Raw genomic sequence first — 56,514 nt, 5'->3', positions numbered from 1 at the left:
CCACGGCCGGCTGCGCGGTCAGGGAGGCCGGCCGGTAGACGTACATGTTCAACTGCCCCGGGTTGGCCCCGAAGTCGGTGACCTTGGTCAGGGTGACAGCGGCGCGCGCGGCCGGCACCGGGCCGAGCAGCGCTGCCCCGAGGACGAGGGCCACGACGGCCACGAGACGGGACAGGGCCCCGCGCCACGTCGACCGCGGCGGGGCATGGTTCGCCCGCGGTGCGGAAGCGGGGTGGGTGGCGGCCGGCGGGAACGGTGGTGGCTGCATGGCGGCTCCTCGGCGTCTTGGGGGGACACCGGTTCGCTCCCCGGCAAGCGGCGGGAGCGATCCGTGCCGGGCACCGTAGGGGTGGTTCAACAGGCAACGGTATGGCGCGGCGCCCCACACTCCGCGCGCCACGACGTGCCCCCGGACGGGTTGCACCGCCCGAAAGCGTCTGCTAACCGGACTGTTGCCCCCTTGGGACATCCGCCCTTTCTAGAACCCCGGCACCATCGGGTTGTGGTTGACCGGGGGCGGTGGGGGCGGAGTCGGCAGGGGCGGCCAGAACGGATCGTCGAAGTCGGCCGGCCCGTCCGAGCCCTTGCCATCGGGCAGGTCGATGACCTTGGCGGCGCCCAGCGCACCCAGCACGAACAGCGCCCCGATGAGGACAGGAAGCAGGTAACGCCCAACCGCCTTCGCGGCACCGACGAGACGTTTCATTGGTGGACCCCCGTGTCCGCCGTACCCTTCTCCCTCAGTCCTACCCCACGGCGCCGCTCCTCGACCCGCTCGGGCCGGCCGGGTCGGTTCTCACTCCAGGTACTCGAAGACCCCGTCCCAGAACCCGGAATCGTCCACGAACAAGTCGTGCCCGATCAGGCGCTCACGCACCTCGGCGACGGCGGCCGCGCGTACGGCGTCGTCCTCCGCGGCCAGGCCGTCGCTCGACTCGGCGATCAGCGCGAGGAGCACGGCGAGGCTGGGCAGGGAGTCGGCGGCGGGTCCCTGCCATCCGTCCGCGTGGTCCCAGCCGTTGGGGTCGTAGTGGGTGATGCCGCCGTCCGCCGCCTCCAGCATCAGGTGCTGGTCGCCCCACAGGGCCACGGTGAAGCAGAAGTTCTCGGGCGGCGAGTGGTCGTCGGGGTAGCGGCGTCCGTAGATCTCGTCGGCGTCGAACGGATCCAGCGCGTCCTCGCCCCTCAGATGCCTGGTGTCGATTCCCACCGCGTCGAGGTCGACGGCGGGAAAGCCGACGTTGAGCAGGAACTCCCTCGATCGCTCGTCGGTCAACTCGGGCGGCAGGTCCGCCCCGTTCGGCCGCCAGAGCGAGCCCGCGCCCAGCCGTTCCTCCAGCCACTCCGCGGTCGGTATCAGCGGAGTGTCGTTCTGCTTCACTGCCTGGCCTCCATGGTTCATGTCACTCGGTGAGGTGCCGGCCCCAGTCAATCGCATGATCACCCGGGACGTGGCGCGGTACCGAGAGACGATCGGCGTACCCTTGGCCGATCGAGGGTCAACTGGCCTGCGGACAGCAGGGATTGGCGAAGTGTCGATGACAGATCAGGAGCACATCTCCTACGACGCGTTCGTCCGCCTCGCCGCGGCCGACCCGGCTGTCGTCGGACTGGTCCTCAAGGGATCCCGGGCCCACGAAGGGATGACCACCGCCTACTCCGACCACGATCTGTACGTCGTTCTCGCCGACGGGGCGGCCACGGCCCTCACCCGGTTCAGGGGGCACCGCACCCCGGAACTCGACCTGGTCTTCCTCTCTCTCGACGAGTTCCGCGCCGCCGGCATGCCCGGCTTCGAGCGGTACGCCCTCGCACGGGCCCGGGTCGTACTCGACCGGCTCGACGGGACCATCACCCGGATCCTGGCCGACAAGCTCCGCCTGGACGCCGACGAGGCGTTCCGGGATGCGGGCGAGTGGCTCGACGCCTACGCCAACTCCCTCTACCGCTCGGTCAAGAACGACCGCGACGGACATCCGCTCGCGGCCCGGCTCGACGCCGCCGACAGCATCCGGTTCCTGCTGGAGCTGCTCTTCGCCCTGGACCGTCGTCCCCGCCCCTACAACAAGTACCTGGAGTGGGAGCTGGCCCGCTTCCCCCTGCCCGGCTGGGACAGCGAGGCGCTGCTGGACGCCCTGAGCCATATCTCGGCCACGGGCGACGTGCCCACGCAGCGCCGTCTCTTCGCCCAGGTCGAGGAGGTGGCCCGGCGGGCCGGGCACGGCGCGGTACTGGACGCGTGGGGCGAGGACTTGGAGCTCATGCGGCCGGGACCGGGTTCTCCTCGGCCGCTGGACGTCGCACCCTCGCGGGAGAGCGCAGCAGGGTGGCGGCGAGGAGCAGAGCGGCGGTGACGAGGCCCGAGCCGACGCGGAAGGCGAGTTGATAGCCGCTCGTGAGTGCCGAGGCGGTGCCCGCGCCGCCGCCCAGCAGCGCGTTGGTGTGCGAGGTGGCGAGCGTGGTGAGGACCGCGAGGCCGAAGGCGCTGCCGATCTGCTGCATGGTGTTGAACATGCCGGAGGCGATCCCCGAGTCCCTGGGTGTGGCCGCTGACATCGCGAGCGTGGCCAGCGAAGGCATCGCGAGGCCGAAGCCGATGCCGAGTGGCAGCAACGCGGGCAGAACGTCCACGGCGTAGCGTCCGCCTGCCGGTACGCGGCCGAGGGCGGCGAGACCCGCAGCGATGAGCGCGAGCCCGGGAAGGAGCACGGCACGGGGGCCGAAGCGTGCGATCAGCCTGGGTGAGAGACCGAGGGACAGTGCGCCGATCGCGACCGAGACGGGGAAGATGCCGAGGCCGGTGTGTATCTCGTCGAAGCCGAGCACCTTCTGCAGGTAGAGCACGCACAGGAACTGAAAGCTGAACATTCCGGCCACCATGAGGGCCTGTATGCCCATGGCTCCCGAGACGTTGCGTGAGCGGAACACGCGCAGCGGCAGCAGCGGGTGGGGCGTCTTGGCCTGGCGGGCGACGAATGCCAGGAGCAGTACGAGTGCCGTGGCGCCGAGGCTCAGTGTGTGCGCGGAGGTCCAGCCGTGGTCGGTGGTCCCGACGATCGTGTAGACCCCGAGCATCAGTGCGGAGGTGACCAGGAGCGCGCCCAGGACGTCGGTCCCCTTGTCGAGGCCGGCACCGGGCTCGGGGGCGAGCACGCGTCCGGCCGACAGCGCGGCCGCGATGCCGATCGGCATGTTGACGATGAAGATCCAGTGCCAGCTGATGGTCTGGGTCAGGGCGCCGCCGGCGAGGAGGCCCATCGACCCACCGGCGGACTGGACGAAACTGTAGACGCCGATGGCCCTCGCCCGTTCCTTCGGCTCCGGGAACAGAGTCACGACCATGCCGAGAGTCACGGCAGAGGTCACCGCGCCGCCGATGCCCTGGACGAACCGGGAGGCGAGCAGCACCGCCGGGTCCTGCGCGACGCCGCACAGCAGCGAGGCAGTCGTGAAGATGCCCAGGCCGGCGACGAAGACGCGCTTGCGGCCGACGAGGTCGCCGAGCCGTCCGGAGAGCAGCAGCAGGCCGCCGAAGGGGACCAGATAGGCGTTGACCACCCAGGCCAGGCTCGATGCGGAGAAGCCGAGGTCCCGCTGGATGGACGGCAGCGCCACGTTCACGATGGTCCCGTCGAGGATGACCATCAACTGCCCGGCACAGAGCACGGCCAGTGCCGGCCAACGCGATGTCCGGGCTGGTGATTCGGTTCTCCGCATGGCGGTCCCTCCCCATGGTGCACGACTTGTTACAGCGGTCATCCTCTGTAACCATGCCGTGCGGCGGAAGGAGGCACTTTCATGTCACGCAGTCACACCGATGTGTCCGACCAGGTCAGCAACGAGGCGTGCCCGCTCACCGAGGTCCTCGACCACGTCGCGGGCAAATGGAGCATCGGCATCCTGGTCGCCGCGGCCCACGGTCCGGTGCGCTTCACCGAGTTGGAACGCGCCATCACGGGCATCAGCAGGCGCATGCTCACCTTGAACCTGCGCAAGCTGGAACGCGACGGTCTGCTCATCCGCACCGTCCATCCCACCGTGCCGCCCAAGGTGGAGTACAGCCTCACGCCGATGGCCCGCGAACTGCACGCAAGCCTCGCCGGGCTGGTCGGCTGGGCAGAACGCCACCGGGCCGACATCACCGCCGCCCGCGCCAGTTACGACGCCGCCGCAGCCGCTCCCTGACGCCTGTGGCAGCGTCGGGGCAGCGTCAACGGCCCCACGGATGCGCACCGGAACTCCCTCGTCCCTTCGGTCGTTGCCGAGGATGACCTGATCATTGACGTGAGACGCGGCGGCGGTGCCGTCGTCGGGGGAAGTGAGCATCCCATGGCCATGGTGGGCCTGTTCTGGATCGCCGAGGGCAAGGTCGACCTCTCCCGGACCCTCCTGTCCCGCCTCACCGAGGGCGCCGCGACGATGGCCACGACGCTGGCGGCCATGTCGGCCTGGGGCCGCGCATGGGAGGGGGGATCGCCTCGCCGGGCGGAGCGGGAGCGGCTGCTGCGGGAGTGGGTGAGCTAGCCCAGGACGATCGAGCGCAGCCCGGCGACCACCGTCGGCCAGGCGGGCGAGGCGGGGTCGATCACGTCGAAGTGGCTGCCGTCGGGCACCTCGTGGAGGGTCGCGCCGGTCGCGTCCGCGTAGGTGCGGGCCATGGTGATGGGGAGGGCCTCGTCGGCGGTGCCGTGGACGAGGACCGTACGGCCGGCGGGCATGCCCAGGGCGGCGGGATCCGCCGCGGCGTAGCGGTCGGGGACCGCCGTGCGTGCGCCGCCGAGGAACGCGGCCACCGCACCGCGACCGCTGCCGAGCGCGTCCGCGGCCGCGAGGTCGGCCGTGGGGGCCAGGGCCAGGACCCCGCGTGTCGGGGGCGGCGTGTCGATGCGGCCCGGGGCACCGGCCGGCAGCCGGTGGCGGGCGGCCGCCCACAGCGCCAGGTGACCCCCGGCGGAGTGACCGGCGTAGGCGACACGCTCGGGGTCGATCCGGCCGGGCGCCGCCGAGGCGGCCAGCGAGGGCAGCAGGTCGACGGCCCGGGCGGTGTCGGTCAGGGTGGTCGGCCAGCCCCCTCCGGCGCCCACCCGGCGGTACTCCACGCTCGCGACGGCGCAGCCAGCCTCCTGCGCCAGGGCGCGGGCGAACGGCTCGACGTGCCGCCGGTCGTGTTCGGCTCGCCAGAATCCGCCGTGGAAGAGCAGCACGAGCGGCAGTCGTTCCTCGGCCCCGTCCGGGTGAGGCAGGAACAGGTCGGCGACTTGGTCGGGAAGTTCACCGTACGAGAGCGGGACGGAAGACACGCGAACCTCCCTCTGGGGGTATCTCGATTCGAGGTATGCACGCACCCTACCCCACCGGTTCGCCCGGGACGTGGCCGATGCGCGCCGCTCGCCGCCCGTCACTGGCAGCGCGCCGGCGGCAGCCCGCCGTCGTCCCCCCAGATGGTCACCGGCGCGGTGCCGCCGCCCTCCCCGAACGAGGCCGTGCACACGATCTGGCGCACCGCGGCCGGGGTCAGGGTGCGTGCCGCCATGGGCACATGGACCGTCACCCCCTCGTCGCTCACCTGCGCCTGCAGATCTCCGCGGAACCGGGGCAGCTCCGTGTGCAGTCCGGCCGCGATCTCGCTGCCGTGCGGCCCTTCGAACAGGGCGGCGAGGGCCTTCGCGCCGGACACCGGCCGGGTGTCGGGCTCCGTCGGGTCACCAGCGGGCAGGACCCTGGCCACCGGAGTCGGGCGGTCGTCCGCATCCAGGAAGTAGAGCAGCAGCATGCGCTGGCCCGGGCTCGGCGGCACCGCGATCGTGGCAGGGCCGCCGGCTTCGACGACGTCGGTCCCGCGCACACCGCAGCCGGTCAGCACGGCGGCCGCCGCGACGCAGGCCGCCACCGCGCGCCCCGCGGGGCCGGTCGGACGTCTCACGCCGTGGCCTCCGCGCCCGTCAGGGGGATCTCCACGGTGAACACCGCGCCGCCGCGGGGGCCGTTGGCGGCGTGGACCCTTCCTCCGTGCAGGCGCACGTTCTCCAGGGTGATGGCCAGCCCCAGGCCACTGCCCTGGGAGCGGGTGCGGGCCGCGTCCGCCTTGTAGAAGCGCTCGAAGACGTGCGGCAGCACATCGTCGGCGATTCCCGGACCGCGGTCGGCCACCTCGACGACGAGCTGCCGGGAAGGCGCCTGGGCATCGGTGCTCTCCGCGACGCGCAGCCGTACCAGCACGGGCGGGCTGCCGTGCCGCAGCGCGTTGCCGACCAGGTTGGCGACGACGACGTCGAAGCGACGGGGGTCGAGGCGGGCCCGGATGCCGTCGGGCAGGTCGGTCTCCACCTGCGCCGGATCGGTCCAGCGACGGCTCGCGAGCGTCTTGCGGATGGCCTGGGCGACGTCGATCTCGTCGGTGTTGAGTTCCGCCGCGCGCGCGTCGAACCGGGAGATCTCCATCAAGTCCTCCACCAGGACCGCCAGTTTGCCCGTCTCCGCGCTGATCAGCCGGACGGCGGCGGCCGTGTCGGGGGCGAGGCGCTGCGCGTCCTCGTCCAGCACCTCGGTGACGGCGAGCATCCCGGCCAGGGGGGTGCGCAGTTCGTGGGAGACGTCGGAGGCGAAGCGGCGCGCGCGTGCCTCGGCCTCCTGCAGTTCACCGACGGACCGCTCCAGCTGGACCGCCGACTCGTTGAACGTGCGGGCCAGCTCGGCGAGTTCGTCGCTGCCCTTGACCTGGATGCGGGTGTCCAGGTGGCCGCTGCCCATGCTCCGCGCGGCCTTGCGCAGGTCGCGCACCGGGCGCAGCACACTGCGGGCCGCCAGCAGCGCCGGCACAAGGGCCAGCGCGAGCCCCGGCAGGGCGCCGTCGCGGGCCGCGGTGACCATGGCCCGGACGTTGGCCTCCTCACCGGTCAGCGGCATCACGGCGTACAGCACCAGCCCGGTGGGGCGCACCTCCTTCCCGGCCCGGAACACGGTCGGTACGCCGATGGTCAGCCAGGGGCCGCCGCTGCGCTCGACCCGCTGGAAGCTGCCGCGCGGGTGGGCGAGCGCGGCCCGGCGCAGCGCGGGCGTGATGACCGTCGAGACCGGGCTGGTGCCGGAGGACAGGTGCAGGGAGCCGTACTCGGCGAACACCACCCACGGGTGCGGCTTGCCCTGCCGGGCGATGCGCCGCAGGTCCTCCTGCAGGGACCACGGTTCGACGGGCAGCGGTGTGCCCAGCTCCTGCACCTGGTCGCGGAACGAGGACACCGCGGTGTTCTGGGCCTGGTCGAGGATCGCGTTGCGCGCCTCGCGGTAGGTGAGGACCGAGGTGCTCCCGGCGCTCACGGCGGCGACCAGCAGGAACGCCAGGACCAGTCGGGTGCGCAGCCCGATGCGTGCCCGGAGGCGGCTCACAGGGGTCCGAACCGGTAGCCGAAGCCGCGCAGGGTCTGGATGTAGCGGGGCGTGCCGGGCACGTCCTCGATCTTGTGGCGCAGCCGTCGCACACAGGCGTCGACCAGGCGGGCGTCGCCGTGGTAGCTGTGCTCCCAGACCTGTTCGAGCAGTTGCTGACGGCTGAAGACCTGCTCGGGCGCGGCCGTCAGATACAGCAGCAGTTTCAGCTCGGAGGGCGCGAGCGCCAGGCGTCGGCCCGCCTTGGCGACGTTCAGCCCGGTGCGGTCGATGGCGAGGTCGCCGTGGAACTCCACGGCCGCGCGTCCGGGCGGCTCCTCGATACGGCGCAGTACGGCCCTGATGCGGGCCTCGATGACCTCGGTGCGGGCGGGTTTGACGATGTAGTCGTCGGCCCCGGCCTCCAGCCCGACCACCACGTCGAAGTCGTCACCGCGGGCGGTGAGCATGATGATCGGCAGGGCGCCGGCCTCGCGCACCTGCCGGCAGACCTGGACGCCGTTCATCCCGGGCAGCATGAGGTCGAGGAGGAGCAGGTCGGGGTGGAACTCACCGATGGCCGCGAGCCCCGCCTCCCCGCTGGGGGCGCTGCGTATCTCGTGCCCGCGGCGGCGCAGGCCGAGCTCGATCCCCTCCCGTACGGCGGGGTCGTCTTCGATGAGCAGGACACGTGGCATGGGCAGAGTATTCCATTCGGTCACATGAGTTCGATCAAGGAGACCGGTCGAGCGAGATCGGTCAAGCGAGCCGGACACCTGGTCAGTTGGGCGCGGAAGGTGTCAGGTCCGACGGCGGCGCCGTGCACGCAGGACGGCCGTGAACGCGGCCTCCACTTCGGTCAGCCGCAGCGGGCGGGCCAGCAGCGCGAAGACGGCCACGACGGCACCGGTCCCCGCGACCAGCGCCGCCGGCGGGCCGAGGAACGACGTCCGGGCGGCCGCGAGGTGGCCGAGCGATGCGGCGGGAAGCGCGGCCGCCAGCAGGCGGACCAGGGCCCGCAGGCTGGGCGAGCGCCACAACCCGCGCCGCGGTGCCGCCGGGAGTCTGCGCCGCAGGACGCACGCGGTGACCGCCCAGCCCACGAACAGGGCGACGGAGTAGGCCCCGGCCATGCCCGTGACGGCCCAGCGCGCGGGCAGCAGCAGGAAGGCGACGGCGGACAGGCCGGCGTTCAGCGCGGCGATGACCAGGTTCAGCAGGAAGGGTGTCCGTGTGTCGGAGAGGGCGTAGAAGGTGCGGGCGAGGACGTACTGCCCGGAGAAGGCCACCAGTCCCGGCGCGAACGCGGTCAGCGTCCGCGACATCAGCGCGATGTCGTCGGCGCCGGTTCTGCCGTGCTGGAACACGACCGCCATGACCGGCCCCGCGACGGCGCCCAGCACGCACGCGGCGGGTACGACGGCGGCGGCGCTGGTCCGCAGCGCGTGGGAGACGTCCCGCCGCAGCCCGGCCGTGTCGCCGTCGGCGGCCGCGCGGCTCATGCGCGGCATCAGCGCGGTGACCAGGGAGACGGTCACGATGCCGTGCGGGACGGCCCACAGCAGGTAGGCGTTGCCGTAGGCGGTGAAGCCGGCGCCGCCGTCGGCGCCCTCGGCCGCGGCGTTCTGCCCCGCCGTCGTGGCCAGTCTGGTCACCACCCAGTAGGCGAGCTGGTTGGTGAGGACGAGCAGGACCAGCCAGCCGGCCGAGCGCAGCGGCCGGGACAGGCCGCTGCCGCGCCAGTCGAACCGGGGCCGCCAGCGCAGGCGCGCGGCGCGCAGGGAGGGCAGCAGGGCGAGGGTCTGGGCGGCGATGCCCGCCGTGGTGCCCCAGCCGAGCAGCTCCGTCTCGCCGGCGGTGAGCGTTCCGCCGGTCCCCACGGCCGTCAGGTACAGCCCGAAGACGGCGATGACGACCACGTTGTTCAGGACCGGCGCCCACATCATGGCGCCGAACCGGCCCCTGGCGTTGAGCACCTGTCCCAACAGGGTGAACAGGCCGAGGAAGAAGATCTGCGGCAGGCAGTAGCGCGCGAAGGCGATCGTCGTCGCCGCCTGCGCGCCGTGGTAGCCGGTGTACGCGGCGACGATCAGCGGCGCGGCGCACACCGCGCCCGCGGTGATCAGCAGCAGCGCGGCCGTGCAGACGGTGAGCAGACGGTCGGTGTACGCCGCTCCGCCGTCCGGGTGGCGCTGGGCGGCCTTGACCAGCTCCGGGACGAAGACGGCGTTGAGGGCGCCGCCGAGGAGCAGGGTGTAGACGATGGTGGGGACGGTGTTGCCCACCGCGTAGCCGTCGGCGGCCACTCCCGCGCCGAGCGCGGCGGCGACCACGGCGGAGCGCACGAACCCGGTGGCACGGGAGACGAGGGATCCGGCGGCCATGAGGGCGCTGCTGCGCAGCACCGAGTCGGGCCGGTCGGACCGCTCGGTCGCGGCGCCGGGGACGGCCGAGGTGCCGGGTGTCGTGGAGGCGCTCATCGGCGTGCCAGGTACATCTGGAAGGCGCGGTACAGCGCGTGGTTGGCCGCGCCGTCCAACGGCGTCTCCCACTCCCCCAGTGTCTCCACGACCTGTCCTCGCGTGCCGAGTTTCCAGCGCAGCAGCCCGAAGGCGCGGTCGCCGGGGTCGAGGGTGGAGGGCACGCCCCGCATGTCGTACACCTCCGCGCCGAGGGCCCGGGCGTCCCGCATCATCCGCCACTGCAGGGCGTTGGACGGGCGGACCTCGCGCCGGTGGTCGGCGGAGGCGCCGGTCTGGTACCACACCCGCCGGCCCACCGTGATCATGGTGTGGGCGGCCAGGATCTCCCCCTGGTGGCGGGCGAGGTACAGCCGCATCCGGCCCGGCTCCTCGGCGTTGAGGGCGGCGTACTGTCGCTCGTAGTACTCCAGGGACCGGCCGAGACGGAATCCGTCCCGTTCCTCGGTGATCCGCAACAGCCGGTAGAACTCGGGCAGTTCGGCCGCACCGCCCACCTCAACCTCCACTCCGGACTTCTGCGCCCGGCGTATGTTGCGCCGCCACTCCTGGCTGAGTCCGGACCACAGGTCGTCCACGCTGCGCCCGGCGAGCGGAACCCGGAAGACGAACCGTGGCTGTGCGTCCCCGTCACCCTCGTCGCCGCCGCAGCGCCGCCAGCCCCGGGCTCTGAGCCGTTCGGCGACCGCGGCGCCCAGGGGGTCGACCTCGCTGGCCAGTACGTCGGTCAGACGCCGCCCGGCGCCGGCTCCCGCCTTGACGACGGCCGCGTCCCAGCGGCGGTAGTCGGGCGAGGGCCCGATCCGCACGGCGAAGGCGCCCATCGCGCGCAGGTGGCGCAGCAGCGGGGTGAGCCAGCTGTCGAGGTCGGTACCGGCCCAGTCGGCGACGGGGCCCTCGGGCAGGTAGGCGAAGTACTTGCGGGTGCCGGGGAACTGACGCAACAGCACCAGAGCGACGCCGCTCAACTCCCCGGTGCGCGGGCCGTTCTGTGGTCCCCAGCCGAGCAGCTGGGCCTGCCAGCCCTCCTTCACCGCGGCCCACGACGGGCACTGCAGGAAGCCGGGGGCCAGGGCGGAACCTGCGCGCGAGGCGAGAAAGGTTCGGTACGCCTCGGCGGAGACGGGCCCCAGCCAGGTTTCCTGCCGGTCACAGCTTGCCGTCGCGAGCGACGCTGACACCGCGCCTCCTTGGTTGCCGTTGCTGTCGAAGGGGGACCGGGCCCTGCGGCCCGGAACGCGTCGAAGGCTCACAGCCGTGCGTGACCGGGCCGCGCGGCGCATGTGACCGGACCGTGACCGTTGCGGTGCGGCGGCTGTCACGGCGGGCCGCGGCATCGTGCCGCGGGCGACGCCTGACACGCGGGAATCCGCAAGCCCGGCCGCTCCCGTCCTGGATGACCGTCCCGCGCGGTGTCCGTGACGGGACGATGACCATTCCCCCGCAGCTGCCGTCACACGACCGGCGAGCCGTTGTCCTGCGGATTCGGCGACCTACAGTCGGCTCCGTCCCGGCGTCTCGCCGACTTTCCCGGAGGTTTTCGTTGAGCCCGATACGTGTCGGACCCCTGCCCGTCGGCCCTCTGCGCGCGGCCCGCCCGCACGCACGGGCGGCCGGCGCCGCCGCGGCCGCCGTCCTGCTGAGCGCCGCTCTGTCGTCCTGCTCCTCCGGCGATCCGTCCGCCGGGAAGCAGGACGCGAAGAGGGGAGGTGCGGCGGCGGTGACCGTGTCACCGCAAGGGAGTCGGGCGAAGGCCGGCGAGCCGGTCCGGGTCACGGCCCGGGGCGGCACCCTCGCCTCGGTCACCGTCACCGACGCGAAGGGCGGCCGGCTCTCCGGGGCGCTGTCGGGCGATCACCGGGCGTGGACGTCCGACCGCAACGCCGCACCCGGCACCACGTACACGATCGTGACCGTCACCCGCACCGACGACGGCACGCCGGGCCGGTCGCGGACGTCCTTCACCACGGCGGCCGCCGAGCGGGTGAACAAGGTGGACTGGCGGCCGGGTGACGCCACCACGGTCGGCGTGGCCCAGCCGATCTCGCTGGTCTTCGACCGCCCGGTGAGCAACAAGGCGGCGGTGGAACGCCAGTTGAAGGTCACCACCTCCAACGGCACCGTGGGCTCCTGGGGCTGGATGAAGGACTGGTCCGGCAAGGACCGGGTGGACTGGCGCCCGAAGGAGTACTGGCGCCCCGGCACCGAGGTGACCCTGGACGCGCGGCTGAACGGCACCGACTCGGGATCGGACGGCGGCTGGTTCGTACGTGACTACCGGGTCGCCTTCACCGTCGGCGCCCGGCAGGTGGTCAAGGTCGACCTCGACCGCAAGCAGCTCACCGTGGAGCGCGACGGCAAGACCGTGCGGACCTTCCCCGTGTCCGGGGGGACTCCAGGCCCCGAGACGGGCTCCTGGCGCGGCACGGAGGTCGTGATGGCCAAGGAGGGTTCGATCCGCATGAACTCCGAGACCGTGGGCCTCGGCGACGCCTACGACCAGAAGGTGGACTACGCGATGCGGCTGACCTGGTCGGGGACCTACGCGCACGCGGCGCCGTGGAACGCGGCGTACTTCGGCCGGGCCAACCGCAGCCACGGGTGCATCGGCATGAGCGACGCCGACGCTCGCTGGCTCTACGAGCACACCACCGTCGGCGACCCCTTCGAGGTCAAGGGCGCCGAGACCAAGGGCCGGGTGGCCCTGAACAACGGACTGGGCGACTGGAACGCGGGGTGGGACGAGTGGCGTGAGAGGAGTGCGCTGTAGGGCGGGGTGGCGTTCGGGGTCAGAGCGTGGCGGCCGGGTAGCGGACGAAGAGAATGCCGTGCACGGTGCCGTGCGGGGCGCTGTAGAGGTGGGCCGTGTCGGCCGGCCAGGACACCGAGGTGCCGGGGCCGACGCTGGTGGGCGCGTCCAGGACTCCGACGACGGCCGTGCCGCTGAGGATCATCAGCGTCTCCGTCGTGCCCGCCACGTGCGCGGCCGACTCCTGGGTGGCGCCGGCGGCGATGGTGATCCGGAAGATGTCGGTGACCGCGTCGTCGTCCTCGTGCCGCTCGATCAGGACGGCGGTGACGGCACTGCCGGACACCGCGCCTTCGTGCCGCTCGGCGTTCGGCGGCGGGTCGTCGCTGAGTACGGCGCTGAGCGGCCGGTTGAGTGCCGTGGTCAGCGCGTAGAGGGTCTCCAGGGTGGGGTTGCGGGAGCCGCTCTCCAGCTCCGAGAGGGTGCCCTTGCCCACTCCGGAGCGCCGGGACAGCTCCGAGAGGGAAAGGCCCCGGGCCGTGCGCAGTTCGCGGAGCCTGCGCCCCACTTCCTCGTTCAGCCCCATCGCCGCACCGTGCTCCCGTCGCCGCCTGCCGTTGTTGACGCCTGCGGTTGTGGGCGCCCGCCGTGGTTGACGCCTCTCACCGCCCCCGCTTAGTGTTCCACAAACAGAACGTTCTGTTTATGGAACGAGCAAGGTAGCCCTCCATGTCCTTCATCCCCGCCCGGATACGCGCGGCCGCCCCGCCGTCGGCCGTGGCCGCCGGTCTGATCGCCGTCACCGTGGGCGTCACCAGTTCGGCCGCGCTCGTGTTCACCGCGGCGAAGGCCGCGGGCGCCGGCCCGCGCGAGACCGGCTCCTGGATGCTCGCGCTGGGCGTCGGGCTGGCCGTCACCTGCGTGGGCCTCTCCCTGCGCTTCCGTGCCCCGGTCGTCACGGCCTGGTCGACGCCCGGCGCGGCCCTGCTCGCGACCGGCCTCACCGGGGTGCCGATGGGGCAGGCCGTCGGCGCGTTCGTCTTCTCCGGCCTGCTCATCGCCGTCACCGGCGTGACCGGATGGTTCGCCCGCGCCATGGACCGCATCCCGGTCCCGCTGGCCTCGGCCCTGCTCGCCGGGGTCCTGCTGCGGTTCGGGACCGGCCTGTTCAGCACCATGCACGACGGCTTCGCCATCGCGTTCCCGGTGTTCGTGCTCTACCTCCTGGCGAGGCGTTTCCTGCCCCGGTACGCGGTGCTCGCCGCCCTCGCCGGCGGCGTCCTCGCCACCACCCTCACCGGCCAGTGGCACCTGGAGCACCTGCGGATCTCGCTCGCCACTCCGGTCCTCGTCGCCCCGGACTTCGACCCGAAGGTGCTGCTCGGGGTCGGTGTGCCGCTGTTCGTGGTGACGATGGCCTCGCAGAACCTGCCCGGCGTCGCCGTACTGCGCGGCTCCGGATACGACGTGCCGGTCTCCCCGCTGATGACCTGGACGGGCGCGGTGAACGCCCTGCTCGCTCCGTTCGGCGCGTTCGGGATCAACCTCGCCGCCATCACCGCCGCGATCTGCACCGGCAAGGAGGCCCATCCCGACCGCGCCAAACGCTATACGGCGGCCGTGTGGGCCGGGTTCTTCTACCTCTGCGTCGGCCTCTTCGGCGCCACGGTCGCCGCGCTGCTGACCGCCATGCCGCAGGCCCTCGTCCTCTCAACGGCCGGCGTCGGCCTGCTGGCCACCATCGAGAACAGCCTGGCCACGGCCCTGGCCGACAAGGCGTCGCGGGAGGCCGCGGTCGTCACCTTCCTCGCCGCCGCGTCCGGCGTCACGGTTCTCGGCATCGGGTCCGCCTTCTGGGGGCTCCTCGCCGGCGCCCTCACCAGCCTCGTCGCGAACACCGGGCGCCGCGGCAGGCCGGAACCCGCGTCCCGACCAACCGCACCGGCCCCCGGCCGCCCCGTCGACGCCCCGTCGTCCTCCTCCCTCCCGGCCGGCGAACGCCCCTAGCCGCGGACCCGGGCCGCTCGCTAGACGGCTCCCATGCGCAGGTTCCAGCGGCCGTCGCGCCCGGTCAGATGGACGGCGGACAGGGGAGGGACGTCGATGCGCCAGAAGGCGGCGAGTGGGGCGTTCAGGGCGTGGATCAGTGCGGCGCGGGCCACCGACTGCTCCACCACGGCCAGCACCCGGCCGGCATCGGCCGGCATGTCGTCCAGCCAGGAGGCGACCCGGGCGCACACGGCCGCGACGGACTCGCCCCCGTGCGGGGCCGCGTGGGGATCGGACATCCACCGGGCCAGAGCCTCGGCGTCGTCGGCGGCCACCTCGCCGGGCGTGCGGCCCCGCCAGCGGCCCATGTCGGCGTCGCGCAGCGCCGGTTCGGTCCGCGCGTCCGCCACGCCCAGGGCGTGAGCCGTCTGCGCGCACCGCCGCGAGGGCGCCGTGCGGCAGGTGGTGGCCGGGGGAAGGGACGGGGCGATCGACCGGGCCTGGTGCAGCGCCCGTTCGTCCAGGGGCGTGTCCGAGGCGAAGGCCGCCTCGTGCTCCACGGGCGCGGCGCTCCGCAGCAGGGTGAGCCGGATGGTCATGACCGTCCCTTCGCCGGGGTCCGCCGTCAGCGGTTCATCGTAGGTGGCGTACGCCATGTTGGCCGGACTCCGTATTGCCCCTACCATCTGGGGCGACAAGGACGACGGCGCCACGGAAGTCCGGTGCAAGCCCGGCACGGTCGCGCCACTGTGTGCCACCCCTCCACCGGAGGTGGTGGTGAGTCAGACCCAACGCCGTCGTCGCGTGCTCCACACGATGCGGGACGCGATGTTCCCGAGGAGGTCTCGCCATGGCGCAGTCCACTGCCGCCCCCACCCCCACCACCCAGTCCCTCACTCCGCTGCCGCTGCGGACGCTCGCCCCGTGGGCCGTCTTCTTCGGCGTCCTGATGCTGGTCCTGCTGTACTTCGTCGGCGCCGAACAGGGCGCCACCGCACTGGTCTCCGGTGAGGGCGTGCACGAGTGGGTGCACGACGCCCGCCACCTTCTCGGCTTCCCCTGCCACTGACGGAGCACCCCTCATGAACTCCGTCACCGTGCGCACCTTGCTGGTGCGCGGCATGCTCGCCGGTCTCGCGGCCGGCGTGCTCGCCTTCGTCTTCGCCTACCTGGTCGGAGAAGGCCCCGTGGACGCGGCCATCGCGTTCGAGGAGGCCGGCTCCCACGAGCACGGCGGTGAGGAACTCGTCAGCCGTACCGTGCAGTCGACGGCAGGGCTCGCCACGGGCGTGCTCGTCTTCGGTGTCGCCGTCGGCGGCATCGCGGCGCTCGCCTTCTGCTTCGCGCTGGGCCGGATCGGCCGGTTCGGCGCCCGGGCGACGGCGGCGCTGACCGGTCTCGGCGGCTTCCTGCTCGTCTACCTCGTGCCGATCCTGAAGTACCCGGCGAACCCGCCTGCCGTGGGCAACCCGGACACGATCGGCAAACGCACCCTGCTGTTCGTCCTGATGATCGCGCTGAGCCTGCTGCTGGGCCTCGCCGCGATCCTGCTGGGCCGCAGGCTCGCCCCGGCCTGGGGCAACTGGAACGCCTCCATCACCGCCGGTGTCGCATTCGTCGCGGCCGTGGCGGTGGCGATGGTCGTCCTGCCGCACGGGGACAACGCGCCCAAGGGCTTCCCGGCCACCGACCTGTGGGAGTTCCGCCTGGCGTCGATCGGCGTCCAGGCGGTCCTGTGGGCGGCGTTCGGGCTGCTGTTCGGCTTCCTGGCCGAGCGGGTGCTCGAACCGCGGGCGGCGGCGAGCCGGGTCTCCGCACTGACCGCCTGATCGGTCACAGCACACGACGGCGGGGTCTGCCGGGGGCGCGCTCGGCAGACTCCGCCGCAGTGCCGGCACGGCCCGTGCGCCGAGGTGTCAGACCGCGGCACGCCACTCGCTCGGTGAGCAGCCGTAGACGGACCTGAAGGCGCGGCTGAAGTGCGCCGCGTTCCGGAATCCCCAGCCACGGCCAACCGCCGAGATGCTGCGGCTCGCACAAGCGCGGCGCCGCAGTTCGCGTGCGCACTCCTCGATCCGCCGCTGCTGGACCAGCCGGTGCACGGTGGTGTCCTCGCCCTCGAACAGCACATGGAGACGGCGCAGCGAGATGCCGTGCGCCTCGGCGACGCGTGCCGGTGACAGCCGCGGGTCACGCAAGTGCGTGTCGATGTGGGCTCGGATCCGCTCGACCAACTCCTCGCGGGCCGTGACCGGTTCCTTCGCGCCGCGCAGCCGTGCCTGCTCGTCGACGAGCGCGGCCACCAGGTCCACGAGGTTGCCGGCGAGACGTTCCCTGACATGGCCGGCGAGCGTGGCCGCGCCGTACGCCATCTCGGTGGCGAAGGGGCGCAGCAGTGCCCCCACGCCCTCGCTCCCGGGGAACGCGCGGCCCGTGACCCGCGGGACATGGGTCGCGGAAGGGCCCAGCGCGCGCTCGGGCAGCCGCACGGCGTACAGGTGGAACGGCGTGTGCTGTTCCAGCCGGAAGGGCCGGGCCAGATCCAGCAGCACCATGCACCCGGCGGGTACGACGGCCGCGCGACCGTCCTGCCGGACGGTGGCGGTGCCCTGCTCCTGCAGGATCAGCGCCGGCCCGTCGTCCCGCCCGGCCGGCACCGGTCGGGCGGTACAGCTCAGCCCCAGGGGCGTGGCCCGCATGGACAGCAGACGCACACAGCCGGCGTCCCCGCCGCTGATCGTGCCCTCGAAGTCCGTGTTCCCCGCTCGGGGCGTGACCTCCACGGGAGCCAGCCGGCTCCGCACCGCGCGCTCCCAGTGCCGTACGCGGTCCTCCGGTGGCACCCCCGCTGTGCCGACCTCGTCGTACACGGTGGCCCCCTCCTGTCTGTCCGGCAGCGCCGTCCTGCCGGGGTCAGGCGGCACGGGACACGTCCCCGCCGGCTTCGGTGACGGTGACGTCCTGGGGGAGGCCACCGTCGCGGATACGGGTGTTCACAGTGCCGAGCCTGCGCCATTCCCGAGGCGAGTGCCCGTGGACGCGGCGGAACGCCCGGCTGAAGTGGGCGGGGTCGGCGAAGCCCCAGCGGTGCGCGATCGCGGCGACGGTGAGCGCGGCCCGGCCGCCGCGGGCCAGCTCCCGCGCGCATTCCTCCAGGCGGCGGCGCTGGATGAGCCGGGCGACGGTGATGCCCTCGTCCTCGAACAGCCGGTGCAGATAGCGCACGGAGATGTGGTGGGCCGCGGCCACGGACTCCGGTGCCAGAGCGGGGTCCGCCAGATGGCGGTCGATGTGCGCGCGGATGCGCGGCACGAGGTCGCCGCGCCCGTCGTCGGCGCCGTCGGCCGAGGAGCGTTCGGCCACCAGCGTGCCGAAGAGGTCCTCCACACCGGCCGCGAGCCGCGTCGCGACGGCGGGGGCGTAGGAGTCCGCCGAGTTCAGCAGCCGGGTGAGAAAGGGGCTGAGGATCGCCCCGATCCCGCCCGTCCCGCTCACGGCGGTCACGGTGACCCGGCGCAGTTCCCGGTCGGTGACGTCCAGTCCGCGGCGGGGCAGGTGGACGATGTGGCAGGCGAACCGCTCGGGGAAGTCCAGGGTGTACGGCCGTGCCGTGTCGTAGGCGAGCAGGTCACCGGCGCCCGCGACGGCGCTGCGGCCGTCCTGGATCAGGGTCACCGTGCCCGCCGTCAGCACGAGCAGCGCCACGCACGCCTCCCCCGGTCCCCTCCGGCTGACGCGCTGGCCGTCGGCCTCGATGGAGCAGACGGGCAGATGTCCGAGGCGGCGGCCGGTGATCCGGCCGGTGAGAGGTCCGCTGCCGTGGGGTGTCACGGCCATCGGGCCCAGGGCCGTGGCGAGGGCGGCCCGCCAGCGGTCGAGCCTGTCCGCGGCGAGCGCGGCGTCCGTCGACAGCACGAGGTCCACCTGGTTCTCCCCTCTCTCCTCACCGGCAATCAACCAGCCGGGCCGGGGCGCGCACCAGGCACTCTCCAGGCAGAAAGAGGTGGGGCCGGACCGTGCACGCGGGGAACGGCGCTGTGCGCGCAGAGGCAACTCGCAGAGCCGAGCCACGCGTAGGGTGGCGGAGCCGCCTGTGCCGGGCGGTGGACCGGGTCAGTCCGTGTCCAGGCGGGCGAGCCGGGAGTGGGCCTCGGCGACCCGTTGAGGGTCGGAGTCGGGGCCCAGGGCGACGCAGCGCGTGAACGCCTCCCGGGCGTCGGCGTCGCGGCCGGCGTCGAGGAGGACGTCACCGAGCACGAGGAGATAGCGGCTCTCCAGGGCCGTGTTGCCGTCGACCCGGCACAGCGTCACCGAGGTCCGCAGGTGCTCCACCGCTTCGTCCCAGTGGCCGAGGCGGGCGAGGCCCCGGCCCAGTCCCGCGAGGGCGTTGACCCGGGTGACGGCGGCGATGTGCGGCTGTACGGCGTCGCCGGCCTCGTCGAGCAGCGCCAGGCTCTGCCGGTACACCGCGACCGCTTCCTCGTCGCGCCGGGCGCCCGTCAGGTCCAAGGCGCGTCCGAGCAGGGCCTGGAGCATGCCGGGCAGATCCCCCGCCGCCTCGAACAGGGCGACGGCGTGCGCATTGTGGTCGAAGGCCGCTTCCGCCTCGCCGAGCAGGTGGTGCGCCCAGCTCGCGTAGTGGTGCGCCCACGCCTGCTGGATGCGGTCACCGGCCCGCCGGGCGGCGACGAGCGCCCGTCCGGAGTACTCCAGGCTGTCCCCGGGTCTGCCCTCGCACAACAGCAGGGCCCAGGCGTAGTAGTTGAGCTGGGTGGCTTCGAGCAGTGGGTCGCCGAGCGCCTGGGCCGAGCGGACGGCGGTGCGGAAGACCTCCGGCCAGTGCCCCCAGAAGATCCACTGGTCGGAGAACCAGTGCAGGGACTCGGCCACCTCGACGACGGTGGCGTGGGCGCCGTCCGCCGCGGCGGCGTGCAGGGCGGCCAGCCAGTTGGGGGCCTCGGCCTGGAGCCACTCGCGGGCCTTGTCGGCACTGGCGAGGTCCACGGTGCCCTGCCAGGTGGGCGGCGGGGCGCCGTGGTCGGGCTCGTACCACCGGCCGGCCACGACGGCCGTCTCCAGCAGCCAGTGGAACATCGACCGGCGGGCCCGGTCGGCGTCCTCGGCGCTCTCCTCGGCGGCGAGCCGGGCGCGGCCGTACAGGCACAGCAGGTCGTGCAGCCGGTAACGGTCCCCGCTGGTGCCGAGCAGGCCCGCCTCGACCAGTTCCTCCAGGGTGTCCTCGGCGTCGTAGAGGTCCTGGCCGGTGAGCCGGGCGGCGCCGGCGGCGCTCGCCTCGGGGCCGGGGACCAGCGACAGGCGCCGGAACAGGCAGGCTGCGGTGGGGGTGAGCTGACGGTAGGACAGGTCGAAGGCGCCGGCCACCCGGATGTCCCCGGCGGACAGCGTGTCCAGTCGCCGTTCCTCGCGGGCCAGCCGGTCGGCGAGCCGGCGCAGGCTCCAACCGGTGCGGGTCGCCAGCCAGTTGCCCGCGACTCTGAGGGCGAGCGGCAGGTGTCCGCACAACCGGGCGACCTCCTTGAGGGCGTCCGGTTCGGCCGTGGCGCGGTCCTCGCCGACGAGGGAGGTGAGGAAGGCGGCCGATTCGGCGGCATCGAGCCGGCCGAGCGGCAGGCGGTGCACGTCGTCGAGTCCGGTGAGCATGCGGCGGCTGGTCACCAGCACCAGCGTGCGGCCGGAGCCGGGCAGCATCGGCCGTACCTGCGCCTCGTCGCGGGCGTCGTCCAGCACCAGCAGGCAGCGGCGGTCGGCGAGGACCTGCCGGTAGAGGGCGGGGTGGGCCCGGGGCCCGGACTTGGCCAGGTCGCGGTCGGGCACGCCGAAGGCCTTGAGCACCTGGACCATCAGCTCCGAGGGTGCGGGCGGGGTGTCGTCGGTGCCGCGCAGGTCCACGACGAGCTGGCCGTCCGGGAAGCGGTCGGCGAGCCGGCGGGCGGCACGCAGCGCGAGGGTGGTCTTGCCGGTGCCGGGTGGCCCGTGCACGGCGACGACGACGGGCTGGGCGTGCGCGGCCACGGCGCCGGCCTCGGCGTCGTGGTCCGCGGGCGGCTCGGCGAGCTTCTCCAGCTGTGCCAGTTCGTCCGCGCGGCCGACGAAGTCGTCGATGCCACGGGGGAAGGAGCGCACGCCGACGGGGCTGTACGCGGGGGTACGGCCGCTGCGAGCGGCGGCGAGCAGCCGCTCCCGTTCGCCGTCGTCGAGACCGAGCCCGTCGGCGAGCGCGGCGACCGTGCGGCGTTGCGGGGCGGCCCGCCGTCCGCGTTCCAGGTCGCCGATGCCCCGCACGCTGACGCCGGACGCCTCCGCCAGGGCCTCGATCGTCAGCGACTTCGCCAGCCGCAGCTCCCGCAGCAGCGGCCCGAAGGCCGCCTCGCGCGCGGACATACCCGCCCCTTCCACCCACCTCGATACTTGAACATTGTAGGAGACCGTGCGGTGTTCTTGATCAAGCAAGGGGTGAGGCAGGCGTGGTCACCCGGAGAGCGGCAGCCGGCAGGTCCTTCCCGGCTGGACGCCGATGGTCCGGTCCGGCAGCCGTACGTCGATGGGCGGCAGGTCGGACGGCGGGACAGCGATCTCCAGCCGGCCGCTCTCCAGCCGCACCCGCACACCCCAGTGCCCCTGGTAGCGCAGCGAGAATCCGTACGACGACAGCTCCGGCAGCGGGACGGGGTCCAGCCACAGCGCTCCCTCGCGGGTCTCCAGACCGGTGAGCCCCCGCTGGACCAGGTCGAGGGTGCCGGCCATCGCGCCCAGGTGGACGCCCTCGCCCGTGGTGCCTCCCTGCAGGTCGGCCACGTCGCTCCTGAGCGCCTCCAGGCAGAAGGTCCATGCTTCGGCCCGCCTGGCCCGGGCCAGGACCCAGCCGTGGACGAGGCCGCTGAGAGTGGAGCCATGAGTGGTGCGGGCCAGGTAGTGGTCGACGGTCCGCTGCCAGGTGCCCGCGTCCAGCCGGTGGCCCAACCTGCCGAGCAGCCACCCCAGTTCCGCGGGTGAGAAGAGGTAACCCAGCATCAGCACATCGGCCTGCTTGGACGCCCGGTAGCGGTTGACGGTGTCACCCTCGGCCTCAAGGATGCGGTCCAGGCGCCGGATGTCGCCGTACCGCTTGCGGTAGCCGTCCCAGTCGAGTTCGGCGAGGTCGCCGTAGCCGTCGAACTGGCTGATGACACCGTCGTGGAAGGGGACGTGCAGGGTACGGGAGACGTCCTCCCACCGCTCCAGCTCACCGGGGTCCACAGCGGTGCGTTCGAACAGCTCACGCCGGCGCGGCTCCGGCAGATCGCGCAGCACCCGCAGCGTCCGCGCCAGCACCCAGGCCGCGGTGACGTTCGTGTAGGCGTTGTCGTCGAGGCCGGGCGCTGCCGCCCCGGGATACGCGTCGTGGTACTCGTCCGGGCCGACCACGCCACGGATGCGGTGCCGGCCCAGGTGCTCGTCCCAGACGGCGGAGTCCGCCCAGAAGCGCGCGATCTGCAAGAGCATCTCCGCGCCCTTGGTGTGCAGGAACTCCGCGTCGCCACTGGCCTCGCAGTACTGCCACACGTTGTACGCGACGGCCGACCCCACATGGTGCTGAAGATGCGTGTGGTCCGGCAGCCAGCGCCCCGAGCGGGGGTTGAGGTGGAGCCGCTGGGTCTCCTCGCGCCCGTCGCTGCCGCTCTGCCACGGGTACAGGGCGCCCCTGCGGCCGATGGCCCGCGCCGCCGCCCGCGCCCGGTCCAGCCGCCGGTGGCGGTAGAGCAGCAGACCGTGCGAGACCTCGGGGAAGTGCAGATTGAGGTAGGGCAGCACGAACAGCTCGTCCCAGAAGACGTGCCCGCGGTACGCCTCACCGTGCAGACCCCGGGCCGGGACGCCCACGTCCAGGTCGGCGGTGTGCGGCGACAGGGTCTGCAGGACGTGGAACAGGTGCAGCCGCAGGATGGCGCCCTCCTCTCCGGGGACGTCGATCTCGGCTCGGCGCCACAGCTGGGCCCAGGCCGTGCGATGGGACTCCAGCAGTTCCCCGAATCCCGGTGCGGCGGTCACCCGGTCCACGGCGGCCTGCAGCGGATCGCTGATCGCCGGGTCGCGCGAGGTGTGCAGCGCCACCGTCTTGTCCACGGTGCGGGTCCGGCCCGGTTCCAGCCGCAGACGCAGCCGTTGCACGGCACGTGGCCGCTCGTGCGCGTCGGTGACGGGGGCGTCCGCCGTGAGCCGGGCCGCCAGGGCGATCCGGATGTCCGAGGTGCGGGTACGGCAGCGCAGCCACACCGTGTCCGGGCCGGCGGTGCCCGTGTGCACGTGGGTGAGGTGGTGCCCCTCCAGGCCGCGGTAGCGCTGCACTCCGGCGTTGGTGACTCCCCCGTCCAGGGCCGCCTCCACCTCCAGGTCCGTGGCGGCACCGTCCACGGTGAAGGCGGTGCGCAGGGCCGCCAGGTGGGGATCGGCCATGTGCACGAGGCGTTCCTGGCGGACGGTGAGGGTCCGTTCTGCGTCCAGTCCGTATGAGGTGATCCGCTCCAGCAGCCCGGATTCCAGGCGCAGCGTGAGGTGGTGGTCGAGCACCGGCGCGGTGTCCGGGGTGAGCCACTCCCCGCCCGCCGGTCCGAAACGCACGGGCAGCCAGTTGGGCAGGTTGACCATGTCCTCGTTCTCGACCCGGCGGTCCGCCACGACGGAGGTGAGCCGGTCGTAGCAGCCGGCCGCGTATGTGCCCGGGTAGTGGATGTCGTCGGCGTCGCACTCGGGAAGGGCCCCACGGGTGGCGAAGCGGCCGTTGCCGAGCGTGCACAGCGATTCGCGCAGACGTTCGTCCACGGGCGCGTAGCCCTCGTACTCCCAGGTCCAGGCCGCCATGCGGGCGCCCCCTTCGCCGCTCCGGGCCGGATGACCCCGAGGAAGGTCCCTGCCGGACCAGTGTCCCCCAGAAGCGATCACCGCGCCGGACCGATCGACCCCGGCAGGGCACCGGGGACGACAGGCCCCATCACCCGGGGCGAACCGGCCCCCCTTGACCTGCCGCAACGGCCCAAGCCGCGGGGCCGCGCCTGCTGCCACGCTGGATGTACCAGGGCATGCGGACGTTTTTCGGTGTCGATCACCGGGCCCGTTCCGCAGGACCGGAGGGAGAGCGTCATGCGACACCGTACGGTGGGGGATCTGATGACCCACCGCGTCGTCAGGGTGGAGCGGGACACGCCGTTCAAGGCCGTCGTCAGGCTGCTGTCCGACGCCGACGTGACCGCCCTGCCGGTGGTCGACGGCCTCGGGCACCCCGTCGGCGTGGTGTCGGAAGCCGATGTGCTGCGCACGATCGCCGCCCGCCCGGACCCCGCCGGCCTGCCGCTCGGGTCCCACGGCAACGGCGGGCGTCCGGCGGTCGACCGCGTCACGGCGGAGGTCCTGATGACGGCGCCCGCGGTGTGCGCGCGACCGGAGTGGACGGTCGTGGAGGCGGCACGCGTGATGGAGGCGAGCGGCGTCAAACGGCTTCCGGTGGTCGACGAGACGGACGCGCTGGTGGGCATCGTCAGCCGGGGCGACCTGCTGCGGGTGTTCCTGCGCCGGGACGACGCGTTGCGCGACGAGATCGCCGGTGACGTGCTGAGCGGCACGCTGGGCCTCGCCCCCGCCGACGTGGCGGTCGATGTGCGCGAGGGTCGGGTGACGCTCAAGGGTCATGTCGCCGGCGAGGAGTTGATCCCCGTGATCACCCGGCTGTGCCTCGGCGTCGACGGCGTGGTGTCCGTGGCCGCGGACCTGAGCCGCTCCTTCTAGGACCGCCGTCCCCCGGCGTCCTGGAGGGTCGCCCGGCCCGCTTCCAGGCGGGCGATCGGGACGCGGAACGGTGAGCATGACACGTAGTCCAGGCCGGCCCTGTGGAAGAAGTGGATCGAGTCGGGGTCGCCGCCGTGCTCGCCGCACACGCCGGTCTGGAGGTGGGGGTGTGCGGCCCTGCCCTCCGCCACGGCGAGTTCCACCAGGCGGCCCACGCCCTGCTGGTCGAGCGTCTCGAACGGCGACACGGCGAAGACGCCCTTGTCCAGGTACAGCGGGAAGAAGGAGGCTTCCGCGTCGTCCCGGGAAAGGCCCCAGGTGGTCTGGGTGAGGTCGTTGGTGCCGAAGGAGAAGAAGTCGGCGGCCTCGGCGATGTGTCCGGCCGTGAGCGCGGCGCGGGGTAGCTCGATCATCGTGCCGACCGGGCAGTTCAGCGGTGTTCCGGTCTCGGCGGTCACCTCGGCCAGGACGCGCTCGGCCTCGGTGCGGGCCAGGCGCAGTTCCTCGACCGTGCCGACGAGCGGGATCATGATCTCGGCGTGCGGCCGGCCGCCGTCGCGCAGCCGCTGGACGACCGCCTCGGCGATGGCGCGCACCTGCATGGCCATGAGTCCGGGGACGGCGAGGCCGAGGCGGACGCCGCGCAGGCCGAGCATGGGGTTCTGCTCGTGCATGCGCTCGACGGCGGCGAGCAGCTCGCGGTCGTGCGGGTCCGGGTGGTCCGAGCGGGCGATGCGGACGGCGAGGTCGGTGCGGTCGGGCAGGAACTCGTGCAGCGGCGGGTCGATGAGCCGGATGGTGACCGGCAGGCCGTCCATCGCGGTGAGGATGCCGGTGAAGTCGGCGCGCTGGTGCGGCAGCAGAGCGGCGAGGGCCTGCTCCCGGGCGGTGTCGTCGCGGGCCAGGATCATCGCCTCGACCAGCTCCCGGCGCTCGCCGAGGAACATGTGCTCGGTGCGGCACAGTCCGATGCCCTGGGCGCCGAGCGCGCGGGCGCGGGCGGCGTCCTCGGGGGTGTCGGCGTTGGCCCGCACCTGGAGCCGGCGCACCGCGTCGGCGTGCCCGAGGGTGTCCAGGACCGCCTCGGTGAGGGCGTCGGCGGCGGTGCCGGTCTCCAGGGCGCGGCCGACGTCGGAGGCGGTGAGCGGGAGCGCGCCGAGGTGGACGGTTCCGGCGGTGCCGTCGACGGAGAGGGTGTCGCCCTCGTGGACGACGTCTCCGGCCGCGGTCGTGAAGCGGCGTGCGGTGGTGTCCACGGTCAGCTCCTCGGCGCCGCAGACGCACACCTTGCCCATGCCGCGCGCCACGACGGCCGCGTGGCTGGTCTTGCCGCCCCGGCTGGTCAGCACCGCCCGGGCGGCGATCATGCCGGGCAGGTCGTCCGGGGTGGTCTCCCGGCGGACGAGCACCGTGTCCTGGCCCTCGGCCGCCCGGCGGATGGCCTCGGCGGAGTCGAAGACGGCGACGCCGACCGCGGCGCCCGGTGAGGCGGGTACGCCGTGGGCGAGGGGGACGTCGGCCGGGGTGGTGTCGAAGCGCGGGAACATCAGCCGGGTGAGGGCGGTGCCGTCGATCCGGTCCAGTGCCTCGTCGGCGCTGATGGTGCCCTCCTCGCGCAGGTCGTGCGCGATGCGGAAGGCGGCCTCGGCGGTGCGCTTGCCGACCCGCGTCTGCAGGATCCACAGCCTGCCGCGTTCGATGGTGAACTCGACGTCGCACAGGTCCCGGTAGTGGTCCTCCAGGGTGCGCAGGTGACGGCCGAGTTCCGCGTAGGCGCGTGGGTCGAGCTGCTCCAGATCGGTCAGCGGCAGGGCGTTGCGCACACCCGCGACGACGTCCTCGCCCTGGGCGTCGGGCAGGTAGTCCCCGTACACGCCCCTGTCACCGGTGGCCGGGTCGCGGGTGAAGGCCACGCCGGTGCCGGAGTCGTGGCCCAGGTTGCCGAAGACCATCGCCTGGACGTTGACGGCGGTGCCGAGGTCGTCGGGGATGTGTTCGCGGCGCCGGTAGACGCGGGCGCGTTCGACGTTCCAGGAGTCGAAGACGGCGCGGATCGCGCGGGTGAGCTGCTCGGCGGGGTCCGTCGGGAAGTCCTCGCCGGTCTCCCGGCGGATGATCCGCTTGAACTCCTCGGTGAGCAGCACCAGTTCACCGGTGTCGAGCTCGTGGTCGCCGGCCAGCCCCCGGTGGGCCTTGCGTGCGGTGAGCGCCTGCTCGAACAGGGCGTCGTCGACGCCCATCACCGTGTGGCCGAACATCTGCACGAGCCGCCGGTAGGAGTCCCAGGCGAACCGCTCGTCGCCCGACGCCTTGGCGAGCCCGCCGACGGACTGGTCGTTCAGGCCGATGTCGAGGATCGTCTCCATCATCCCCGGCATCGAGAAGCGGGCCCCGGAGCGCACCGAGACCAGCAGCGGATCGTCGGGGGCGCCGAGGGCACGGCCCATGGCACGCTCCAGGTCGGCCAGGGCCCGGCCGGCCTCGACACCCAGCTCGGGCGGCTCCTCCCCGGTCGTGAGGTAGACCGTGCAGGCCTCGGTCGTGACCGTGAACCCGGGCGGCACGGGCAGGCCCAGCCGGGTCATCTCGGCCAGCCCCGCTCCCTTGCCGCCGAGCAGGGCGGCCATGTCCCGGCTGCCCTCGGCGAAGGCGTACACGTACTTCGTCGGCGTGCTCATCGCGTTCCGCCTTTCGCTGCGGGGCTCTTCCACCGCTCCCCGAGGCCGTACCGGCGCGGCGCTCCTCGTCTTCCAGCGTCACCCCGCCGGGCCCGGGCCGCCAGGCCCGTCACCGGTGCGGAACGACGACGTGAGCTTCACTGGCCGGACGGGCCGCCCCGGGCCTCAGACCGCGATTCTGCGGCCGGTCATGCCGACGGGGTCGATCCGCATCCACAGCGTGCGCCTGCCTCCGGCCCAGGGCTTGCTGTAGACCCGCTCGGTGAGCCTGCGGGCCTCGTCGGGGTCCGTCACGGTCCGTGCCCTGCCCTGCACGAGCACGCTCCAACCGGAGCTGAACGCCTCGTCGATGCGGTCCACTTCGAAGGCCACCCGGCGGCCGGCGGCGCGGCCCGGCGTGGCGCGCGGGTCGGTCCGGAAGACGATGGCGCCGTCGACGACGCTGTAGTTGACGGGGACGATCACGAGCCCGTCGGTCGTGAGAACCGCGAGCCGCCCCACTCCATGGGTGCCGAGCAGGGTGCGGCACTCCTCGGCTCCGAGCTGGACGAGCTCCGCCGTGCGGGAAGCCTTCCCCAGTCCCTCCGGCAGCTCGGCGGTGCCGCCGGCCAGCTCCGTGACGGTGGTCTCCAGAGCACCGGCCAGCCGCAGGAGGGCGCTGGGGCCGGGCGCGGCTGCGGGGTGCTCCTCCAGGTGACGCACATAAGCGGCGGACATGCCGGCGCGGGCCGCCACCTCCTCTCGGGCGAGCCCGAGCCGCGTACGGCGCTGCGCGATACGACGGCCCAGGTCTCCCAGCGGAGCCTCCCGCACCGGGGCGGGCGCGACCTGCCTGTCCACGACCTGCCTGTCCATGACCGTCACTTCCTCCTGGTCGGGCCGCCGGGGCGAGCCAGTTCGTTGTGCGGGGGCCCGCCGAGCACCACCTTGAGGGCGCCGGTGTCGGCGGCCCGGGCGAAGACGTCGTAGGCCTGTTCCATGTGGTCCACCGGGAAGGTGTGGGTGACCAGCGCGGACGTCGGCAGCCGGCCGGCGGCCGCCATGCGCAGCAGCCTGGGCAGGGAGTGGGTGTCGACGAGTCCCGTGGTGACGGTGACGTCCATGATCCACAGGTCTTCCAGATGGAACATGGCCGGCTTGCCGTGGACGCCGACATTGGCGACGTGCCCGCCAGGACGCACCATGCGGGTGCACAGCTCGAAGGTCTCGGGCAGTCCGACGGCCTCGATGGCCACGTCGGCGCCCAGCCCGTCGGTGAGGTCCGCCACCAGTTGCTCGGGGGACTCGGCCGGATCCGCCACGGCGTCGGCGCCGAGCCGGCGCGCGGCCTGGAGCCGGGAGGCGGCCGGGTCGACGGCGAGGATCCGCTCGGGGCTGAAGAGCCGGGCGGTGGCGATGGCGGCCAGCCCGACCGGCCCCGCGCCGACGACCGCGACGGTGTCACCGGGCCGCACCCGGCTGTTGAGGACGCCGACTTCGTAGGCGGTCGGGAAGATGTCCGCGAGGAGCACGGCGTCCTGGTCGGCGAGTGAGGCGGGCAGTGGGTGCACCGACAGGTCGGCGTACGGCACGCGCACGTACTCGGCCTGGGTTCCGTCGACCAGGTGGCCGAGGATCCAGCCCCCGCCGCCCCGGCACTGGCCGTACATCGCCTTGCGGCAGTAGGCGCAGCGGCCGCAGGCGGTGATGCAGGAGATCAGCACCCGGTCGCCCGGCCGGACCGTGCGGACGTCGGCGCCGGTCTCCACGACCTCGCCCACCGCTTCGTGCCCGAGCACGGTGCCGGGCTGGACCTCCGGGACGTCGCCCTTGAGGATGTGCAGGTCGGTGCCGCAGATGGTGACGGCATCGACCCGCACGATCGCGTCGGTCGGCTCCTTCACGGCCGGATCGGGAACGTCCTCCCAGGAGGACCGGCCGGGACCATGGAAGACGTAGCCCTTCATGGTGATCCTTACTGAAGTCTCGCAGGCACGGGTTCGCGCCCCTCACCTTCAGCTTGTGCGGTGCACCGGACCCTGACTTGGGCCGACCGGCCCCAGTGACCGGCCGACCGGGCCCTGCCGGGCATCCGCCGACCTGCCGAGCCCGAACGCCCCGAGTCTCCCCGTGCCCCGCGCTTCAGCGCCGGTTTCCCCGAGGCTTCAGCGGCACCGTCGGCAGCTCCGGGGCCGGCAGCGGATCGCCGTCGTATCCCGTCACCTCGCCGAACCGTCGGCCTTCGGTCCAGTCGCGGCGTGCCTGTGCGATCTCCTCCGTCGACCGTCCGATGAAGTTCCACCACATGATGATCTCCTCCTGGAACGGCGGGCCGCCCAGGAGGATCAGCCGGGCCGGCTCGGGTGCCTGGTTGGTCAGGGTGAGGGTGGTGCGGCCCGGGGACGTGTAGCCGAGTTCGGCGGGCTTCAAGGCGGTTCCGTCGAGGAGGACGTCGCCGGTGTCGACGAGGACGCCGTGTTCGAAGTCGGCGGCGACATCGAGCGTGACGGTGGCGCCCGGGTCCACGCGCAGCTCCGCGCCGAGCAGGGGGGTGAAGGTGCGTACCGGGGAGGTGTCCCCGGCGAGGGTGCCGAGGAAGACGCGGGCCTCGCCGCCGTCGAGCGGTACCGCGGCGGGGGCGTGGTGCTGGAAGTCCCGTGCCGTGTCGCGGTGCTCTTGGGGCAGGGCGACCCACAGCTGCACGCCGTGCAGGACGGTGGTCGCGGGGGTGGACACCTCGGAGTGGCAGATGCCGTGACCGCTCGTCATGAGGTTGAGCTCGCCGGGCCGGACGAAGGCGTGCACGCCGAGGCTGTCGCGGTGTTCGATCTCGCCGCTGAAGAGCCAGCTGACGGTCTGCAGGCCGATGTGCGGGTGCGGGGCGACGTCCATGCCGCCGCTCGCCGCGACGTCGTCGGGCCCGTAGTGGTCGGCGAAGCACCAGGCGCCGATCAGCGTGCGGGACCGCTGCGGCAGTGTGCGCCGCACCCGCATGGCGCGGGGGCCGCCCAGGGGCACGTCGCGCGGTGTGAGGACCTCGATGCCGGCCGCCGTCGCTTCCGTAGCGCTCACTGGTCTGCTCCCTCCCCCGCAAGGAAAGTTCGATTTTCAACATTCACGGGATGATGATAGGACGTACCTCGATGGATCGCGCGATGAAGGAGATCACGTGGCGGAGACGGTGACAACGGTGGCCACCGGCGGGCGGGTGTACGTCGACAAGCAGAGCCCCGACGCCTATCGCGCGCTGACGGCGACGGCCGAGGCGGTCCGCGCGGTCGCCGCGCAGGCGGGCCTCGACCGCATCCTCGTCGAACTGGTCAACATCCGTGTCTCGCAGCTCAACGCCTGCGCCTTCTGCCTCGACCTGCACACCCGGGCCGCCCTGCGCGCCGGGGAGACGACGCAGCGCCTGGGCGTGCTGCCCGCCTGGCGCGACACCGAACTGTTCACCCCCCGGGAACGCGCGGCGCTGGCCCTCGCGGAGGCCACCACCCACCCGGCGGACGCGCAGGCGCAGAGCACCGCCTACACCCTCGCCCGCTCCGTCCTGTCGGACGACGAGATCTCCGCCGTGATCTGGGTGGCGATCACCATCAACGCCTTCAACCGGGTCTCCGTCCTGAGCAAGCACCCGGTACGCCCGGCCGCCGCCCGCTGACCCGCCATCGGCCCGGCGCCGCGGCATTGCGCACGCGCGTTTCCCGCACGCGCGCCTAGCATGCGTGTGCAAGCAGAGGCGACCGAAGGGAATCGTCGGCATGCGCATCGATCTGACGGGACGCACCGCTCTGGTCACCGGCTCGACGCAGGGCATCGGCGCGGCCATCGCCGCCGGCCTCGCCCGGGCCGGCGCCCGGGTGGCGCTCAACGGCCGCACCGAGGAGCGCGTGGCCGAGGCCGCGGCCCGGCTGACCGAGGAGGTGCCCGGCGCCGACGTGGTCCCCGTCGCCGCCGACGTGTCGGACGAGGCGGGCGCGGCCCGGCTGGCCGAAGCACTCCCCCACGTGGACGTCCTCATCAACAACCTGGGCATCTTCGGCGCGGCCGACCCGCTGGAGATCACCGACGAGGAGTGGCGGCGCTACTTCGAGGTGAACGTCCTCGCCGCCGTACGGCTGACCCGGCTCTACCTGCCGCAGATGACGCGGCGCGGCTGGGGCCGCGTCCAGTACATCGCCAGCGACTCGGCCGTGGTCGTCCCGGCGGAGATGATCCACTACGGCATGACCAAGACCGCGCTGCTCGCCGTCGGCCGGGGGTTCGCCAAGCAGGCGGCGGGCACCGGGGTGACCGTGAACTGCGTCATCGCCGGGCCCACCCACACCGGCGGTGTGGAGGACTTCGTCTACGAACTCGTCGACCGGGACCTGCCCTGGGACGAGGCCCAGCGCGCCTTCATGCGGCAGCACCGGCCGCAGTCGCTGCTGCAGCGGCTGATCGAGCCGGAGGAGATCGCCAACATGGTGGTCTACCTCAGCTCGGACCAGGCCTCGGCCACCACCGGAGGAGCCCTGCGGGTGGACGGCGGGTACGTCGACTCGATCCTGCCCTGACGCCCCGCCGTCAGCTCGTGGCGCGGACCGCCTCACGGATCAGCTGGGCGACCTCCTCCGGCCGCGAGACGGCCACCGCGTGCGAGGCGCCCTCCACCTCGACGATCGTCGCCCCGGCGCGCTTGGCGCCGAAGCGCTCCACCTCCGGGTTGATCGCCTGGTCGGCGGCGGCGACCAGGGCCCAGGACGGCTTGGTCCTCCACGCGGCCGCGGCGGCCCGCTCCTCGAACGCCGCGGCGGCGAGCGGCCGTTGGGCCGCCGCGAGCGCCTTGGTGGTCTCGGCCGGCACGTCGGCGGCGAAGATGGCCGGGAAGGCGTCCTCGGCGATGGTGACCTCGACGGCAGAGGCGCCGCCCGGCACCGGGTACGTCCACTCCTTGAGGCTGCTCACCAGCGGGGACGCCGGGAACCGGCCCTGGAGTTCGCCGAGGCTCTCGCCCTCCTCCAGGACATAGGCGGCGACGTAGACGAGGCCGACGACGTTCTCGGTGGTGCCGGCGACGGTGATGAGAGCGCCGCCGTAGGAGTGCCCGACGAGCACCACGGGGCCCTCGATCTGGGCGGCGACCGAGGCGATGTAGGCGGCGTCCGCGGCCAGGCCGCGCAGCGGATTGGGCGGGGCGATGACCGGGATGCCGTGGCTCTGCAGATGCGAGACGACGCCGGTCCAGCTGCCGGCGTCGGCGAACGCGCCGTGGACGAGGAGGACGGTCGGGGTGGTCATGGACGTGGTTCCTCCGGTGTTCAGGCGCCGTGCAGGGCGGTGTGCAGGGTGCGGACGGCCATCGAGATCGCGGCCTCGGCGGCGTGGGTCTGGCGCAGCGCGTCGAGCATCACGAAGTCGTGGATGATGCCCTGGAAGCGCACGGCGGTGACGGGGACCCCGGCCGCGCGGAGCTTGTTCGCGTAGGCCTCGCCCTCGTCGCGCAGCACGTCCGCCTCACCGGTGATGACCAGCGCCGGCGGCAGGCCGGTCAGCTGCTCGGTGGTGGCGCGCAGCGGGGAGGCGGTGATCTGGGCGCGCTCGGCCTCGTCGGTCGTGTACTGGTCCCAGAACCACTGCATGCCGTCGCGGCGCAGGAAGTAGCCCTCGGCGAACTGGTGGTAGGACGGGGTGTCGAAGTTCGCGTCGGTCACCGGGTAGAAAAGGACCTGCTGCACCAGCGGCAGGCCGCCGCGCTGCTTGGCCATCAGGGTCAGCGCGGCCGTCATGTTGCCGCCCACGGAGTCCCCGGCGACCGCCAGGCGCGTACCGTCCAGTCCCCGGGCGGCGCCCTCGTCGACGATCCAGCGGGCGACGGTGTGGTTCTGCTCGATGGCGACCGGGTAGCGGGCCTCGGGTGACAGGTCGTACTCGGGGAAGACCACGGCGGCCTCCGCGCCGACGGCGAGTTCGCGCACCAGCCGGTCGTGGGTGTGGGCGTTGCCGAACACCCAGCCGGCGCCGTGGATGTAGAGGATCACCGGCAGGGTGCCGGTGGCACCGGCGGGCCTGACGATCCGCGCCCGGACGCTGCCGGTGGGGCCGCCCGGCACGGTGACCCATTCCTCGTCGATCGCGGGCTTGGCGATCTCGCCGGACTGCACCTCGTCGACGGTCTTGCGGCCTTCGGCGGGGGGCAGGTCGAACAGATAGGGCGGGTTGGCGGTCGCCTCGGCGAACGCGGCGGCCGCGGGCTCCAGTACGGGCGGTACGGGCTCTACGGCATCGGGCATGTCTTCTCCTGGCTCGGTGGTTCGGTACGCCGCCGACCACGCTAGAAGCGCCGGGAGAGGCAGCTTGCCGCCGCGTGCACAGCCGCTTTCCCCTCAGCGCACGCGGCCTTCCGGGACGACGGCGAACTCCCGGGGCAGGCAGCCCCCTATGCTGCCGAGATGATCAAGCCCATCGAACTCGTCATCTTCGACTGCGACGGCGTCCTCGTCGACAGCGAACGCATCGCCGCTCGTGTCCAGGTCGCCCTCGGCGCGGAACTGGGCTGGCCGCTCACGGAGGATCAGGTCGTCGACCGGTTCATCGGCCGCTCGCACGCCGCCATCCGCGAGCAGGTCGCCGCACGGCTCGGCGAGCGGACCGCCGCCGTCTGGTCGGAGCGGTTCGAGCAGCTCCATCGCGAGGCCGTGGACCGTGAACTCACCGCCGTCGAGGGACTTCCCGAGGCGCTGGACGCGATCACCCTGCCGACCTGTGTGGCCTCCAGCGGCTCCCACGACAAGATGCGCCACACCCTCGGGCGCACCGGCCTCTACGACCGTTTCGCGGGCCGCATCTACAGTGCCACCGAGGTCGCCCGCGGCAAGCCGGCCCCCGATCTGTTCCTGCATGCCGCGCGGCAGATGGGCACCGACCCGGCCGCCTGTGTCGTGGTCGAGGACAGCCGGCCCGGCATCGAGGCCGCCAGGGCCGCCGGCATGCGCGCGTTCGGCTACGCCGGCGGGCTCACTCCGGCCGCACGGCTGGAGGGTCCCGGCACCACCGTCTTCCACGACATGCGCAAACTGCCGCTGCTGCTCGACGAGCAGCTGACGGACGGAATCTGAGCCAAGATGCCGGGCCCGGGCGGCCGGCTCACGAGACTGCCGGGCCTGATCTACAGGGCCCGGGCGACGAGCAGCGCGACGTCGTCGTGGTCGTCGGCGGTCCGCAGGCCGTACAGCAGCAGGTCGCAGGTCTCCTCCAGGGGCCGCTCGGGTTCGTCGAGGAAGCCGAGCAGGGCGTTGAGCCGGTCGTCGATCGGGTGCTGCCGGGTCTCGACCAGGCCGTCGGTGTAGAGCACCAGCACGTCGCCCGGGACCATGTCCACCATGGTCGTCTCGAACCGGATGCCGCCGACTCCGAGCGGCGCCCCGGAGGGCAGTTCGAGCAGTGCCGGGGCCCTGCCCGGGTGCGCGAGCGCGGGCGGCATGTGCCCCGCGTTGGCGATGCAGCACTGTCGCGTCACCGGATCGAACACGATGTAGAGACAGGTGACGATGTAGTGCTCAAGATCGCAGGTGATCTTGTCCAGATGCCGCAGCACCTCGCCCGGGTCCAGGTCCAGGTCCGCGTACGCGCAGGTCGCGGTGCGCAGCCGGCCCATGGTCGCGGCGGCGTCGATCCCGTTGCCCATCACGTCACCGACGACCAGGGCGGTCTTGTCGCCGTTCAGCCGGATGACGTCGTACCAGTCGCCGCCCACCTCGCTGGTGGCCTGCGCGGGCTGGTAGCGGGAGGCGAGCTCCAGACCGGTGTGGTGCGGCGGATGGTCGGGCAGCAGACTGCGCTGGAGGGTCAGGGCGGTGTTGCGCACGCTCTGGAACCAGCGGGCGTTGTCGATGGCGATGGCGGCCCGGCTGGCCAGCTCACCGGCCAGGATGACGTCGTCGTCGTCGAAGGGGACCGGGTTGCGGGTGCGCTTGAGGTCGAGGGCGCCCAGCACCTCGCCGTGCGCGATGAGCGGCACGGCGAGATAGGAGTGGACGCCGGCGCGCGCGAGCAGGGCGGCGGCTTCGTCGTCACGCGCGATCCGCGGCAGATCGCGTTCGCCGACGTGCCGCACCAGGATCGGCCGGCCGGTGTGGACGCACAGCGTGACCAGCCGGTCGCCTTCGTACGAGGCGAGGTCGCCGGGGGTGTCGGCGGCGCCCAGCGCCACGGTGGGGTGGGCCGCCTTGAGGGCCAGGGCGCGGAAGATCTCCGGGCCGTTGTCCGGCTCCCGCACCCGGCGGCAGGCCAGCGCGGCGTCCAGTACGTCCACGGCGGCCACGTCCGCGAGTGCGGAGGTGGCGATGTCGGCCAGCTCGGCGGCGGTCTGCTCCACCTCCAGCGTGGTGCCGACGCGGGTGGAGGCGTCGGCGATCAGCGCCAGCCGGCGCCGGGCCCGGTCCGCCTCGGCCGCCGCCCGGTGCCGCTCGGTGACGTCGACGACCGAGGTGGCCGCCCCGAGCACGCGCCCGCCGGGGTCCTCCAGCCGGTAGAAGGACAGGGACCAGGCACGTTCGTGTTCGGGGTCGGACAGGGCCCGGCCCACGTGGTACTGGTCGAGCAGCGGGGTGCCGGTGGTGAGCACCTGACGCAGCGCGGACTCGACGGTGTCCACGTCGGGGAAGGGCAGGGTCTCGCGCAGGTGCCGGCCGATGTGGTCCGTGGCGGGGATGCCGTCGATCCGCTCCAGTGCCGGGTTGACCAGGAGGTACCGCAACTCGGGGTCCAGCAGGGCCAGGCCGATCGGGGACTGGTTGATCAGCCGCTCGCACAGGGCCAGATCGGTCTCGACGCGCTGCAGCAGGCTGTGGTCGGCGGCCAGGCCCAGGGCGTAGACGTCCCCGAGGTCGTCCAGGAGGCGCATGTTGCGGAACTCCATCACCCGCGTGCTGCCGTCCTTGTGCCGGATCGGGAACGCCCCGGCCCAGCTGCGGCCCGTCTCCAGGACCTCCGCGAACAGCTTGAGGACCGCCTGGAGGTGCTCGGGATGGATGATCAGCCGGGCCGCGGGCCGGCCCAGCGCCTCCTCCGCGGAGTACCCGAAGAGCTCCTCGGCCTGCGGGGTCCAGAACACGATGCGGCCCTCGACGTCCAGCACCAGGGCGGCCACGCTGAGCACGTCCAGCAGGCTGGTCTGCCGGCGCGTCTCGACGCCGTACGGATCACCGTCGTACGAGGTGGCGTACGGATCGCGGGCGGACGGCGGCGAGGCGGTCTCGTACGGGTCGTCGTCGGACGACGTCGACGCGGTGCCGTACGGGTCGTCGTCGGACGACTCCGATGAGGCGTCGTACGGATCATCGTCGGAAGCGAAGGATTCGGCTGTCATCCCTGTCCTCCTGTCACCGGCCCCTTCCATGCTCCCTCCGGACCTCCCGGAGGGCGAGAGCGCCGGTGCGGGCCGTGCGCATCGGGCGGACTCGCAGGACGATGGTCGTGTAAAGGACGTGGCCCATGAACGCTGATCGAAACGGCTCCGGTCCCCCGGCGCCCGCACAGGCGCGGGATCTCTTCGACGCGTCCACCGACGCGGTCGCCGTGGTGTCCGGCCGCGGTGTCGTGCTCGGCTGGACCCGGGCCGCCGAGGACCTTCTCGGCTACCCGGCGCCCGAGGTCGTGGGCCGGTCCGCCGCGCGCCTGTCGGCGGTGCCCGGGGACTCGGTGCGGGTCGCCCGGGTCGCCGAGCGGTGCCGGTCCGGCATGGGGTGGAGCGGTCTCGTTCCGGTGCGGCACCGCGACGGCCACCGCGTCGACGTCGATCTCAGGGTGTCCGCCTCCTTCCGCCTCGCGCACGACGAGTGCTTCCTGCTCTCGGTACGCGGGCAGGAGCAGCGGTGGTCGGTCGGCGAGTCGGTCCTCGACGGCTTTCTGACCCGTTCTCCGGTCGGTATGGCGGTGCTGGACCGGGGGCTGCGCTATGTCTGGCTGAACGACACCCTGGAACGGCTCGGCGGTGTGCCCAGGGAACAGCGGCTGGGGCGTCGGCTGAGCGAGCTGCTGCCCGGGCTGCAGACGGACGCCCTCGAAGGGCTGATGCGCAAGGTCCTGGAGACCGGGGTCCCGGTCAGCGACTACGAGTACGTGGGCTGGAGCTGGTCCGATCCCCACCGCCAGCACGCCTACTCCACCTCGTTCTTCCCGCTGGTGGACGCGGACGACTCCGTCACCGGCGTCTGCTACATGGTGCTGGACGTCACCGAGCGGTGGAACGCCCGCCGACTGCTGTCGCTGGTCAACGAGGCCGGCGCCAGCATCGGCACGACGCTGGACGTGCTGCGCACGGCCCAGGAGCTCGCCGACTTCGCCGTGCCGCGCTTCGCGGACCTCGTCGTCGTCGACCTGCTGGAACCCGTCCTGAGCACCGCGGGCTCCGGGGCGTGGCTGTCCGACGCCGGACCGGCGTCGGCCCGCGTGGCGATGCGTCGCGCCGGGCTGAGCTCGGTGCGCAACGGCTGCCCGGAGGCCGTGGCCCGCGTCGGGGACCGGGTGGACTTCCTGCCCCCGTCGTACGACATGAGCACGCTCATCAGGGGCGAGCCGCTCCTCGTCCCGGTGCTGGACCCGGCCGGCGGGGACGAGGTCGCCGCACGGTCCGCCGGCGTCACGGGCATCCGGGGGGCCGGGCTGCACTCCCTCATCTGTGTGCCGATGCGGGCCCGGAACACCGCGCTGGGCCTGGCCACCTTCGTCCGTTCGCTCAACCCGTCCTCGTTCGGGCCCGACGACGTCCTGGTGGCGAAAGAACTGGTGGCACGGGCGGCGCTGTGCGTGGACAACGCCCGCCGCTACACCCGGGAGCACACGGCGGCCGTCACCCTGCAGCGCAGTCTGCTGCCCCAGGCCCTCAGCGGCGGCACCGCCCTGGAGGTGGCCTCGCACTACCTGCCCGCCGACCCGGCGGGCGGTGTCGGCGGCGACTGGTTCGACGTGATCCCGCTCTCCGGCAGCCGGGTGGGCCTGGTCGTCGGCGACGTCGTCGGCCATGGCATCACGGCGGCGGCCGCGATGGGCCGGCTGCGCACCGCGGTGCAGACCCTCGCCGACATGGAGATGGCGCCCGACGAACTGCTGGCCCACCTCGACGACCTCGTGCTGCGGCTGAGCGAGGAGGAGTCGGCCGTGGGGCAGAACCACGGCGCGACCGCCTTCCTCGGCGCGACCTGCCTGTACGCCGTGTACGACCCGGTCTCCCGGCGGTGCACGATGGCCCGGGCCGGTCATCCGCCGCCGGTCGTCGTCGCGCCGGACGGACACGTCCACTTCCCCTCGCCTCCGGCCGGACCACCGCTGGGCCTGGGCGGGATCGGCTTCGAGACCGGCGAGATCGAACTGGCCCCGGACAGCGTGATCGGCCTCTACACCGACGGCCTGATCGTGGGAGCCGACCGGGACATGGAACGGGGCATGGCCCGGCTGGGCGAGGTCCTGGCCCCGCCCGGTTCCGACCTCGGCACGCTGTGCCGGACCGCCGTCCGGCAGCTCGTCTCCGGGCCGCAGTCCGACGACATCGCCCTGCTGCTGGCCCGTACGCGCGCGTTGCCGTCCGGTCATGTCGTCTCCTGGGAGGTGCCCGCGGAGCCGGCCGCCGTCGGTGTGGCCCGGGCCCGCGCCACCCGCCAGGTCGAGGAGTGGGGTTTCCCGGAGCTGGCGATGGCGACGGAGCTGATCGTCAGCGAGCTCGTCACCAACGCGATCCGCCACGCCGAGACGCCCATTCGTCTGCGCCTGCTCCGCGACACGCGCCTGACCTGCGAGGTCACCGACGGCAGCAGCACCGCTCCCCGGCTGCGCCATGCCCGCAGCACGGACGAGGGCGGCCGGGGCCTGTTCCTGGTGGCCCAGCTCGCCCACCGCTGGGGAGCCCGGTACACCTCCCACGGGAAGATCATCTGGGCGGAGCAGGAGATCCCGTGAGCGGGCGGGTCACCACGTGGGGTGTGCGCTGACCCCTCCGTCGACCACGAGGTTCGTGCCGGTGATCCAGGCGGCCGCGTCGGAGGCGAGGAAGACGCACGCGTCGCCGACGTCCTCGGGGCGGCCCAGGCGGCGCAGCGGAGCGGCGGCGGTCCATCGGCGTACGCCGTCGGGCCAGTCGCCGGCGAGGCCGGGGCGGTCGATCAGGCCGGGGGACACGGAGTTGACGCGGATGCCGTGCGCGCCGTACTCCAGGGCGGCGGAGCGGGCGAACATGATCAGGGCGGCCTTGGCGGCGCTGTAGTGGGCGTGTCCGGGTGCGGGCTGACTGCCCTCGATGGAGGCGATGTGGGTGATCGACCCTGAGCCGCCCTGCCGCATGACGCGTGCGGCGGCCTGGGTGCAGTGGAACGCGCTGGTCGTCGTGGCCTCGTGCATCCCTCTCCAGTCGGCGGCCGTCAGATCGGCGAGGGGGGTGACGGGCTGGACGCCGGCGTTGTTGACCAGGGCGTGCAGCCGGCCGTCGGCCCAGTCGTCGGCCTCCTGCACCAGGCGGTTGCAGTCCTGCTCCACGGTCAGGTCGGCGGGCAGCGCACAGGCCCGGCCTCCCGCGTCCGTGATCGTGTCGACCAGGGCGCGGGCCCGGTCGGCGCCGCGGTGGTAGTGGGCCACGACGGCCGCACCGGCCCGCGCGAACTGCCGGCAGATCCCGCCGCCGACGCCGCCGCTCGCGCCGGTGACCAGCACCGTGCGGCCGGTCAGATCGGGCAGTCGCGGGTCACCCATCACAGCGGCCTTTCCGTCATGCGGGTGGGGGCGTGCGGGCGGTACAGGGCTTGGATGCGGGCCGCGTGGCGCGGGTGGCGGGCGCGCAGTGCCGCCACGGTCTCGTCGTCCGCACCGTCGTAGTCGCGGGGCAGGAAGCCGGGCGCCATGGTCGTACCGAACAACGACCAGGCGCCGCCGGGGACCACGCGTGCCCCCATCCAGGTGCCCGCCGGCACCACGGTCTGCACCAGCGCGTCGGGGCCGTCTCCGCCGAGGTGGACCAACCGGTCCGTGCCGTCGGGGGCGAGCAGCAGCAGTTCGAGCGGATCGCCGCGGTAGAAGTGCCACACCTCGTCGGTGGGGAGGCGGTGCAGGGCGGAGGCGTCGCCCTCGGCCGAGGTGAGGAGCGCGATGATCGCCGATCCGGCCGGCCGTCCCTCGGCGTCCGGCGGTCCAGCCCAGGTGCGCCGGAACAACCCGCCCTCCACCGGCAGGGGTTCGAGGCCGTACCGCGCGGCGATGTCCGCTGCCGTGTCCCGGCCGTGGGGGTCGGGCATGACCGTTCCTTCCGGGTGGGTGTCCGTCGCAGCGACTGTACGGGACGGGCGGCCGGGCGGCCCGGGGAACACGCGGCCGGACGCATGACCCGTTCGGCGTAGCGAGCAAACGATTCCCCGGGTGACGCCCGCAGGCCGTGGCGCCGCCGGGCCACCGCCCCCGTGATCATGAAACGCGTGCCGGGCCGGCACCGCCGCCATCGGCCCGGCCACCTTTTCCCTTTCCCTCGTGAGGAGTTCACCGTGTCCGTCCGCCGTCTGCTGACCAGCACCCTCGGTTCCGTCGTCCTGGCCCTGTCGTCCCTGGGCGCCACCACCGCCACCGCGACGCCGGCGGCCGCCGACCCGTGCGGCTTCTACGAGACCAGCGCCGACGCCTACTACAACCACTGCACCTCCGACGGCTCCCGCGTGGTGATCAAGGTCGAGGCGGCCTGGGCCGACGACTACGAGCGCTGCGTGGCCCCGGGCCGGACCTGGCTGGGCTCCGCGTCCGGGATCCAGGGCGCCCACTACGTCGGCCGCACCTGCTGACCAGGGCTTCGAGGGACGCCGTGCGGTGACCGGGGCACGGCGCGACAATCGGCGTATGGATCAGCGGACGTCGCGCTACGGCGAGCAGGTCTTCCCGCCGGACCGCGCGGGCGAGGGCGCCCGGATCGACCTGGGCGCCCTCGCCTACGACGATGTCACCCTGCACCGGTTGCGGGAGCTGGGCGTCGGCCCCGGGTGGCGCTGTCTGGACGTGGGAGCCGGCACGGGCAGCGTGGCGCGCAGGCTGCTGCGGGAGACCGGCGTGTCGGAGGTGGTGGCGGCCGACCGCGACGTCCGGTTCCTCCTGGCGGACCCGATGCCGGGGCTGACGCCCTGTCAGGCGGACGTCACCTCGGACGACTTCGCGCCGGGGCGCTTCGACCTGGTGCACGCGCGGTTCGTGCTCATGCACCTGCCCGGCCGGGAGCGGGTGCTGCGGCGGCTGGCCGGTCTGCTCGCGCCGGGCGGGATCCTGGTCGTCAGCGACGCGGTCGACCTGACGACCGAGCACGCACCCCGCAGCCCGCTGACGGACGCGCTGCGCGCCATGTGGCAGGGGCTGCGGGACACGATCGGCACGGACGTGACGTGGGTTCCGCGCTGCCCCCATCTGCTGCAGGAGGCCGGACTGCGGTCCGTCGCCGCCGAGATGCACGTGCCGCCACTGGTGCCCGGCAGTGCCGTCAACCGCTTCTGGGCCGACACCTGGCAGCGGGCTCGGGAGGCGATGGTTTCGACCGGGCTGATCGACGACGCCGGCGTGGACGAGGCGGTGCGCTGCCTCGACTCCCCCGTGTTCACGGGGCTGCCGCCCGGCATGCTGACCGCATGGGGACACGCGCCGAACTGACCACCGCCGCGATGCCTGACGGGGCCCGCCCGGGTCATTCGACGGGGCGAACGGCGTTGCGGGCGGCGCGGCGCGCGGTGTGGACGGCTCCCTCCCGGGTGGTGCCGCGCAGGCCGAGGACGACCCGGGTGCTGAGCCCGTCGAGAAGGGCGAGCAGTTCGTCGGCGACGGCCGGGACCTCGTCCTCCGGCAGAGCGAAGCGCCCCCTGGCGCAACCCCCCCGCACCAGCAGCCGTTCCAGGTCCTCCTGCCAGGCCTGGTCGAACTCCTCCTGCGCCTTGGTCAGTTCGCCGTTGCCCGCGGCGCGGGCCCACAGCTCGACCCACAGCATCCAGCGGGAGTCCCGTGGCCCCTCGGGCAGGTAGAGCTCCAGGAAGGCGTCGAGGCGGCGGTTGACGGTGGTGCGCCGCGACAGCAGGGCCCGCCGCTCCTCGGTGAGCCGGTCCTCGCTCCAGCGCAGCGCTTCGAGGAGCAGACGGTCCTTGGTGCCGAAGTAGTACAGGATGTGCCCGCCAGACGTACCCAGGCGCTCCGCGAGCCCGGACATGGTGAGCTCGGCCAGGCCGTGCTCGGCGATGGCTCGCATCGCCTCGTCGAGCATGCGCTCACGGGCGATCGCCCCGCCGCGCCTTCGTCGTGCCACCTGTGCCGTCACGGCGACCAGTCTAGCGGCGCACTCCTACAGACCTTGAACGCCGGTCAAGTTTTCATGGGTTCCGCGTCCGCCTATTGACAGAGCCGGACCGCCTTCCACATCTTGTATGACGTTCAAACTTCCTTGAACCCCGTTCAAGTCATCCGCTCGCGGCCAGCCGCCCGATCCCCGGGGATGCACCTCCATGACGCACACTCCTGCCGACACACCGCACGGCGCCTCCCCTCCGACGCCCGCGTCCTCGACCCCCGCGCCCGCCGCGGCCGGCGGCATCCCGGCACCCACCGCGCTCGCCCGGGTGCTCGGCCCCGTGGGCGCGGTCCTGCTCACGCTGTCCTGCATCACCCCCGCCTCGTCGCTGTTCATCCTCGTCCCCGAGCTGTTCGCCGGTCAGGGCACCGGCGCTCCGCTGACCATCGTGGTGGGCATCGTCATCTCGGTCGCGGTGGGCGCGTGCTACGCCGAACTGGGCACGCTGACACCGTCGTCCGGCGGTGAGTACGCCATGGTCGACGCGCTGCTCGGTCGCTTCCTGGGCTGGGTGACCTTCGCGATGACCATCGCGATGCTCGTCGTCATCCCCCCGGTGATCGCGCTCGGGACGGCCGACTAGCTGGCCGACCTGGTGCAGGTGGACCCGCAGGTCGCCGGCTGCGCCGTCATGCTGGTGGCGATCGCCACGGCCGTACTGGACGTGAAGTCGAACGCCCTGGTGACCGGGGCGTTCCTGGTGCTGGAGGTGGTGGCCGCCGTGGTGGTGGCCGTGCTCGGCCTGGCCCACGCCGAGCGTTCCCCGTCGGTGCTCGTCCACCCCGAGGTGTCCGCGGCCACCGCCGGGCAGGCCACGTTCACCGCCGGTCTGCTCGTCTCCGGGCTGGCCGCCGCGATGTTCGTGGTCAACGGCTTCGGCACCGCCTCCTACCTCGCGGAGGAGATCCACCAGCCGCGCCGCAACGTGGCGCGGGCCGTCTTCTGGTCGCTGTTCATCGGTGCCGCCGTCATCGTCGTACCCGCGGTCGCGGCGGTCCTCGGCACCGCGTCGACCGAGACCCTGTCCACCGCCACCTTCTCCGACCTGGTGCGCGGCTGGGCCGGCGACACCACGGCCACGGTGATCGACCTGTGTGTCGCGCTGGCCATCCTCAACGCGGTCCTGGTGATGGTGCTGCAGAACGCGCGGGTCGTCTACGCCTCCGGCCGCGACCGGGCCTGGCCCGCACCGGTCAACCGGGCGCTGACCCGCCTCCACCCGCGCTTCGGCTCCCCCTGGGTCGCCACCCTGGTCATCAGCCTGCCCGGGGCGGCACTGGCCGCCTTCGTCGATCTGTCGACGCTGTACGAGGCCACCGGCGCCATCCTCGCCGTCGTCTACGTCCTGCTCGCCCTGGCCGCGCTGGCCGCCCGCCGGGCACCGCTGCGCGGCCGCCCCGCCTGGCGGATGCCGCTGTGGCCCCTGGCGCCCGTCGTCGTGCTGGCCTCGGTCGGATACGTCCTGTACCAGCAGGCCGGACGCGACCTCGCGCTCACCGGCGCAGTCGTCGTCGCGGCGTCCCTCTACCACGTCCTCTACCTGCGCCGTCACCCGCACGACCGGTGGCAGGTGGCCGCTCCCGACGCCGACGACTGATCCCGCCTGGCCCCGAGCCCGGGCGGCGCACCCCGCCCGGGCCGTTCAGCACCACCCGCACCGACTGGAGATACCGATCGTGACTCCCCCCTCCCCCGCCCACCTGGTCCTGCGCAACGCCCGCATCCACACCGTCGACCCGGACCTGCCCGCCGCCGAGGCGCTCGCCGTCCGCGACGGCCGGATCGCATGGCTGGGCTCCGACGCGGACGCCGCGCTCTGGACGGGCCCCGGGACCGAAGTGATCGACGCGGGCGGACGGCGGGTGCTGCCCGGCTTCGTCGACGCGCACAACCACGTCCGGCTGGGCTCGGACGAGGAGTGCGTGCAACTGGCCGGGGCCCGCTCGCTCGCCGAGGTCGCCGACCGGATCGCGGCCTGGCGCGAGCGGCACCCGGACGCCGGCTGGATCGAGGCGGAGGGGTTCGACTACTCCGTCCTCCCCGAGGGCCGAATGCCCCGCGCACGCGATCTGGACGAACTCACCGGCGACACCCCCGCGTTCGTGCTGAGCTACGACGTGCACACCATGTGGCTCAACAGCGCCGCGATGGCCCGGCTCGGCGTCATCCCCGGGTGCGGCGCGCTGCCGTTCGGGGTGCCGGAGACGGACCCGGCCACCGGTGAACCCACCGGCTTCGTCAAGGACTTCGCGGTGCGCGGTCTGTCCCGCGAGGGCCATCGGGCGCTGCGCGCGCTCGGTGTCCCCTGGGCATCGGCCGAGCGGCAGTACGGGCGGCTGCTGCGCAGCCTGGACGACGCAGCACGGTTCGGCATCACCACCGTCGTCGAGCCGCAGAACTCCCTGGACGACCTGGAGCTGTTCGTACGGGCCCGCAAGGAAGGGCGGCTGCGCTCCCGGCTGGTGGCCGCGCTGTTCCACCCCCGCGGCACCACTGAGGCCGACCTGGACGAGTTCGCCGAGGCCGCGCGCCGGTTCGACGACGCGTGGATGCGGGTGGGCCCGCTCAAGCTCTACATCGACGACGTGGTCGAGCCGCGCACCGCCGCCCTGCTGGAGCCGTACACCGGCTGCCGGCACCGCGGTGACACCTTCTACCCTCCTGAGGAGTTCGGTGAGCTGCTCACCCGGCTCGACGCACGCGGCTTCCAGTGCTTCGTGCACGCCACCGGCGACCGCGGCATCCGCACCGTCCTGGACGCCGTCGCCCGCGCCCGTGCCGTGAACGGCCCCCGCGACGCCCGTCACCAGGTCGTCCACGTGGAGTGCTGCGACCCGGCGGACGTGCCGCGCTTCGCCGAACTGGGGGTGGTGGCGTGCATGCAGCCCAGGCACTGCGCCCCCGAGATCGCCGGTCCCGGCCAGGACTGGGCACGCAACGTGGGCCCCGAGCGCTGGCACAAGGCGTGGCCCATGCGCAGCCTGCACCGGGCGGGGGCGACGCTGGCGTTCTCCAGCGACTGGAACGTCGCCGAGATGGACCCGATGGTGGGCCTGTACACGGCGGTGACCCGGCGGCCGCTGGACGGCGGCGAGGCGTGGATGCCGGAGGAGACCGTGGACATCGAGACGGCCGTCCACGCCTACACCATGGGTTCGGCGTACGCGAACTTCCTGGAGCACGAACGCGGTTCGCTGTCGGTGGGCAAGCTCGCCGACCTGGTCGTCCTCTCCCGTGACGTGCTCGGCGTGGAGCCGGCGGAGATCCCCGGAACGGTGTGCGAGCTCGTCATGGTCGGCGGGCAGGTCGTCCACCGGGCCTGACGGGCACGTCGCACCGCGGTACATCAGGCATCCGGAACGGGGTACTCCGACTGGAGCGATGTCCCCTCGGGAAAGGCCGGGCCGATGCTGTCCCACATGCTGGATCAGGGTGTGCTGGTCGTCACCGTGCAGAACGACACGGGCGACGGGCGAACCGAGCTCCTGGAGGAGATCGAGGATCTGATCCGTGGGTATCAGCCCCTGCCCGTGGTGATCGCGGTGGAGGACCCCGACGTCGGCGCCGCGGCGATCGACATGGTCCTTCAGGCGCACCGTGTCTGCGTGCGTCTCGGGGTGCTGATGTCGGTGATCACCCACAGCGCTCCGCTGCGGCGAATGCTGCAGACGCGTGCGGAGCGCGACGGCGTCCGCCTGGTCATCAACGCGCGCGCCGACATCGCGATCGCCGCGGCGGCCTTCGCGGCAGCCGCCTGACGTCCCTCCCGGTCCCGTGCGTGACCTCCGGGCGCGTTGCAGCCCGGTCCCCGCCCCGCTTGTGCTTACCGTGCTCTGGAGACGACCGGCTGTCGGTGACGAGAGAGGCGTGCGGCGTGGTGTCGGATGCGGGCCGGGCGGCGGCGAGGCGGGGCCGCGGTCCCCGGGCGGGCGGTGGCCTCACCGCGCACGCGGTGCGGCTGCCCTCGCGCCGCCGCGGCGGCCCGCCGGCGCCGCCCGCCGAGTGCTCCGTGCGCTGGCTGCGGGTCGCCGCCGCCCACGCCTGGCGGCTCATCCTCGTCGGCATCGTGGTCTACGGCGTCTTCACCGTGCTGGGCCGCTTCCAGCTCATCGCCGTGGCCCTGTTCCTCGCCCTGGTCATCACCTCGGTGCTGCGTCCGCCGACGGATCTGCTGGCGCGCTGGCTGCCCCGGCCGCTCGCCGTCGCCGTCGCGCTCGTGGGCAGCGCGGTGCTGCTGCTCGCCCTGCTCGCCCTGGTGGGCAACGCCATCGCGGACGAGTCGACGAAGCTGGCCGGTGAGTTCCGCAGCGGTGTGCACCGGATCGAGCTCTGGCTGCGCCGGCCGCCGTTCCGGCTGGGCCCCCACTCCCTGAGCGACCTGCAGCGGCAGATCGTCTCCTATGTCTCCGCGCACCGGGCCGGCCTGCTCAGCAGCGCCCTGAGCGGCATCGGCCGCGCCGTCGAGATCGCCACCGGCGGCGTGCTCGCGGTCTTCTCCTCCCTGTTCTTCATCCACTCGGGAGAGCGACTGTGGGCCTGGGCGCGCGACGAGTTGGTGCCCAGGGACGCCCGGCCGGCTTGGGACCGGGCGGGCCGTGTGGCCTGGCGCGCGTTCGCCGGATACACCCGCGGCATCGTCATCGTGGCCGCCACCAACGCCGTACTCGTCGGCATCGCGCTGCTGGCGCTGCGCGTGCCGCTGGCCCTGCCACTGACGCTGCTGGAGTTCTTCGCCGCGTTCGTGCCGCTCATCGGCTCGCCGATCGCGCTCGGCGTGGCCACGGTGGTCGCGCTCGCCGGGCGCGGCCCGCTCACCGCGCTGGCGGTGCTGGCGCTCATCGTCGTCATCGGACAGCTGGAGGGGCATGTGCTGCACCCCCTGGTGATGAGCTGGGCGGTGCGGCTGCACCCGCTCGTGGTGGCCGTGTCGGTCATCGCCGGCGGCATCGTCGCCGGGGTCATCGGCGCGGTCGTGGCCGTGCCGTTCGTCTCGGTGGCCTGGGCGGTGCTGCGGGCGCTGCGCCCTGATCCAGGCGGGACCTGACCGTATGCGCCGACGTCCGGGGGACGCCCCGCGCATCCCGGTACCGGCCGGGGACGAGCGGCACGGGCCGCTGCCGGCGCTGCTGCTGACGCTGACCGTGGTCACCGGTCTCGTGGACGCGGTCAGCTATCTCGGGCTGGGGCGCGTCTTCGTGGGCAACATGACCGGCAACGTGGTCCTCATGGGCTTCGCGCTGGCCGGCAGCGCCGGTCTGTCCGCGCTCGCGTCCGTGGCCGCCCTGGCCGCGTTCCTGCTCGGCGCGTTCGCCGGCGGGCGGATCGGCGCGCGGTACGCCACACACCGCGGGCACCTGCTGCGCGCGGCGGCCGCCGCGCAGGCGGTCCTCGTCGCGGTGTCCGTGGTGGTCGCCGCGGTCGCCGGCGCACCGGTGAGCGCCGGCGCCCGGTACACGCTGATCGTGCTGCTGGGCCTGGCCATGGGTCTGCAGACCGCCGCGGCCCGGCGCCTCGGCGTCCCGGAACTGACCACCACGGTGCTGACGCAGACCCTGACCGCCCTGGCCGCCGGCCCGAGCGGGCGGCGTGGGCGGGGCCTGCTGTCGGTGCTGGCGATGTTCCTGGGCGCGCTCGTCGGCGCGCTGCTCGTCCTGCACGGCCATCTGGTCCTCACCCTCGGCCTGGCCCTGCTGCTGCTCGCGGCGACGTCGGTGACGGTCCACCGGCTGGCGGCGACCGAGCCCGACTGGGTCCGCGCCGGGTCGTAGGCCGGGCCGGCCGAGGTGAAATCGGTGGCGCTGCCGGGCAGTTGCGGGCGACCATGCCCCGCATGAGCGACGAACCCGCGCGATGGACCCAGGCGACCGTCTACCCCGACATGTGGACCGACCCGGACGACGACCCCCGCGACAGCGGGGGCCCCGCCCCGGAGGGAGAACTCGCCACGCTGGAGGACTTCCTGCGCAACTACCGGCTGACCCTGCGGATGAAGTGCGAGGGCCTGGACGCCGAGCAGCTGGCCCGCCGGTCGGTCCCGCCGTCGACGATGTCCCTGCTCGGCCTGGTCCGGCATCTCGCCGAGGTGGAGCGGGACTGGCGCAACTGGATCACCGACGGCGACCCGCTGCCGAAGCTGTACGGCGAGCGTGACGCGGACTTCGACCGGGCCGTCGCCGATCAGGCCGTGGTCGAGGCCGCGTACGCCGACCTGGAGCGCGAGCAGGCCGCGACGGACGCCGCACTGGCCGCCCACCCGGACCTCGGCGAGCGGGTGGGCAAGGACCGGATCTCCATACGGGAACTGCTCGTGCACAGGATCGAGGAGTACGCCCGTCACTGCGGCCACGCCGACCTGCTGCGCGAATGCGTCGACGGACGGGTCGGCCAGTGAGCCGGAGCCGAGGCGCCTGACCGGATCACCGGCCGGCCGACGTCGCCTGACGGGTGGCCGGGGCCGGCCGGTGGTGGCCGTCGGTACCGAGCGCGTGCAGGATCTCCTCGACGCTCCGCTTGGCGTCGCCGAAGAGCATGCCGCTGTTCTCGCGGAAGAACAGCGGGTTCTGCACGCCCGCGTAGCCGGAGGCCATGGACCGCTTGAAGACGACGACCTGCTCCGCCTCCCACACGCGCAGCACCGGCATGCCGGCGATCGGGCTGGCCGGGTCCTCGGTCGCGGCCGGGTTGACGGTGTCGTTGGCGCCGATGACCAGCACGACGGAGGTGTCGGCGAAGTCGTCGTTGATCTCGTCCATGTCCAGGACGATGTCGTAGGGCACCTTCGCCTCGGCCAGCAGCACGTTCATGTGCCCGGGCAGGCGCCCGGCGACGGGGTGGACGCCGAAGCGGACCTCCACTCCGCGCTCGCGCAGCCGGCGGGTCAGCTCCGCGACCGGATGCTGGGCCTGCGCGACGGCCATGCCGTAGCCGGGGGTGATGATCACCGAGCGGGCCCGGGCGAGCATCCCGGCCACCTCCGCCGCCCGCACCTCGCGGTGCTCGCCCTGCTCCTCGCCGCCGCCGGACGGCGCCTCGATGCCGAAGCCGCCGGCGATGACGGACAGGAAGGACCGGTTCATCGCCTTGCACATGATGTACGACAGATAGGCACCGGAGGAGCCGACCAGCGCGCCGGTGACGATGAGCAGGTTGTTGTCGAGCAGGAATCCGGCCGCGGCCGCCGCCCAGCCCGAGTAGCTGTTCAGCATGGAGACCACGACGGGCATGTCGCCGCCGCCGATCGAGGCGACCAGGTGCCAGCCGAGTGCCAGCGCCAGCACGGTCACCGCGATCATCAGGGCCAGGTTAGGGCTGACGGTGAACCACACGGTCAGCGCGACGAAGGCGACGAGCGCGCCGATGTTCAGCGCGTTCTTGCCGGGCAGCATCAGCGGACGGGACTTGATGCGCGCCGAGAGCTTGAGGAACGCGACGACGGACCCGGTGAAGGTGACCGCGCCGATGAAGACGCCGATGACCACCTCGGCGTGGTGGATGCGGAGCAGGTCGGCGCCGATCAGGGTCTGCTCCGTGCCGTGCGCCTCCACCTCCAGGTAGCTGTTCCAGCCGACCAGCACCGCGGCGAGGCCGACGAAGCTGTGCAGTACGGCGATCAGTTCCGGCATCTGCGTCATCTCGACGCGGCGGGCCCGCCACAGGCCGAGCACCGCGCCCAGCGCCATGGCCACCACGATCAGGGTCACCGCACCGGCCGTGATGCTCCGCGCCGCCACCACGACCGTGGCGACGAGCGCCAGGGCCATGCCGGCGATGCCGTACACGACGCCGGCGCGGGAGGTGCGGTGCTGGGACAGACCGGCCAGGCTGAGGATGAACAGCAGGGCGGCGACCAGGTCGGCGGCGTGGGAGGCTGTCAGGGAGGTCATCTCGGCTCAGCCCTTCGAGAACATGGACAGCATGCGGCGGGTGACGGCGAAACCGCCGAAGATGTTGACGCTGGTCAGCAGGATCGCCGCGACGGACAGCGCGGTGACCAGGGTGCTCTCGTGCCCGGTCTGCAGCAGGGCCCCGACCACGACGATGCCCGAGATGGCGTTGGTCACCGACATGAGCGGGGTGTGCAGGGCGTGGTGCACCTTGCCGATGACGTAGTAGCCGATCACCACGGCCAGCGCGAACACCGTGAAGTTCTCGGCGAGTTGGGCGGGCGCGAAGGCGACCAGCAGGAACAGGGCGAGCATGCCGAGCCCGATCAGGGCGAAGCGCCCCGCCGGTTTCGCTCTCGCCGGCGCCGGTTCCGCCTCGGGTGGCGTGGGCTGCGCGGCCGGAGCGGCCGAGACCGGGACGGGCGGCGGTGGCCAGGTGACGTCGCCGTCGCGCACCACGGTCACGGCCCGCTGGACGACGTCGTCGAAGTCGATCACCAGCCGGCCGTCCTTGCCGGGGGTGAGCAGCTTCAGCAGGTTGACCAGGTTGGTGCCGAACAGCTGCGAGGCCTGCGCGGGCAGCCGCGAGGCCAGGTCGGTGTAGCCGATGAGGGTGACGCCGTTGTCGGTGACCACGGCACGCCCCGGTACGGTGCCCTCCACGTTGCCGCCCTGGGCCGCGGCCATGTCGACGACGACGCTGCCCGGCTTCATCACGGCCACGTCCTCGGCCGTCAGCAGGCGCGGCGCGGGCCGGCCCGGGATCAGCGCGGTGGTGATGACGATGTCCACGTCCTTCGCCTGCTCGTGGTAGAGCTCGGCGGCGGCGCGGTCGTAGTCGGCGGAGGTCGCCTTGGCGTAGCCGTCGGTGCTCGCCTCCTGCGTGACGTGCACCGGGAGGTACTCGCCGCCGAGTGACTTCACCTGGTCCGCGACCTCGGGCCGCGGGTCGGTGGCCCGTACGACCGCGCCGAGGCTGGAGGCGGCGCCGATCGCCGCGAGACCGGCCACCCCGGCGCCGGCGACCAGCACCTTCGCCGGGGGCACCTTGCCGGCGGCGGTGACCTGGCCGGTGAAGAAGCGGCCGAAGACGTGGGCGGCCTCGATGACCGCCCGGTATCCGGCGATGTTCGCCATCGACGACAGTACGTCCATGGACTGGGCGCGCGAGATGCGCGGCACCGCGTCCAGCGCCAGCGAGGTCACGCCCGCGTCGGCCAGCGCCCGCAGCAGCTCGGGCCGGTGCGCCGGGGACAGCAGGGCGACGACGGTGGCGCCCCGGCGCAGCCGGGAGATCTCTGCGTCCGATGGGGAGTTCACCTTCAGCACGACGTCGGCGTCCCAGGCCTCGCCGATCTCCGCGCCGGCATCGAGGTACGCCTGGTCGCCGAAGCCGGAGGCGGCGCCGGCCTCGGGCTCCACCACGACCCGGTAGCCCAGGGCCAGCAGCTGACGCACGGTCGCGGGGGTCGCGGCGACACGTGTCTCCCCGGAGAGGCACTCGGCCACGACGCCGATGCGCTGGGATGAGTGGTGCGCGGGTTCCTGTGCAGACATATCTCGCTTCTCTCCTCTGCGGAGGTTGACGGGCTATCCGCGATCAAGGGATGTCCGCCGGGATCCTTCCCGAGGGACGCACGCCGTAGGAACCTACCCGCCGAAGCCGCCTTTTCGCCGTACATGACCAGGGGCAGCCGCACGAATCCCGCCGTGATCCTTATGCTTGCGGCACTGACGACCCGCAGGGAAGGCTGAGCCGCATCGTGACCGCCGCGCAGGATCTGACGCATTCCCCCTCCCCCCGTCGCGTCCTCGTCAGCGGGGCCTCGCGGGGACTGGGCCGTGCCGTGGCACAGGCGTTCGCCGAGGGGAGCGACAAGGTCGCCGTCCACTACGGTTCGCGTGCCGACGAGGCCCGTCTGACGCTCGACTCCCTCGCCGGTTCCGGCCATGTGCTGGTCGGCGGCGACCTCGCGGATCCGGCGGGGGCGGCGGCCGTGGTGGACGCGGCGGCGGAGGCGCTCGGCGGCGTCGACGTGCTGGTGAACAACGCGGCGGTGAACATCCGCCACCCGCCGGCGGAGACCCCGTACGAGGAGTGGGTGGCGGTGTGGCAGCAGCATGTCGCCGTGAACCTTCTGGCCACGGCGAACCTCAGCCATCTCGTCGCCCGCCGCATGATCGACCAGGGAAGGGGCGGGCGCATCGTCAACATCGGCTCCCGCGGCGCGTTCCGCGGCGAACCCGATCATCCCGCCTACGGGGCGACGAAGGCCGCGGTCCATGCCCTGGGCCAGTCGCTGGCGGTGTCGCTGGCGCCCTACGGCATCGCCGTGGCGTCGGTCGCGCCCGGCTTCTTCTCCACGGAGCGGGTCTCCCCGCGCCTGGACGGCGCCGAGGGTGACGCGATCCGCGCGCAGAGTCCCTTCGGCAGGGTCGCCACCCCGCAGGAGATCGCGGCGGCCGTCGTGTGGCTCGCCTCCCCTGCCGCGGAGTGGGCCTCGGGCACGATCCTCGACCTCAACGGGGCGTCACACCTGCGTACATGAGCCGGCGGCCGCGCTACGGCCGCCAGGGCAGCACGCCGGGCGGCAATTCGGCGTCCTTCGCCCGGTCGCCCGGCTGGAGCTGGTCGGCGTAGCCCGCCTCCGTCCATACCAGCTTCTTGAACTGCTCCGGGGTCAGCGCCCCCGCCCAGGGGTCCTGGCCTGGGCAGAACACCGAACCGCAGCCGTAGCAGTAGTGGGCGGGGCGCCACAGCCAGTCGGCACGCCCGGCACCGGCCTGGGCGGCGGCCCGCTCCCGCCGGTCGTCACGCACGACGGCGAACGTGCCGAAGAAGCAGACCAGGGCGAGCAGCACACCACCCACGGTGTAGAGGGGCTTGTGCTGCTCGACGCCCGTGAACGCGAGGGCGACGCCAAGGCCGGTGAGCACCATGCCCTCGGCGAAGTGCGCACACCCGTCGCCGGTCTTGTCCGGGCCCGGCGCCAGCCTGCCGTGCAGGTTCTGCCGCGAGGCGCCCTTGCCGGTGCGCGCCTGTTCCACCGTACGCACCTCGGCGCCGCCGCACGCCGGACACACCGTCCCGGCCCGGTTCCCGGTCTCCTCTGCCGCCATGAAGATCAGCTTAGTCACGGGCGTATGGGGGCCCGATGGGGACCGTGTGCAGAGACGGGCCCCCCCGGGCTTCACACCAGTTCGGGTTGGGGCTGGGGCTGCCGCGCCGGGGCGGCCTTCGGCTCCCACAGGTGCGTGGTGCGCGCGAAGGCGTACACCACCGAGGCCATCGCCAGAATCAGAAGTGGTCCGAAAAGCCACGGCTGCCGGGCCATATGCATCGGCAGATAGCGATAGGAGACCAGCAGCGCGGCGAAAACCGCCGTTCCGTGGGCGACCAGCTGGATTCCGGCCCGGTCCCAGCCGCGGTCGAACGAGCGCAGAGCGCCCTCGATGGTGAAGGCGAACACGACACCGGCGATGAGGTCCACGCCGTAGTGGTAACCGAATCCCAGCGTCGCGCCGAGCGTGGCGATCAGCCAGAACGTGCCCGCCCAGCGCAGAATCCGGGGGCCCTTGCGGGAATGGATGAAGATCGTCGTCGCCCATGCCGTGTGCAGGCTGGGCATGCAGTTGCGCGGGGTTATCTCGTCGTAGGGCATCAGGTGCGGGGTGCCGATGGGGGGCGGTGTGTGGGGCCACAGGTCGGCCACCGCCCAGTGCAGGCCGCCGGTGCCGAACGCGCCGTCGCCGTAGGCGAAGATCGGCCCGACGGTCGGGAAGACCATGTAGATACTGGGCCCGACGAGGCCTATGACCAGGAAGGTGCGCACCAGGTGGTGGCTGGGGAAGCGGCGGTCGCGGGCCACGTTGCGCAGCTGGTACAGCGCGACGACGACCGCTGCCACCGCGAGCTGCACATAGACGTAGTCGAGGACATGGGCGCCGATCGGCCCGGTGGCCGCGACCATGCGGCCCACCAGCCAGGACGGGTCGCCCAGCGCGTGATCGGCGAGCGCCACGTACTGGTCGAACACCATGGGGCGGGTCTTCGAGGTGATCAGCAGCCAGACGTCGCCCGTCTTGCGGCCCGTCACCAGCAGCAGGCCCAGCCCGACGCCCTTCAGCAGCAGGACACGTTCCGCACCGGTCCGGCGGGTGAGGGCGATGACTCCGCAGCCCAGGACCACCCACAACGCGCCGTTGCCGAAGGGGTGGCCGTCGGTCACTTCCGCGCCGATCGCCCACCGCACCAGCCAGAAAGCGACATCTATCCCGATTGCCGCCCCTATCGCGACAAACCGTTCCCGCCAGGTGAGCACCACCATCGTCAACGCCATGCCGGCGTACAACAACGGGCCGGATTTCGGGGCGGAAATCACCTCGCGCGCCTGAGTGGTGATCGGCCCCGGGACCCCGTATCCGCGGGCGGCGATCTCCAGCGCGACGAGGAAACCGAGGGCCACGACGCCTGCCGCCGTCCACAGCATCACCCGCGGCCGGCGCCACGCGGCAAAATCCCGTCTCCCGTTTATTCGTGAAAATACCCGTGTTGCTCTAGTTATCAATTTATTCAGCCGATTTGTCAGATTTCATAGTGATCGTTTTAAGTTCGATCATGTTAGCGGAGCTGGTGAGTATTGCCGAGACCGGCCCCGCCGTACCAGATCTGAAATCGGCCGCACGTCGGCTCGTCAGTTCTCCGAGCGGTCCAGTGCCTCGTCCAGGGTCGTCGCCGCCGTGATCAGGGCGAGGTGGGTGAACGCCTGCGGGAAGTTGCCCAGCTGTTCGCCGCGGGGGCCGATCTCCTCCGCGAAGAGGCCGACGTGGTTGGCGTAGGTGAGCATCTTGTCGAAGGCGTACCGGGCCTGGTCGACTCGGCCGGCCCGGGCCAGGGCATCGACGTACAGGAAGGTGCACAGCGAGAAGGTGCCCTCGCTGCCCCGCAGGCCGTCGGGCGAGGCGGCGGGGTCGTAGCGGTGGACGAGGCCGTCGGAGACGAGTTCGGCGTCCATCGCGTCCAGGGTGGACAGCCAGCGGGGGTCCATCGGCGCCACGAACCGCACGGCGGGCATCAGCAGCAGGGACGCGTCGAGCACCTCGCCGCCGTAGTGCTGGACGAACGCCCGGCGGCGCTCGCTCCAGCCGTGGGCCATGATCTGCCGGAAGACGGTGTCGCGGGCGGAGGTCCAGGCGGCGAGGTCGGCGGGGCGGGCGAACGCCGTCGCGAGGTTGATGCCGCGGTCGAAGGCGGCCCAGCACATCAGCCGGCTGTAGGTGAAGTCCCGCATTCCCCCGCGCGTCTCCCAGATGCCGTCGTCGGGGCGGTCCCAGTGGGTGGTGAGCCAGTCGAGCGTGTCGGACAGCGCGAGCCAGCCGTCGTAGCCGTATCCGGACCAGGAGGGGTCGTGGACACGGGTGAGGGCCCAGGCCGCCTCGCCGTAGATGTCGAGCTGGAGCTGGTCGGCGGCGCCGTTGCCGACGCGGACGGGGGCCGAGCCGCGGTACCCCTCCCAGTGCGGCAGGATCTCCTCGGCGAGGTGCGGGTCGCCGTCCACCCGGTACATGATCTGCAGGGGCTCCCCGGTGACCGTCCGCCGTTCCCGCAGCCGCGCGCCCAGCCACTGGCGGAACGCGTGCGCCTCCTCCTCGTGGCCCAGGTCCACCAGGGCGTGCACGGACAGGGAGGCGTCCCGGATCCAGGTGTAGCGGTAGTCCCAGTTGCGCTCGCCGCCCAGTTGCTCGGGCAGGCCCGTGGTGGCCGCCGCGACGGGGGCGCCGGTCGGGGCGTAGGTGAGCAGCTTGAGGGTGATCGCGGACCGGTTCACCGCGTCCTGCCAGCGGCCCCGGTAGTGGCCGCGGCGGACCCAGCGGTGCCAGAAGTCACGGGTGGCGTCGAACTCCGCCTGCACCCGCTCCGGGCCGAGCGCGGGCTCTGGCTCGGCTCCCGCGGAGTCCAGGGTGAGCACGACCGAGGCCTGCTGCCCCTGCGTCAGCTCGATGCCGGCCCGTACGTCGTCGGCGTCCCGCTCCAGGTGAACGGCGCCCAGCGGCTGGAGGAGCGCCTCGACGCCCGGGCCACGGAAGCGGGCCAGGCCCTCGTGGAGTTCGAGGGTGTGCCGGGCCCTGCCGTAGCCGAAACGCGGACGGCAGCTCAGGCTGAACCGCACCCGCCCGCGCGGCACCCGCATCACCCGGATCAGCCGGTGCCGGGAGGCCGGCGTCCCGGGGCGGTCCACGGGCATGAAGTCGACGACCTCCCCGACGCCCTCGGGGGTGAGGA

At 72.9% G+C, this 56,514-nt stretch carries 51 protein-coding genes and 1 pseudogene (2 of these 52 running past the window's edge); 21 read left to right on the top strand and 31 right to left on the bottom strand.

The features are described from left to right. The 3 genes from C3489_RS00800 to C3489_RS00790 form a co-directional block, all read right to left on the bottom strand. On the bottom strand, positions 1–268 hold the 5' portion of the coding sequence (locus C3489_RS00800) for a PHB depolymerase family esterase (RefSeq protein WP_103778682.1). It extends 1,256 nt beyond the left edge of the window; only the first 268 of its 1,524 coding nucleotides appear in the window; it begins with the start codon at positions 266–268; its stop codon lies off the left edge, out of view. Between the two features lie 210 nt (positions 269–478). After that, positions 479–706, bottom strand: coding sequence for a hypothetical protein (locus C3489_RS00795; protein WP_103778680.1), 228 nt, complete (start codon positions 704–706; stop codon positions 479–481). A 90-nt stretch (positions 707–796) separates the two neighbouring features. Then, the gene (locus tag C3489_RS00790) at positions 797–1,381 is read right to left on the bottom strand and encodes an SUKH-4 family immunity protein (protein ID WP_103778678.1); all 585 of its coding nucleotides are present in this window, start codon (positions 1,379–1,381) and stop codon (positions 797–799) included. Between the two features lie 157 nt (positions 1,382–1,538). On the opposite strand from C3489_RS00790, the gene C3489_RS00785 reads away from it, so the two are divergent. Continuing rightward, entirely contained in the window at positions 1,539–2,354 is an 816-nt protein-coding gene (locus C3489_RS00785) for a hypothetical protein (RefSeq protein ID WP_258054514.1), read from the top strand. Here C3489_RS00785 and C3489_RS00780 read toward each other — a convergent pair. Beyond that, a complete protein-coding gene (locus tag C3489_RS00780) occupies positions 2,260–3,717 on the bottom strand; it encodes an MFS transporter (protein WP_258054513.1) in 1,458 nt (485 codons plus the stop codon). The two genes, C3489_RS00785 and C3489_RS00780, sit on opposite strands and share 95 nt — an antisense overlap. A gap of 81 nt (positions 3,718–3,798) precedes the next feature. On the opposite strand from C3489_RS00780, the gene C3489_RS00775 reads away from it, so the two are divergent. After that, complete coding sequence (locus C3489_RS00775) at positions 3,799–4,185, top strand: helix-turn-helix domain-containing protein (protein WP_181139439.1); 387 nt, start codon at positions 3,799–3,801, stop codon at positions 4,183–4,185. 144 nt (positions 4,186–4,329) lie between these two features. Beyond that, positions 4,330–4,524 (top strand): hypothetical protein, encoded by a 195-nt coding sequence (locus tag C3489_RS00770; protein ID WP_103778674.1) that lies wholly within the window; start codon positions 4,330–4,332, stop codon positions 4,522–4,524. Here the strand turns inward: C3489_RS00770 and C3489_RS00765 are convergent. From C3489_RS00765 to C3489_RS00740, 6 genes are all read right to left on the bottom strand, one after another. Beyond that, positions 4,521–5,300, bottom strand: a complete 780-nt coding sequence (locus C3489_RS00765) for an alpha/beta hydrolase (RefSeq protein ID WP_103778672.1) — start codon at positions 5,298–5,300, stop codon at positions 4,521–4,523. The two genes, C3489_RS00770 and C3489_RS00765, sit on opposite strands and share 4 nt — an antisense overlap. A gap of 98 nt (positions 5,301–5,398) precedes the next feature. Beyond that, a complete protein-coding gene (locus C3489_RS00760) occupies positions 5,399–5,923 on the bottom strand; it encodes a hypothetical protein (RefSeq protein ID WP_146075254.1) in 525 nt (174 codons plus the stop codon). Next, the gene (locus tag C3489_RS00755) at positions 5,920–7,386 is read right to left on the bottom strand and encodes a cell wall metabolism sensor histidine kinase WalK (RefSeq protein ID WP_103778668.1); all 1,467 of its coding nucleotides are present in this window, start codon (positions 7,384–7,386) and stop codon (positions 5,920–5,922) included. The genes C3489_RS00760 and C3489_RS00755 overlap by 4 nt, the downstream gene beginning before the upstream one ends. Further along, a complete protein-coding gene (locus C3489_RS00750) occupies positions 7,383–8,063 on the bottom strand; it encodes a response regulator transcription factor (protein WP_103778666.1) in 681 nt (226 codons plus the stop codon). Before C3489_RS00750 ends, C3489_RS00755 begins: the two co-directional genes overlap by 4 nt. A gap of 102 nt (positions 8,064–8,165) precedes the next feature. After that, entirely contained in the window at positions 8,166–9,845 is a 1,680-nt protein-coding gene (gene murJ / locus C3489_RS00745; protein ID WP_103778664.1) for a murein biosynthesis integral membrane protein MurJ, read from the bottom strand. Next, positions 9,842–11,026 (bottom strand): peptidoglycan bridge formation glycyltransferase FemA/FemB family protein, encoded by a 1,185-nt coding sequence (locus tag C3489_RS00740; RefSeq protein WP_258054512.1) that lies wholly within the window; start codon positions 11,024–11,026, stop codon positions 9,842–9,844. The genes murJ and C3489_RS00740 overlap by 4 nt, the downstream gene beginning before the upstream one ends. A gap of 362 nt (positions 11,027–11,388) precedes the next feature. Here C3489_RS00740 and C3489_RS00735 point away from each other — a divergent pair, with 362 nt between their 5' ends. Further along, complete coding sequence (locus tag C3489_RS00735) at positions 11,389–12,615, top strand: Ig-like domain-containing protein (RefSeq protein WP_374936708.1); 1,227 nt, start codon at positions 11,389–11,391, stop codon at positions 12,613–12,615. Positions 12,616–12,634: 19 nt separating this feature from the next. On the opposite strand, the gene C3489_RS00730 is transcribed toward C3489_RS00735, so the two are convergent. After that, the gene (locus tag C3489_RS00730; RefSeq protein ID WP_103778660.1) at positions 12,635–13,180 is read right to left on the bottom strand and encodes a helix-turn-helix domain-containing protein; all 546 of its coding nucleotides are present in this window, start codon (positions 13,178–13,180) and stop codon (positions 12,635–12,637) included. A 143-nt stretch (positions 13,181–13,323) separates the two neighbouring features. Here C3489_RS00730 and C3489_RS00725 point away from each other — a divergent pair, with 143 nt between their 5' ends. Further along, a complete protein-coding gene (locus tag C3489_RS00725; protein WP_103778658.1) occupies positions 13,324–14,601 on the top strand; it encodes a benzoate/H(+) symporter BenE family transporter in 1,278 nt (425 codons plus the stop codon). Positions 14,602–14,621: 20 nt separating this feature from the next. On the opposite strand, the gene C3489_RS00720 is transcribed toward C3489_RS00725, so the two are convergent. After that, positions 14,622–15,239 (bottom strand): histidine phosphatase family protein, encoded by a 618-nt coding sequence (locus C3489_RS00720; protein WP_308460796.1) that lies wholly within the window; start codon positions 15,237–15,239, stop codon positions 14,622–14,624. 194 nt (positions 15,240–15,433) lie between these two features. Between C3489_RS00720 and C3489_RS00715 the strand changes: the two genes are divergently transcribed. Next, positions 15,434–15,652, top strand: coding sequence for a CbtB-domain containing protein (locus C3489_RS00715; RefSeq protein WP_103778656.1), 219 nt, complete (start codon positions 15,434–15,436; stop codon positions 15,650–15,652). Between the two features lie 13 nt (positions 15,653–15,665). Then, entirely contained in the window at positions 15,666–16,412 is a 747-nt protein-coding gene (locus C3489_RS00710) for a CbtA family protein (RefSeq protein ID WP_103778654.1), read from the top strand. Between the two features lie 87 nt (positions 16,413–16,499). Here the strand turns inward: C3489_RS00710 and C3489_RS00705 are convergent, their stop codons facing one another. The 4 genes from C3489_RS00705 to C3489_RS00690 all read right to left on the bottom strand — a co-directional run bounded on the left by C3489_RS00705 (position 16,500) and on the right by C3489_RS00690 (position 23,442). Then, entirely contained in the window at positions 16,500–17,453 is a 954-nt protein-coding gene (locus C3489_RS00705; protein ID WP_181139438.1) for a helix-turn-helix domain-containing protein, read from the bottom strand. A gap of 43 nt (positions 17,454–17,496) precedes the next feature. Continuing rightward, a complete protein-coding gene (locus C3489_RS00700; protein WP_103778650.1) occupies positions 17,497–18,507 on the bottom strand; it encodes a helix-turn-helix domain-containing protein in 1,011 nt (336 codons plus the stop codon). A 189-nt stretch (positions 18,508–18,696) separates the two neighbouring features. Then, positions 18,697–20,985, bottom strand: coding sequence for an NB-ARC domain-containing protein (locus tag C3489_RS00695; RefSeq protein ID WP_103778648.1), 2,289 nt, complete (start codon positions 20,983–20,985; stop codon positions 18,697–18,699). An 87-nt stretch (positions 20,986–21,072) separates the two neighbouring features. Continuing rightward, complete coding sequence (locus tag C3489_RS00690; protein ID WP_103778646.1) at positions 21,073–23,442, bottom strand: glycoside hydrolase family 65 protein; 2,370 nt, start codon at positions 23,440–23,442, stop codon at positions 21,073–21,075. Positions 23,443–23,721: 279 nt separating this feature from the next. On the opposite strand from C3489_RS00690, the gene C3489_RS00685 reads away from it, so the two are divergent. Beyond that, positions 23,722–24,363 (top strand): CBS domain-containing protein, encoded by a 642-nt coding sequence (locus tag C3489_RS00685; RefSeq protein ID WP_103778644.1) that lies wholly within the window; start codon positions 23,722–23,724, stop codon positions 24,361–24,363. Here C3489_RS00685 and ppdK read toward each other — a convergent pair. From ppdK to C3489_RS00665, 4 genes are all read right to left on the bottom strand, one after another. Next, complete coding sequence (gene ppdK / locus C3489_RS00680) at positions 24,360–27,041, bottom strand: pyruvate, phosphate dikinase (RefSeq protein ID WP_103778642.1); 2,682 nt, start codon at positions 27,039–27,041, stop codon at positions 24,360–24,362. The genes C3489_RS00685 and ppdK overlap by 4 nt on opposite strands. 165 nt (positions 27,042–27,206) lie before the next feature. Next, the gene (locus C3489_RS00675; RefSeq protein ID WP_103778888.1) at positions 27,207–27,896 is read right to left on the bottom strand and encodes a pyridoxamine 5'-phosphate oxidase family protein; all 690 of its coding nucleotides are present in this window, start codon (positions 27,894–27,896) and stop codon (positions 27,207–27,209) included. 5 nt (positions 27,897–27,901) lie between these two features. Next, positions 27,902–28,987, bottom strand: coding sequence for a zinc-dependent alcohol dehydrogenase family protein (locus C3489_RS00670; RefSeq protein ID WP_103778640.1), 1,086 nt, complete (start codon positions 28,985–28,987; stop codon positions 27,902–27,904). Positions 28,988–29,162: 175 nt separating this feature from the next. Further along, positions 29,163–30,092 (bottom strand): pirin family protein, encoded by a 930-nt coding sequence (locus tag C3489_RS00665; protein ID WP_258054511.1) that lies wholly within the window; start codon positions 30,090–30,092, stop codon positions 29,163–29,165. A gap of 97 nt (positions 30,093–30,189) precedes the next feature. Here C3489_RS00665 and C3489_RS00660 point away from each other — a divergent pair, with 97 nt between their 5' ends. Then, positions 30,190–30,681: a carboxymuconolactone decarboxylase family protein gene (locus tag C3489_RS00660; RefSeq protein WP_258054510.1), complete on the top strand. Its 492-nt coding sequence runs from the start codon at positions 30,190–30,192 to the stop codon at positions 30,679–30,681. Positions 30,682–30,781: 100 nt separating this feature from the next. After that, a complete protein-coding gene (locus tag C3489_RS00655) occupies positions 30,782–31,576 on the top strand; it encodes an SDR family NAD(P)-dependent oxidoreductase (protein ID WP_103778636.1) in 795 nt (264 codons plus the stop codon). Positions 31,577–31,586: 10 nt separating this feature from the next. Here C3489_RS00655 and C3489_RS00650 read toward each other — a convergent pair whose 3' ends face one another. Together C3489_RS00650 and C3489_RS00645 are read right to left on the bottom strand one after the other, a co-directional pair. After that, positions 31,587–32,300 carry an alpha/beta fold hydrolase gene (locus C3489_RS00650; RefSeq protein WP_103778634.1) on the bottom strand — a complete coding sequence of 238 codons (714 nt, stop codon included), beginning with the start codon at positions 32,298–32,300 and terminating at the stop codon, positions 31,587–31,589. Positions 32,301–32,320: 20 nt separating this feature from the next. Further along, positions 32,321–33,292: an alpha/beta hydrolase gene (locus tag C3489_RS00645; protein WP_103778632.1), complete on the bottom strand. Its 972-nt coding sequence runs from the start codon at positions 33,290–33,292 to the stop codon at positions 32,321–32,323. A gap of 159 nt (positions 33,293–33,451) precedes the next feature. Between C3489_RS00645 and C3489_RS00640 the strand changes: the two genes are divergently transcribed. Further along, positions 33,452–34,117: an HAD family phosphatase gene (locus tag C3489_RS00640; RefSeq protein ID WP_103778630.1), complete on the top strand. Its 666-nt coding sequence runs from the start codon at positions 33,452–33,454 to the stop codon at positions 34,115–34,117. Between the two features lie 50 nt (positions 34,118–34,167). Here C3489_RS00640 and C3489_RS00635 read toward each other — a convergent pair whose 3' ends face one another. Then, positions 34,168–36,369 carry a SpoIIE family protein phosphatase gene (locus C3489_RS00635; protein ID WP_258054509.1) on the bottom strand — a complete coding sequence of 734 codons (2,202 nt, stop codon included), beginning with the start codon at positions 36,367–36,369 and terminating at the stop codon, positions 34,168–34,170. A 125-nt stretch (positions 36,370–36,494) separates the two neighbouring features. On the opposite strand from C3489_RS00635, the gene C3489_RS00630 reads away from it, so the two are divergent. Beyond that, positions 36,495–38,954: a SpoIIE family protein phosphatase gene (locus C3489_RS00630; protein WP_103778628.1), complete on the top strand. Its 2,460-nt coding sequence runs from the start codon at positions 36,495–36,497 to the stop codon at positions 38,952–38,954. Between the two features lie 9 nt (positions 38,955–38,963). On the opposite strand, the gene C3489_RS00625 is transcribed toward C3489_RS00630, so the two are convergent. Both C3489_RS00625 and C3489_RS00620 read right to left on the bottom strand, forming a co-directional pair. Further along, positions 38,964–39,740: an SDR family NAD(P)-dependent oxidoreductase gene (locus C3489_RS00625; RefSeq protein WP_181139437.1), complete on the bottom strand. Its 777-nt coding sequence runs from the start codon at positions 39,738–39,740 to the stop codon at positions 38,964–38,966. Next, positions 39,740–40,279, bottom strand: a complete 540-nt coding sequence (locus C3489_RS00620; RefSeq protein ID WP_103778626.1) for a cupin domain-containing protein — start codon at positions 40,277–40,279, stop codon at positions 39,740–39,742. The genes C3489_RS00625 and C3489_RS00620 overlap by 1 nt, the downstream gene beginning before the upstream one ends. Before the next feature lie 243 nt (positions 40,280–40,522). Here C3489_RS00620 and C3489_RS00615 point away from each other — a divergent pair, with 243 nt between their 5' ends. Both C3489_RS00615 and C3489_RS00610 read left to right on the top strand, forming a co-directional pair. Next, positions 40,523–40,813, top strand: coding sequence for a DUF6355 family natural product biosynthesis protein (locus tag C3489_RS00615; RefSeq protein WP_103778624.1), 291 nt, complete (start codon positions 40,523–40,525; stop codon positions 40,811–40,813). Positions 40,814–40,868: 55 nt separating this feature from the next. Beyond that, positions 40,869–41,663, top strand: a complete 795-nt coding sequence (locus tag C3489_RS00610; RefSeq protein WP_103778622.1) for a class I SAM-dependent methyltransferase — start codon at positions 40,869–40,871, stop codon at positions 41,661–41,663. A 34-nt stretch (positions 41,664–41,697) separates the two neighbouring features. Here C3489_RS00610 and C3489_RS00605 read toward each other — a convergent pair whose 3' ends face one another. Then, positions 41,698–42,264: a TetR/AcrR family transcriptional regulator gene (locus tag C3489_RS00605; protein ID WP_103778620.1), complete on the bottom strand. Its 567-nt coding sequence runs from the start codon at positions 42,262–42,264 to the stop codon at positions 41,698–41,700. A 238-nt stretch (positions 42,265–42,502) separates the two neighbouring features. Between C3489_RS00605 and C3489_RS00600 the strand changes: the two are divergent. From C3489_RS00600 to C3489_RS00575, 6 genes and pseudogenes are all read left to right on the top strand, one after another. Further along, positions 42,503–43,945 (top strand): annotated as a pseudogene (locus tag C3489_RS00600) (APC family permease). A 79-nt stretch (positions 43,946–44,024) separates the two neighbouring features. Then, a complete protein-coding gene (locus tag C3489_RS00595; protein ID WP_374936707.1) occupies positions 44,025–45,671 on the top strand; it encodes an amidohydrolase in 1,647 nt (548 codons plus the stop codon). Positions 45,672–45,767: 96 nt separating this feature from the next. After that, positions 45,768–46,106: a hypothetical protein gene (locus C3489_RS00590; RefSeq protein ID WP_258054508.1), complete on the top strand. Its 339-nt coding sequence runs from the start codon at positions 45,768–45,770 to the stop codon at positions 46,104–46,106. Between the two features lie 119 nt (positions 46,107–46,225). Continuing rightward, positions 46,226–47,392: an AI-2E family transporter gene (locus tag C3489_RS00585; protein WP_103778880.1), complete on the top strand. Its 1,167-nt coding sequence runs from the start codon at positions 46,226–46,228 to the stop codon at positions 47,390–47,392. A gap of 4 nt (positions 47,393–47,396) precedes the next feature. After that, the gene (locus C3489_RS00580) at positions 47,397–48,116 is read left to right on the top strand and encodes a YoaK family protein (protein WP_103778614.1); all 720 of its coding nucleotides are present in this window, start codon (positions 47,397–47,399) and stop codon (positions 48,114–48,116) included. Between the two features lie 53 nt (positions 48,117–48,169). After that, entirely contained in the window at positions 48,170–48,739 is a 570-nt protein-coding gene (locus tag C3489_RS00575; protein ID WP_103778612.1) for a DinB family protein, read from the top strand. A 25-nt stretch (positions 48,740–48,764) separates the two neighbouring features. Here C3489_RS00575 and pntB read toward each other — a convergent pair whose 3' ends face one another. Further along, a complete protein-coding gene (pntB, locus tag C3489_RS00570; protein ID WP_181139436.1) occupies positions 48,765–50,231 on the bottom strand; it encodes a Re/Si-specific NAD(P)(+) transhydrogenase subunit beta in 1,467 nt (488 codons plus the stop codon). Between the two features lie 6 nt (positions 50,232–50,237). Beyond that, positions 50,238–51,788: a Re/Si-specific NAD(P)(+) transhydrogenase subunit alpha gene (locus C3489_RS00565; protein WP_103778610.1), complete on the bottom strand. Its 1,551-nt coding sequence runs from the start codon at positions 51,786–51,788 to the stop codon at positions 50,238–50,240. 224 nt (positions 51,789–52,012) lie between these two features. On the opposite strand from C3489_RS00565, the gene C3489_RS00560 reads away from it, so the two are divergent. Beyond that, positions 52,013–52,780: an SDR family NAD(P)-dependent oxidoreductase gene (locus C3489_RS00560; protein ID WP_103778876.1), complete on the top strand. Its 768-nt coding sequence runs from the start codon at positions 52,013–52,015 to the stop codon at positions 52,778–52,780. 13 nt (positions 52,781–52,793) lie between these two features. Here the strand turns inward: C3489_RS00560 and C3489_RS00555 are convergent, their stop codons facing one another. From C3489_RS00555 to C3489_RS00545, 3 genes are all read right to left on the bottom strand, one after another. Continuing rightward, positions 52,794–53,351 carry a hypothetical protein gene (locus tag C3489_RS00555; protein ID WP_103778608.1) on the bottom strand — a complete coding sequence of 186 codons (558 nt, stop codon included), beginning with the start codon at positions 53,349–53,351 and terminating at the stop codon, positions 52,794–52,796. Between the two features lie 71 nt (positions 53,352–53,422). Further along, complete coding sequence (locus C3489_RS00550; protein ID WP_103778606.1) at positions 53,423–54,721, bottom strand: phosphatase PAP2 family protein; 1,299 nt, start codon at positions 54,719–54,721, stop codon at positions 53,423–53,425. Positions 54,722–54,925: 204 nt separating this feature from the next. After that, on the bottom strand, positions 54,926–56,514 hold the 3' portion of the coding sequence (locus tag C3489_RS00545) for a glycoside hydrolase family 15 protein (protein WP_103778604.1). 238 nt of this gene lie beyond the right edge of the window; only the last 1,589 of its 1,827 coding nucleotides appear in the window; its start codon lies beyond the right edge, outside the window — the gene reads right to left on this strand; its stop codon occupies positions 54,926–54,928.

Source organism: Streptomyces sp. Ru71, from assembly GCF_002920535.1.
In the GTDB taxonomy this organism is placed as follows: domain Bacteria; phylum Actinomycetota; class Actinomycetes; order Streptomycetales; family Streptomycetaceae; genus Streptomyces.
The sequence above is the reverse complement of the archived record's forward strand: the minus strand, read 5'-3'. Positions and strand labels throughout refer to the sequence as shown.

Coding starts and splice junctions, on each gene's coding strand:
- C3489_RS00575 (WP_103778612.1), top strand. CDS start 48,170: ATGCCCCGCATGAGCGACGAACCCGCGCGATGGACCCAGGCGACCGTC.
- C3489_RS00710 (WP_103778654.1), top strand. CDS start 15,666: ATGAACTCCGTCACCGTGCGCACCTTGCTGGTGCGCGGCATGCTCGCC.
- C3489_RS00720 (WP_308460796.1), bottom strand. CDS start 15,239: ATGGCGTACGCCACCTACGATGAACCGCTGACGGCGGACCCCGGCGAA.
- C3489_RS00730 (WP_103778660.1), bottom strand. CDS start 13,180: ATGGGGCTGAACGAGGAAGTGGGGCGCAGGCTCCGCGAACTGCGCACG.
- C3489_RS00645 (WP_103778632.1), bottom strand. CDS start 33,292: ATGCCCGATGCCGTAGAGCCCGTACCGCCCGTACTGGAGCCCGCGGCC.
- C3489_RS00635 (WP_258054509.1), bottom strand. CDS start 36,369: ATGACAGCCGAATCCTTCGCTTCCGACGATGATCCGTACGACGCCTCA.
- C3489_RS00785 (WP_258054514.1), top strand. CDS start 1,539: ATGACAGATCAGGAGCACATCTCCTACGACGCGTTCGTCCGCCTCGCC.
- C3489_RS00675 (WP_103778888.1), bottom strand. CDS start 27,896: ATGGACAGGCAGGTCGTGGACAGGCAGGTCGCGCCCGCCCCGGTGCGG.
- C3489_RS00650 (WP_103778634.1), bottom strand. CDS start 32,300: ATGACCACCCCGACCGTCCTCCTCGTCCACGGCGCGTTCGCCGACGCC.
- C3489_RS00685 (WP_103778644.1), top strand. CDS start 23,722: ATGCGACACCGTACGGTGGGGGATCTGATGACCCACCGCGTCGTCAGG.
- C3489_RS00795 (WP_103778680.1), bottom strand. CDS start 706: ATGAAACGTCTCGTCGGTGCCGCGAAGGCGGTTGGGCGTTACCTGCTT.
- C3489_RS00780 (WP_258054513.1), bottom strand. CDS start 3,717: ATGCGGAGAACCGAATCACCAGCCCGGACATCGCGTTGGCCGGCACTG.
- murJ (WP_103778664.1), bottom strand. CDS start 9,845: ATGAGCGCCTCCACGACACCCGGCACCTCGGCCGTCCCCGGCGCCGCG.
- C3489_RS00620 (WP_103778626.1), bottom strand. CDS start 40,279: ATGCCCGACCCCCACGGCCGGGACACGGCAGCGGACATCGCCGCGCGG.
- C3489_RS00750 (WP_103778666.1), bottom strand. CDS start 8,063: ATGCCACGTGTCCTGCTCATCGAAGACGACCCCGCCGTACGGGAGGGG.
- C3489_RS00725 (WP_103778658.1), top strand. CDS start 13,324: ATGTCCTTCATCCCCGCCCGGATACGCGCGGCCGCCCCGCCGTCGGCC.
- C3489_RS00590 (WP_258054508.1), top strand. CDS start 45,768: ATGCTGGATCAGGGTGTGCTGGTCGTCACCGTGCAGAACGACACGGGC.
- C3489_RS00630 (WP_103778628.1), top strand. CDS start 36,495: ATGAACGCTGATCGAAACGGCTCCGGTCCCCCGGCGCCCGCACAGGCG.
- ppdK (WP_103778642.1), bottom strand. CDS start 27,041: ATGAGCACGCCGACGAAGTACGTGTACGCCTTCGCCGAGGGCAGCCGG.
- C3489_RS00550 (WP_103778606.1), bottom strand. CDS start 54,721: ATGCTGTGGACGGCGGCAGGCGTCGTGGCCCTCGGTTTCCTCGTCGCG.
- C3489_RS00580 (WP_103778614.1), top strand. CDS start 47,397: ATGCGCCGACGTCCGGGGGACGCCCCGCGCATCCCGGTACCGGCCGGG.
- C3489_RS00690 (WP_103778646.1), bottom strand. CDS start 23,442: ATGGCGGCCTGGACCTGGGAGTACGAGGGCTACGCGCCCGTGGACGAA.
- C3489_RS00770 (WP_103778674.1), top strand. CDS start 4,330: ATGGCCATGGTGGGCCTGTTCTGGATCGCCGAGGGCAAGGTCGACCTC.
- C3489_RS00695 (WP_103778648.1), bottom strand. CDS start 20,985: ATGTCCGCGCGCGAGGCGGCCTTCGGGCCGCTGCTGCGGGAGCTGCGG.
- C3489_RS00655 (WP_103778636.1), top strand. CDS start 30,782: ATGCGCATCGATCTGACGGGACGCACCGCTCTGGTCACCGGCTCGACG.
- C3489_RS00625 (WP_181139437.1), bottom strand. CDS start 39,740: ATGGGTGACCCGCGACTGCCCGATCTGACCGGCCGCACGGTGCTGGTC.
- C3489_RS00605 (WP_103778620.1), bottom strand. CDS start 42,264: ATGCTCGACGAGGCGATGCGAGCCATCGCCGAGCACGGCCTGGCCGAG.
- C3489_RS00670 (WP_103778640.1), bottom strand. CDS start 28,987: ATGAAGGGCTACGTCTTCCATGGTCCCGGCCGGTCCTCCTGGGAGGAC.
- C3489_RS00610 (WP_103778622.1), top strand. CDS start 40,869: ATGGATCAGCGGACGTCGCGCTACGGCGAGCAGGTCTTCCCGCCGGAC.
- C3489_RS00640 (WP_103778630.1), top strand. CDS start 33,452: ATGATCAAGCCCATCGAACTCGTCATCTTCGACTGCGACGGCGTCCTC.
- C3489_RS00565 (WP_103778610.1), bottom strand. CDS start 51,788: ATGTCTGCACAGGAACCCGCGCACCACTCATCCCAGCGCATCGGCGTC.
- C3489_RS00715 (WP_103778656.1), top strand. CDS start 15,434: ATGGCGCAGTCCACTGCCGCCCCCACCCCCACCACCCAGTCCCTCACT.
- pntB (WP_181139436.1), bottom strand. CDS start 50,231: ATGACCTCCCTGACAGCCTCCCACGCCGCCGACCTGGTCGCCGCCCTG.
- C3489_RS00775 (WP_181139439.1), top strand. CDS start 3,799: ATGTCACGCAGTCACACCGATGTGTCCGACCAGGTCAGCAACGAGGCG.
- C3489_RS00555 (WP_103778608.1), bottom strand. CDS start 53,351: ATGGCGGCAGAGGAGACCGGGAACCGGGCCGGGACGGTGTGTCCGGCG.